The following is a 49,208-nucleotide window of genomic DNA, read 5'->3' as shown; positions in this document are numbered from 1 at the left end:
ACATTGAACCTCCTATGTTGAAATGTTGTGGTTGCCAGACCAACTTCATTCTATCACTAGGAGGTTCTTTCCTTTTCTCTAAGAATTTTTACCGACCCCCAGTTTAACTGGGGGTTTAGTCATGCCTATTCGGCGTACAATCAAAAGACACCTAGAAATTTCGCCCTTTCTAGGTGTCTTTTCAGGTGTACCAATTGAGGCACCCCATACTCTTCAAGTTAATTATAACACAATTAACTCTATGAATTTGTCTAGTTTATCTATTACACAATTACGAATAGTAGTATTGTAATAACAATCAAAGCCCCAATCACGCCGTAATCGATAGTTTTCAATCCTACAGATGCTGCAAAGCTATGTGTCGGTCCACCGAAGCCACGTAGTTCTAGGGACAACGCCATTGTTTCGGAGCGGCCCAAGGATTTTAAAAGCAATGGTTGGATAACAGATGCGTAAGACTTCATGCGTTTAATGAAGTTGCCTTCTAAGGATAAACCACGGCATGCTTGTGCCTCTTGTACAGCGTGACTTTCAGCAATGAAGTCAGGCACAAAGCGTAGTGCTGCGGTGAACATAAATGCATATTCATAAGGAATTTTGCATTGTGTTACGAGCGCTGCTGTAAGGTCTTGCAATTTTGTGGTTGCCAATAGGCAGATAAACACAAGTGTCATGGCAAGCATACGCAAGCCGGATACGATGGCAGATGTTACATCGCCGCTGCCAAGGAATTGGATAACACCAAGGAATACAGCAAAGCTAGTCAATGCCAATACGGCTTTGTGTTGTTTAAATAGCAAACCAGCTACAAATAACACTCCCAGTTCTACAACGACTAAAGCCAATAGAGATGCCCAGTCGCGCAATAGAATGGCCCACACGGATACAGCGAGGGTCATCAAAATTTTTGTTAACGGTACTAAACGTTCCATATGTCCCTCCTATTTTCCGCTCAACTGAGCCACTAACTTAGATTTCAATTCATCCATGGATTTGCAATAACCGAGGGATGGTACCGCTAGTGAAAGTTCCACACTTGGCGGTTTTGTAAGGCCTAGGTCTTGCAATTCGTCCGTAGATTTCTTGAATAATTCTTCTGGACTGCCATCAAAGGCAACGGTTTGGTTACCCATAATGAGTGCACGGCTACATTCGCTAGCCATGATTTCCATATCATGTGTAATGAGAAGGATCGTAATGCCTTCTTGATTAAGTTGACGCAATAGAGCTAACAACTCTTTAGTTTCCTTACCATCTTGACCACTTGTTGGTTCGTCGAGGATGAGGATTTTAGATTGCATTGCTAGGGCAGAAGCGATAGCAACGCGTTGTTTTTCGCCGCGGCGCAATGTTGGAGGATAGGCTTCACGTAAGTGAGCGATACCTGTACGTTCCAACACTTCATCAACGATGCGTTTTACTTCGGATTTACTGCGGCCTAGTGATTCAGGGCCGAAGGCAACCTCTGTCGCTACAGTAGGTCTGAACATTTGGCGATCTGGTTGTTGGAATACATAACCAATAAATTGACCCCGTTTAGATGGCGGCATAGACGTAATATCCGTACCATTATAGTACATGCGGCCTTCGCTCGCCTTTTCAAGACCAACGAGCAAACGAGTGATAGTCGTTTTACCACAGCCATTGCGACCACCGATGGCAATATATTCGCCCCCTTCGATGGTGAAAGTCACATCACGGAAGATGTCTACGGATGGCACATAGCCAAAGCGGATATTTTCAACCTTAAGCATGAGCGCCACCGTCCTTTCCTTGTACATCATCAACGCGTTGAATTGGTTGTTTATTTACTACTGTATTGGATTGATTAGTAGAATTTTCTACTGTTTTAGATTGATTTACTCTAGAGTTGCTTTCACCATGCACCTCAGTTTGGATAGCATGAGCCATTTCAATTTGGTGCAAGCCCTTGATAGCAGACTCAATGCTAAGCCAAGGCTCATCACTGTGGAAGCCCGCTTGCTCAAGTTCCATATACGTGGTGAACACGGATGGCAATGCCTCAACGTGAATATTGTGTTCGTACATGTAACGAAGCGTAGTTGGTACATCGTCATCACATGCAATAGAGCCATCCACCATGAGAGCCATGCGGTTTGCATACGGCAATACAGCGTGTAAGTCATGGTCGATAACGACAACGGTAATACCGTGTTTCTTGTTCAAATCACCTACGAGGCGATATAATTCGGCAGTCCCATCTGGGTCGAGGGAGCTCGTTGGTTCATCAAGAACAAGAACAGTTGGGTTCGTAGCCAATACGGAGGCAATCGCCAAACGTTGGCGTTGACCACCGGATAGACTAGTAATTTTGCGATCTTCTAAGCCGATAAGACCAACTTGTGCAAACACCTCTTCAGAACGTGCTTTGATGGTTTCACGGTCATAACCGCGATTTTCCATGGCAAAGGCCACTTCTTCACGAACAGTCATCGTTACGAGTTGTGTATCGTAATCGGCAAGAACTACACCGATGTGATTAGCCAATTCAGGAATTTCCATTTGCGTAGTCGCTTTACCATCTACGAACACCATGCCTTCAAGGCGACCGCCGTAGAATTTAGGCACAGCCCCTACCATAGCCATGCAAAGAGTACTTTTACCACAACCGGCAGGACCAGTCACAACGAGGAAGTCACCATCATGCACATCGAGATTGATGTTTTCAAGAGATGGTGTAGTCGCCTTTGGATGGTAATAATTTACGTGCTCAATAGAGATTTTAGCTTGGCGCTCAGGCAAGATCGTCATATGACTATGGTCAGACGTCAATTGATCTGTACTTGGCAACATGCCGCGTTTAGAGAATAGACGTTGCGCCGGAATGTACAAGATTGGCGTAATGGCACCATTCAAAGCGCCTACGATAAGAACCATCGGCCACATACCATACATATATACATTGTCTGGTAAGCCCAATATTTTCCACAAAATAGTAACGAAAATACCGCCAGATACAACAGTCGCTAAGAAGCCAGATAGGATTGGCGTTAAATCAAAACCACCGATTTTACGGAACTTCACGGACAACATAGCGCGCGTCACGAGAGCTGCCGTCAAAGCACCACCTGGTTCAGACAACAAGTTGCCATAAGGGAATGCTGACTTAGATGTCAAAACATTGATGAGGGCCGCTACAAGGCCAATCCCCAACGTTTGACTTAAACTAGGACGAGTCAATAAAATAGCTACGCAGTACGTAGCAATCGTCCAGTTCGGCGTTACCCCAGCCACACTAGGGCTCACCAAATGCAATATCGTGCCCAATGCGAGCATCAATGTGCTGACAGTGACCCATCTAAACTGGCCACCCTGCACATGCGTGTACACAAGATCTTGAATCCGTTCCATAATAGCCTCTTTTCTAAAAATGAATATATAATCTATATTTTATCACTCTTCGAGGATTTGTGAAAGACGGAAACCTATCAAAGGGCTTTAAGCAAAGCCCATAAAAAAGCACTATCTAATAACGATAGTGCTTTTAAGAACTAATGTACTTCATCTAATAGTATTCTAAGATAATCACGTCTACTGTTTAATATTCTATCAATATAGATAGTCCGATCTAAATAACGGTAAAAACTTAAATAATTATGACAAAGTAAATATCTATATTCAATTTTACTCCCTAGATTAATCAATAATCGCTGTCCCATTTCTGGAAATATACGCAACGAGTCATTCGTAGTCACTATATCCGAAATGGTTTTCTTAGCTAACTCAATATCACCTGATTCTTCTTCTATAAAAGATTTTATTTCTAGCAAATCTTCTCGTGCTTTTGGTGCATAGCTAATTTGATTATTCATAATTAAATCCCCAATTCACTCTTTAGTTGCTCTGACGAAATCCATCCTTGTTCTTCACCAGACTTACGACCGATCTCTAAAGCGCCCATAAGTTTTATAGTAGCCATTACACGTTCATAATCTTGTATATCCATAATTGCATATCGGCCTCTACCATTTTTTGTTAAGAATACGGGACTATCTATAGTAACATCACGTAAAACTTCAGAATAATTACGTAAATCTGAAATAGGTTTTATATTCGGCATACTATCACCTCCAAAATACTTTAGTGATATAACACTCATCTTTCTAATATCTTATCATTATTGTAGTTAAATTATCATGTAAATTCAACATCAGATTTTACAACATTTCTTAAAATTACTATCAACATATATGATACTGCTTTCTTCTTTTTCTTGTTATATACTTGTTATATAATGTGCATAGATACTTATATACGAAGAAATCGACAATAATTTAATAACTAATATAATAAATTCTAATCATATTCATGTAATACATATAATTTATCTTTAATGAAGGAAATACATCATGGCACAAGCATTAATCGTAATCGACATACAAGAAGGCTTAGTTAAAGAAAATCCTTTCGATACAAAAAATTTTATCATAAATACAAAAGCAATCATTCAACATTTCAGAGATCAAAATATAGAAGTAATTTTTATGAGACATTCTGAAGATGATGGTTTATTAGCAACGGGTAGTGATAATTGGCAAGTTTATCACGAATTAAAGCCTCAAGAAAACGAAAAGATTTTCAATAAATATTACAATAGCATCTTCAAAGATAGTGAGTTAAAAGAGTATTTAGATAGTAAAAGTATTACCGATTTAACATTCGTAGGGATGCAGGTGGAATTTTGCATTGATACATCCGTGAAAGTAGGCTTTGAACATGGTTATAAAATCACCATCATCGAAGATGCTATCTCAACCTTTAACAATGAGCATCTACCAGCCGATAAAATCCTATCCTTTTACAAAGAAAAGATTTGGCGAAATCGATTTGCACAGCTAAAAACAACAAAAGAAATCCTAGCAACTAATTAAATCAACATTCTCACTTTCTCGTCATATAGTTGTGATATAATGCATATAAATACTTATGCCTAGGACATAGGAGGTCTTTATGTACAAATATATTACTATTTTAGGGGCCGCTGGCCAGATTGCACAGAAGTTAACTGCTACATTATTAACATATACAGACATGCACCTTACATTATATGGTCGTCAATTATCTACTCGTTTACATCCAGAAATCTTGGAACATGAACGAGTTACTGTTATCGAGGGTTCTTTCCAAAATCCTGCAAAATTAGAACAAGCTGTAACAAATGCAGAGATCGTTTTTGTAGGTGCTATGGAATCTGGCAGCGATATGGCGGCTATTGTGAAAGCATTGAGCCGTAAAAATGTACGTCGTGTTATCGGCCTTTCTATGGCTGGCCTTTCTGGTGAATTCCCTGCAGCACTTGAAAAATGGACCTTCGATAGCTTGCCTATTAGCTATGTACAAGGCGAACGTCAAGCACGCAATGTATTACGCGAGTCCAACTTAAACTATACAATCTTGCGCCTTACTTGGCTCTACAATGATCCAGAAAATACAAATTACGAGCTCATCCCTGAAGGCGTTCAATTTAACGATGCTCAAGTTACTCGCGAAGCCGTTGTAAAAGCTATCTTCGATATCTTACATGTAGATGATGAAACTCCGTTCCACCGCACAAGCATCGGCGTAGGTGAGCCAGGTACACACTACGACAAACCAAGCTTTCACTAATATATAACTATATTAAGAACAAAGGCCTAACAGACTATGAATATAGGTAAAAGCTACAGTGATACAATAAATATTAATGATACTACAACTAGCATTTTACAAGCTAAGATAGATATATTATCTGCTATTGTAGAAGGCCAAAATGATATTATCCAAGGGCGTACTCTATCTCTAGAGAAATCCTTTGATAGCATAGACAAAATGTTAGAAAAAATATAAATAGTATAATCTATTAATTTTTTAATATAAGGTATATCCAAAATCCAGAGAGTACATTTTTACTCATGTAAGATAGATTTTGGATATACCTTTTCTTATTCTTATATTTTATAGTTATTTATATAGATAAAGTCGCTTATTTAGGCTATACTAATAAATGATTAAGTTATACTAATAGATATGTAAAAGTAAACGCCTATGCGGTTATCGATTACATGTATATATACATTTTAACGTATAAAATCCCCTAGTTTTTGTGTATAAAAATAATCAATAACTATTTTTCTGTCCCACTCAGGGCAAAGGCTTATTAAGGAGTTATTATGAATCGCATTGTTGTTATTGGTAGTTGCAACATGGATATTGTTGTTCTAGCGGACAAACGCCCTACGGCAGGGGAAACAATCATGGGCAACGAATTGCACATCGCTCACGGCGGCAAGGGTGCAAACCAAGCGGTAGCTGCTGCTCGCCTAGGCGCAGAGGTTACTATGGTTGGCTGTATCGGTGCAGATGCATACGGCCAAATGATTTTAGATAATCTAAAGGAAAATCATATCAATACAGACTACATCGTCACTGTACCAAATACTACAACAGGTACGGCACACATTACATTGGCTGAAGGTGACAATAGCATTATCGTTATTCCTGGCGCTAATGCTAAGGTAGATGAATCTGTAGTAGGTAATGCTTGGTCTGCTATCGAGCAAGCGGATCTCGTAATGGTGCAAAACGAAATTCCTATTCCTACAGTCGAATACATCGTTCGTCGTTGCCACGATGCCAATGTAAAAGTCCTCTTAAACCCTGCTCCAGCAGCTGACCTCAATCCCGAATGGTTAGAATTGGCAACCTATATTACGCCAAACGAGCATGAGTTATCTGCTCTCTACCCAAACCAATCTACACAAGAAACGTTACTAGCTAACGAAAATAAAATCATCGTTACCCTTGGCAGTAAAGGTGTAGGCTACGCTGACAACGGTGAAATCCACACCGTATCGGGCTTCAAGGTTGACCCAGTAGATACAACAGGTGCAGGCGATACCTTCAACGGTGCCTTTGCAACAGCTATCGTTAATGGTAAAAGCTTAGCCGACGCATTACACTACGGCAATGCAGCTGCGGCCCTCTCCATCCAACGTTTAGGCGCCCAAGGTGGCATGCCTACAAAGGACGAGGTCGCTGCATTTTTGGCAAAGAGTTAGCATATTAAATAGATCTTTAAACTATAAATACATCGGTCCGCTTTATAACAAAGAGAGTTAATGAATGAGTCTCTAAAGCCTCATTCATAGGAATATAATAAGGAGTTTACCATGCAACGACACGGCATTTTAAATAGCCATATAGCTAAGGTTCTTGCAGATCTTGGTCATACAGATACGATTTGTATTGCTGACTGTGGTTTGCCAGTACCTGAAGGGGTTCAAAAGATTGACTTAGCCTTAGATTTTGGTGTACCAAGCTTTGAACAAGTGGTATCCATCATCGCTAAGCACATGAAATCTGAAGCGGTTCATGTGGCAAAGGAAATTAAGGAAAACAATCCTAAGGCTTATGACTTCTTAGAATCTACCTTCCCTTCCAATCAATATGAATGGATTGAAACGAGCCATGAAGCTTTCAAAGAAGCAACAAAACAATGCAAATGCATTATTAGAACTGGTGAAGCATCTCCGTATGCGAACATTATCTTGCGCGCCGATTGTATCTTTAGCGATCGTCCCTAGAGTAGTAGATTAACTAACCATCTAATCTATTACATGCATTAGAGATACTTTCACCAATCATATAGGAGTAGTTATGGAAATTGTTATGTCAGGCATTGCGAAGGCATTTGGTACGAACCAAGTACTGCGCGATGTAAGTATTACCCTCAAGGAGGGCGAGGTTCACGCCTTGATGGGCGAAAACGGGGCCGGCAAGTCCACCCTCATGAATATCCTTACGGGCATTCACAAGGCAGACGCTGGTACAATCACCATCGACGGCATAGAACGTACCTTCCCGAACCCGAGAGAGGCCGAGCTAAACGGTGTGGCTTTCATCCACCAAGAGCTCAACATTTGGCCAAATCTAACATTGTTAGAAAATCTATATTTAATGAGACCAAAGCGCAATACATTTGGTATGCTCGACAAAAAAGCGATGCTCGCTGAGGCAGAAAATACATGCCGCGAGCTAGGCATCGAATTACCACTCACAACTGAGGCAGGCCTTTGCTCCGTTGGGCACCAACAAATGACAGAAATCCTTCGCATCTTGATGTTAGATGCAAAGGTTGTCATCATGGACGAGCCAACAGCGGCCCTTACAGAACGTGAAACGGCGACATTATTTAACATGATGCGCAAAATGAAAGCACGTGGCGTTGCCATCGTATATATCTCTCACCGTATGGAAGAGGTATTTAGTGAATGCGATACAATCACAGTTATGCGTGATGGTCACACCATCATTACAAAACCAACTGCTGAGATTTCTGTAGACGAAGTAGTACGCCACATGGTAGGCCGTTCCATCGACGAATTCTACCCTGCTCGCACTACAACACCAGGCGAGGTTGTGATGAGCGTAGATAACCTCAAACCAGAAGGTTTCGACAACGAAATTTCCTTCTCCTTGCGCAAAGGCGAAATCCTCGGCGTAGCAGGCCTCATGGGCGCTGGCCGTACAGAAATCATGCGCGCTATCTTTGGTGTAGATAAACATAATGGCGGTACCGTAACAGTTAACGGCTCCGTTCTGAACTGTAAAAAACCAGAAGATGCCATCAAAGCTGGCATTGCTTTCATCACAGAAAATAGAAAGAGCGAAGGCTTAATCCTCGATTTTTCCATCGGTTCCAATATTACATTGCCGAACCTTGGTGAAATTTGCCCATCTCATATATTGGATAAGGGCAAGCTCAATTCCTTTGCTGACGAATTGTCTAAAAAACTAGGCGTTAAAACACAATCTATTCACGAACCGGCATCGTCCCTATCCGGTGGTAACCAACAAAAGGTGGTTATCGCGAAATGGGTTGGTAAAAAGCCATCTATTATCATCATGGACGAACCGACACGCGGTATCGACATCGGTGCGAAACGTGATATTTATGATTTAATGAACGAATTAACGAACGATGGTGTGTCCATTATTATGGTGTCCTCTGAGTTACCCGAAGTACTGGGCATGAGCGATCGCGTTATGGTCATTCATGAAGGTCGCGTAGCAGGTATCTTGGACCGCAGCGAAGCAACACCAGAATCGATTATGACATTAGCTACAGGAGGACAATAATGGACAGCAAAGCTCTACAATATGTAAAAAAATTAGGCCCTCTCATCGGCCTCATCCTATTATTTGTAATTATCTCTGTCATGAACGACAGTTTCCTTGAATTCTCTAACTTGCGTAACTTGTTGCGCCAAGTATCCATCAATGCAATCATCGCCTTTGGTATGACGTTCGTCATCTTAACTGGCGGTATCGACTTATCCGTTGGTTCCATCCTTGCCCTTTCTAGTGCAGTGATGGCCAACCTCATCGTAACTGGTACTGACCCTGTATTGGCTATCGTATTAGCCGCAGGTGCAGGCCTTGTATTGGGCGGTATTAACGGTCTCGTTATTACCTATGGCCGAGTAGCTCCATTTATTGCTACCTTGGCGACCATGACCATCTACCGTGGTGCGACGCTAGTATTCACAGACGGTAACCCAATCTCTGGCCTTACCCAAGATCCTCTATTCCACGGCTTTGGCCAAGGGGATATTGCGGGCCTTCCAGTTCCAGCAATCACAATGTTCCTAGCTTTCATCATCCTTTGGTTCGTATTGAGCCGCACATCCTTAGGCCGTAAAACATACGCCGTAGGTGGTAGCGAAAAGGTTAGTTACATTGCTGGTATCAAGATTGACCGCGTTAAAATCTTCGTGTATGCCTTGACTGGTATGCTCTGTGGTATCGCTGGTGCAATCATCACTTCTCGTCTTAACTCTGCACAACCTACAGCAGGTGCAGGCTACGAACTTGACGCTATCGCAGCCGTAGTTCTTGGCGGCACAAGCCTTGCTGGTGGCCGTGGTCATATCGTTGGCACATTAATTGGTGCCCTAATTATCGGTACCCTCAACAACGGGTTAAATATTCTCGACGTTACCAGTTTCTATCAACAAGTCGTAAAAGGTATTGTTATTTTACTGGCTGTTCTTGCAGACCGCAAGAAAGCCTAGGAGGTTCCTATGAAAAAACTATTGTTACTGTTGGCGATGGCTATCATGGTTATCGGTCTTGTAGCAGGCTGTGGTAAAAGCGCTGATAACGGCGGCGACAAAAAATCCGGCACCATCGGCTTCTCTGTTTCCACATTGAACAACCCATTCTTCGTATCTATGAAAGAAGGCGTTGAGGCTCAAGCTAAAGCACTTGGTCTTAAAGTTAAAATCGTTGACGCTCAAAACGACCCTGCAAAACAAGCAAACGATATTTCCGACTTAATTGAAAGCGGCGTTTCCGTGTTGATCATCAACCCTGTAGACTCTGCAGCTATCTCTACTTCCGTAGAAGCAGCAAATGCTAAAAATATTCCTGTAATCACTGTTGACCGCTCTGCGGACAAAGGCAAGGTAGTGTCTCACATCGCTTCCGATAACGTAAAAGGCGGCGAAATGGCAGCTCAACTTATCGTTGATAAAGTTGGCAAAGGTTCTAAAGTAGCTGAAATCGAAGGTATCCCTGGTGCATCCGCAACTCGTGAACGCGGCCAAGGTTTCCACAACGTAGCTGACAAAGACTTAACAGTAGTAGCAAAACAAAGTGCTGACTTCGACCGTACAAAAGGTTTGAACGTAGCAACTAACATCTTGCAAGCTAACCCAGACGTACAAGCTATCTTCGCTCATAATGACGAAATGGCATTGGGCGCTATCCAAGCAGCTAAATCCGCAGGCAAAACAATCTTCATCGTAGGCTTCGACGGTACTGCTGACGCAGACAAAGCTGTTAAAGACGGCACATTGGCTGCAACAATTGCTCAACAACCAGACCAAATGGGTAAAATCGCTATCGATACAGCTCAAAAAGTTATCAAAGGCGAAGCTGTTGACGCTAAAATCCCTGTAGATCTTAAAGTTGTTACAAAATAATTGTATATAGAAACTGGGTACAAAAAAGAGTCGCATCCTTTGATGCGACTCTTTTTATTTCGGCTCTCGCTCTAAAAACTCTTTAAAAAACTCAATAAACCTTGGCAAATACGTTTGATCTAAACTTTCAATAGTCATATTACATTTGTAATTCCAAGTGGTACAGATAGTAACATCCATTGTCAAAGCACCCTTTTGGTCTAACGAGAATGTTAGCGTATCCCCTTCTCCTGTCAGAATATTTGTAAAGGTTGCTTCCCCTTTGCAGTTTTCATACAAGTTAACTAAGGCTTTATAACCAGCGCGAATGCCTGACCAATCACTAGGGTCAATATATCCAGAACAAATATTATAGCCCCGTTTAATATATATGCCAAACACACCAAATGGAGATAACTCTGTATCCATATCAAAGGCAATGGTTAAATTTGGTTCATTTACGATTTCATACATTCTATATCACACTCCACAAATAGTAATATTTTCATTTATTATAACATTACATGTATTAACAAAGTAGTAACTAAAGGTAAAAAAAGCCCGAGCCACATCTTTTTAGATATAACTCGAGCTTTATGTAGATTATGTGTTATGTAGATATTATATGCTATGTAAACTATGTAGATATTAGGCATTATATAACTACTATGTAGTATATAACGATTATGTATTATGCAAACAACATATATTAGAACATGAAGTTTACATCTGTACGCCAGTAATCACCTAATTTATTGCCGTCCATGTCTTTATTGCCAAAGCCATAGTAAGCACCAATTGATACATTTTGGAATGGTACGTAGTTTACATTAGCTACGAAACCTTTAAACCCATTACGTACATGGCCGACGCCTTTAGTATCTACATAATGTTGATTGTAGAAGCTATAAGCAGGAGCAAAGGCACTACTAAAGATTGGAGAGTTCCCTTCTTGGTAGTAATATTGACCACGTACGCTATAAGTATGAGCTTTCTTAATGTCATAATTACCATAACCAAGGCTAGTCATCCATGCATGAGAATCAGAAACGCCTGGTGCTGTAAGCCATTCACCGAATACATTCCAACGGTTAAAGTTCATATTTGCATTAAGTCCCCAAATGTTTTTGTATGGAGAATCAATGAAAGATTTAACTTGTTTGCCTGTCAACGCATCAACGTCTTGACCTTGGTACAATTTACCGTCATGGAAGCGACCATACATACCGCCAAGTGTTACATGTTTATTAAGTTTGCCCTTCACTTCAACCATAGCTGCCGTAACTGTATTTTCTCTAGTTTGATAAGTAGGAGCACCGCCCAACCAATAACCATAACTAGCAGATACATCGAGTTTGCCATGTTTGTACATAAGGCGAGCACCATCAACGAGATCGTCATACATAAGACCTAGGCCTGGTGTATAGAGCTGACGACCTACGCGCAATGTAGTATCCTTACCAAAATGATGATCTACATAGGCAAGATTAATTTTACCTTGTGTGGCATTGCTATTGCCAAGTTCGCTAGAGCCTTGAATACGTACGACTGCATCGGTTTTATCATTAACCTTAGCATTAAAGATAACGCGAGCACGATAATCAAAGGAGGAATGTTTACCATACGCATAGTTATCATCCTTCAACTCGCTGCCACGGTAACGCAAACGATAGTTACCAGTCACCTTTACATTACCGACTTGGTTTTCTAATTTTGCTACCCGTACGCCCAACGTGTTAAGCTCAGAACTAAATTCATCTGCCAAGCGATTAATCATCGCTTGTTGTTCAGCATTGGCTTTATCTTGGTTAGCCATCGCTTTAGCCACCATTTGAGCCATTTCGTAACGCGTAATAGGATTATTTCCTTTGAAAGTTCCATCTGGGTATCCATTGATAATACCTGCACTTGCTAATTGTTCAACAGATTGATACGCCCAACTAGAAGCATCTACATCGGAAAATGGGTTGGCTGCATACACACTTACAGAACCTAATACCATACAGGAAACTAAACTTGCTACTAACTTTTTATGCATCAAAAAGACCTTCTCTCATATAGATATCACACAATATCTTATAGATTAATGTTATTTTATGTACTGAAATACATTACAAAACAATATAGCAATGTAGGACTAAATCTTATATTACATAGTAATTGAAAGCTAAATCTAGCCCTACATAGACCTCTAGAATTATAGACTATTACATCTAAAACTCTTATTCATGAGGTGTAGTATAGTTAATATCTTGTGCCTTGTAGCTTTCACCATGAGCTAATACGTGAACGATGGTTTCCAATGTGGCACGTACAGTTTCAACAGCCATACTTGGTTGATTTGGTTTATCTACCACTTGAGATGGCAAGTACGGAATATGCATGAAGCCTGCCTTGATATTTCCTTTTTGTGCTGCGTAGTGGCACACGCCATACATCAAGTGATTGCATACGAAGGTCCCTGCAGTATTAGAAACCTTAGCAGGAATACCATTTTGGTGCAATGCGTTAACAATGTTTTTTATAGGCAACGTTGCAAAATAGGCACTAGGTCCATCAACTACGATAGGTTCATCTTCAGGTTGATTGCCTGCATTATCTGGAATGCGGAAATCATCACAGTTAATAGCGACACGTTCTACTGTAATATCAGGACGACCACCTGCTTGACCAACGCATAGAATAAAATCTGGTTCGCATTTTTGGGCTGCTTCTTTCACTGTATCAACAGATGTATAGCGAACAGTAGGAACCATTTGAGTTACTACCTTGTAATCACCATCAGTATAACCATCCATCGTTTTAACGGCTTCCCAAGCAGGATTAATTGGTTCACCGCCAAATGGATCAAATCCTGTAATCAAAATTGTTTTCATCACACTACCTCTATTATTCTTTTACAGTGAATATGTTAAATAAAGTAATACATTAATAAGATATTTAATACGAGCATAATTAATGCAATTGGAATTTGTGCTTTAATAACGCCGTATTGATCGCGCATTTCAAGGAGTGCTACCGGTACGATATTAAAGTTTGCTGCCATAGGTGTCATCAAGGTACCACAATAACCAGCAAGCATTGCAATAGCACCCACAGCTGCAGGATTTGCACCATGAGCCACAACAAGCATTGGAATACCGATGGCACTTGTAATCATTGCAAAGGCTGCAAACGCGTTACCCATAATCATTGTAAAGATAACCATACCGATGCAGTATGCAACAACTACGAGGAATACATTATCTGCTGGTACTACACTTGCTACAGCACTGGAAATAAGTTTACCAACGCCAGCCAAATTAAATAGATAGCCTAAAGCAGCTAATAGTTGGGACAAAATAGCAGTCCAACCAATCGCATCGATAAGACGACGACCTTCATGGAAGCCTTGATTAAGTGTACCTTTTGTAATATAAAGAGCGGCACACATCGCAATAATCGCTGCAATACCAAGCCCTACAAGAGCACCTAGCTTAGTAAAGAAGCCAATTACGAAGGTAATGATACCAACAAGTAAAGCTGGTACAAAAATAATATTACCGATACGAACAGCTTCGTCTCTTTTAAATTCGATAGGAGATTCGGAGTAATGACCTTTGCCGAGTTGTTTTACCAAGACGATAGCTGCCATGCCAATTACGAGCCAACCATTGATTTCTTTAGAAAGATAAGAGCCAAAGATAAAGGACACGCTGTACAAGAGCCAGAATAAACCTGTACCGATACGATATTTATGTTCTTTATCTAAAAATGATTGAATAGCAAAGATAAATAAGATGATCCCTACGAGAAGGTATACATAATCTAAGGGCTGCATTTTATAGAGTATTTCTAACATATTATTCAGCCTCCTTCTTTAATTCTTCTGGTGTAACAAGGATATTAAATTCATTAGGTACTAATTTACCAGCTTTCATATCAGCTTCGTCACGAGCTACAGAGGCTTGAATTGTTTTATCAAAAATAATAAAACGAATAAAGTTAACGATATAGGCACAAACAGCTGTTGGCAATCCGTACAATACCATATCTGTTAATTCCACAGAATACCCTAATTGTTCCATAACACCTTTGATGAGTAACAATCCACCAGCAGCAAGGAATAAGTTTTGGCCAAAGAAGTTACCAACGTTATCTGCAGAAGCAGCTATACCACGCACCTTATCAAGTGTACGTTGAGATACAGGACGACCTTGGGCTACCGCAGCCTCACTCATAGGGGCAATCAATGGGCGAACCATAGCCACCATACCGGACATGTTAATACCAAAAGCTACAGTTACTTGGCGTACAAATAAGTAAATCATAAAGATACGACCAGCCGTAGCAGCGTTGATCTTGCCGATCAAAATTTCTGCCCGTTCACGTAAGCCATGACGTTCCATAAGACCAATAACAGGTAAAATCAAAATAAATAATGACATATAACGATTTTTAACGAAAGCCTCCCCAATGGCACCAACGATATCGTTGATACTGAGACCACCTGCAAGGCCCGTTACAAACCCAGCGGCTACGACAACTAACAAGGCATTAAAGCGTAGCATCAGGCCGATGACCATCACTAAAATACCAGATAAGACTAACATAGTCTCACATCCTTTCAACAAACCATCTATAAACTCATAGTCTACAGATAAACTATATATAGTTTATATTATATACCTAAATATTCATTTTTTATATAAATAAACCTTACACATTAACTCCATTTAACGTAGCTTTTAAAATCTTATTATTAAGACACGTCCTATTAAATGAAATCATGTATAAGGTTTAGTTAGTATATATAGAAAGATTTACTATAGTAAATCTTTTTTAAAAAGTATTGTAGTATGTTGTTTGCCTCTAAAATGAACTTTATCATAGGCTTTAAACCCAAAAGATTCATACATCTTAGGCAACCATGGATGCTCTTGTGCTGTACCTAATGTAACGGCAGGAGTTTTAAATTGCTTAATCAACAACTCTTCCGCATAGCCTAATGTTTCCCGAGCATAGCCTTTACCTTTAAACTCAGGCGCAGTTACAAAGTGAGCAATATGCGGAAATTTATCTGGTGTTGAATATTTGACCCAAGGCATACAGAACGTAATAGAACTAACAAGTTGCCCATCAATATACAATCCATATACAGGATAGGTTTCGATCCACTCCTTGGATTCTTCTTCTGTAAAGTCAATGGCATCGAATGTGATTGGATAGTCTTTAATCGCCGCATAGCCGTCGATTAATACCTTATGATATTCTGCTGTATCCGCTACTGTTAATTGTCTAAATTCTTTCATGGTCTTTCCCTCGTCTTTATATTTTTATTCACAAACTATGTATATTTATTTATCTGATAAAAGTTATTATACACCTATATGAATTTACTTGCAATATTTTCACATAAATATTACATGAAGTTTTAATACCCAATAAGAAAATAGAGGATGATATATTGTAATATTAATATATCATCCGGCATCAACACTTCTCTATTATAAAAGTTATCCAATATACATAGACTGTATAAATATTACTATTTTAGAGGCAATATATTAATATCTATATAAGTACAAAAAAACAGGATGTATCACAAGGATACATCCTGTTTTTGAGCTTTCACGAGCTCGAGGGGAAGTTGTTATCAACGTATTATTGGTTAATGCGGGAACCGTATACGTCACGTTGATTTTTTGGTTCGTTGTTAACACGAACACGTTCTGTTTTATGACGATCGTTGTCAGTACCAGAAATACGGTCAATACGGAAGTGGTTAAGACGAATATTTTGTAATTCAGGACCAAATTCGTTCATAGCACGTTTCATGTTGTCATCGATAGGAGCACCATTTTGAAGTGCACGGTACAACATAGTAGCGAATTCGTAACGAGTCATTTTAACGTCGCCTTTGAATGTGCCATCAGGGTAGCCAACAAGGATACCATTACCAGCCAATTGGCTAATGTATTGGTAAGCCCAGTGATTACGAGGAACGTCTGGGAATTCCGCAGTTTTGCTAGGATCGATTGCATGTGGAGTCAAGATTTGTAACAAGTTGTTATATTTGTTTTCCATATCTTGAAGACGTGCATTCAATTCAGCAATTTCACGACCCATAGCTACGCGGGAACGGGACTCAGGGGAACGTTTACCAAGACGAATAGATACACCAGCGTTCAATTGAGTTTCGCCAGTACCTACTGTACCACCAACGGAGAACATTGTATCTTCGTTAGGACGGTAGAAAGCGCCCAATGCAGCGGAGTTAGCATTGTGGTAGTGACCATAACCAGCAGCGATTGTCCATTTGTCATCTGGGTTGAAGTCCAATGGATGTAAAGCAGCCAATGCAGCAGAACCTGCACCTACTTTATTAACGCGTTTTTCAACATTACCAACACGGTTGTTCAAGTTAGTAATATTGTTGTTGATTGCACCTGGTGTAGAATTGTTAATTTGAGTTTGTAAATCGTTTGCTACGGAGTACAATTGGCTACCATTTACAGCATCTGTAGAATCAGCGGAAATTTTACCAGCTGCTACGTTGTGAATTTGGCGTTCTTCGCCAGCTTTACCAACAGATACAGAGCCTACAGGGCTAGTACCAGCGAAGCCACCATATGTATGACCAGCTACAGTTGCGCTAGTTACATTTGTTGCAGAACGAGTAGTAGAATTAGCACCTAATGCGATGGAGTTTGCAGTGGATGCATTAGCTTTGTTACCGATTGCAATGCTGTAATCAGCAGTTGCAGCTGCATCAGAACCGAATACGTTAGTACGTAGGCCTGTTGCTTGAGCACCAGCACCGAATGCTTGTGCATGATCACCAGTAGCTGTTGCAGAGGAACCAATAGCATTAGCATGGTTGCCATTAGCTGTAGCATCAGCACCGATAGCATTAGCTTTGTAACCAGCGGATTTTGCTTGGTGACCAAGAGCTAAAGAACGTACATCGGAAGCTGTTGCACGAGTACCGATTGCAATGCCCCAAGTTTTGTCAGCTTGAGCTTCGTGACCGATAGCAATAGATTCGCTCATTTGAGCTTTTGCTTCATTACCTACTGCCAATGCGGAGCTACCTTTTGCAGTATTTTTAGAACCAATAGCTACAGAGTTGCTATTCCAAGAACCGTTTAATAATGTAGCAGAATCAGGCTCATTATCGAAAGTACGATCACGGAAGTTTGTAGTTGTACCTTCTACAGTATTGTTATAACCATAACCGATAGCATTTGTACCACTGATCACGTTGCTATCACCGAAAGCTTGTGCAAACGCACCTGTTACAGTGTTACCATCACCGAAAGCATTAGCTTGGTTACCATTAATAGTATTTTGGTTACCGTATGCACTGCTAGAACCATTAGCGCTTGTAATTGTATTACCTTGACCAACTGCAATACTAGTAGCTGTACCATTTGCAACAGTACCATAAGAAACACTATTATGTGTAATATCTGGAGTTTGACCAGCTTGATCACCTACGGCTGCAAAAATAAAACCATCTGCTGTAGATACAGGTGTTGCTGCACTAACAGGAGCAACAGCAGTACCTACTGCTGCAGCTGCAGCTAATACAGCAAATGCTAATTTTTTGGAATGTTTGTTTTCTCTCATCTTACACCCTCACTAAATTAAAATTCTTAACCAAACACAATACAATTTTTCATTTTCTCTAAGTTCCGCCTCTCTCCTCGGGCTGATAAAATATACTTCTTATTCTAAGCTAAGAAATATATTCAATTCATTTTAAGAAAAATTTATATTGTTGATTACTCGCATAGCATATCAAAGTTTTACGATATAAACAAGACTTTTTTCCATATAAAGTTCATTAATAGCTCTTCATAATAGCGAAAAATAGCATGATTACTGGTATTCTTTATTATATTAATATACTCATCAACTTTATTGATGAGTAAGAAAAATCACAGCTTTTTAAGGATTCTACAGAATATATTTTGTACGACTTATAAATAATCATAACTTTAATAAGCATTGTAAATATTTCAAATTATGCATCAGCCCTTATTCACATTAATTTCATGAACGCTTTCTGAAATTCCGATAAGAGAATAATTAATCATTTTTCTGGATTTTATAATAATTTTATTTTTATCATTAATAATATTCTATATCTACTTAAATAAGTTGATAAGTATGCACATATCACCCAAAATATCCGCATAAGTTTACAAAACAAGGCTTAATCTATATATACAGCATCCATATTCTTTCCATAGCTATCATAAAAACCAAAAAGCTCCTACGTTATATGAACGTTAGGAGCTTTTTGTATATTATGCCAACAAGGCTTTTACAAGTTCTTCTGCTTTACCAAAATCATCTGTATCTGGATTCCAGTTACATTTAATTTCAGGTTCTACCACGGAGAAACCATATTTAGTTAATTCTTCACGAAGTACCTTCGTAGATTCACCAGACCAACCGTAGGTACCAAATACGGCAGCCTTTTTATTTTTGAACTTCAATTCACGCAAAAAGTCGAGCCAACCAGCTACAGAAGAAATAACACTATTCCCTACTGTCGGAGAACCAACGGCAATCGCTTTTGATTTGAATACTTCTGTCATGATGTCGTTTTTATTTGTTTTACTGATGTTAAAGATCTTAACCCGTGTATCAGGAGATTGTTTAGCAATCTCATCAGCAATTTTATGGGCTAATTTCTTTGTACCATCCCACATAGTGTCATATACGACTGTAATTTGATCTTCTTGGTATGCTTGAGACCACTCATAGTATTTCTCTACGATTTGCAATGGATTTTCACGCCAAATTGCACCATGGCTAGTAGCGATAATATCAATTGGCAAGTTGAGCTTTTGAATTTCTTCAACCTTAGCTTTTACCAATGGAGAGAATGGATTCAAAATATTAGCGTAATATTTCATCGCCTCTGCCCATAGACGACATTGATCAGCCTTATCGGCCCACAATTCTTCTACCGCGAAATGTTGTCCGAACGCATCGTTAGAGAACAAAATATTGTCACCAGTCATATAGGTTGCCATAGAGTCAGGCCAATGGAGCATGCGCATTTCTACGAATACCAAAGATTTACCGTTACCGATATCTACGGAATCACCTGTCTTCACAGTTTTAAAATTCCATTCTGGATGATGATATTGACCAACCAAGGACTTAACGGCATTTTCTGTGCAGTAAATCGGCGTATTAGGGATTTTTTCCATCAAAGCTGGCAAGGAACCGCTGTGATCGACTTCGCCGTGATTACATACGATAAAATCAATCTTGTTTAGATCAATTTCAGATTCCAAATTATCAATAAACTCTGAGGAATGAGGTTTCCATACGGTATCGATGAGGACGGTTTTTTCCTCTTCAATCAAGTACGCGTTTTGACTAGATCCATTATTAATGCTGTAATCAGAACCGTGGAATTCTTGCAATTCCCAATCAATTTTACCAACCCAAGATACGTTATTTTTTATATGCTTTCTCATAATAACCTCCATAATTCTTGTGAAAGTCTTTCACAATTAACAATATGTATGGCCTATGTGGTATTTGTGTATATGTACCTATCTATATACCTATGCATATATCACAACTCGGTCATTAACTATGGTTTTATTATACCCATATCGCATAGTTAAGTCTGTATCTGTAGGTACAGATTTGATAATTATTCTAAAAAACCACTCATGGGTAAGCAAATACTTTATATTAGTATACCATTGATACACCATGAGTGGTTAGAAACATATGCAGTTTTAATAGCGGGTTGTTTATTATCTAACTTAGATAAGCTAGGATAACGTCCGATTATTTATTCTCAGGCTTAGATAATCCTGGGATAGCTTTATAGATATATAATGCAATATATCCATCAACCATACTATGAACGATAGTACCGCCGCCTACCAGAACGAATACGACATAAATTAGATCGATATTAGGTATCGTAGTTGTCGTATAGAATAATAGACACGCAAGCACTTCACCAATAGCGTGAATAATGGCACAGACAAGGTTAAATGCAGCGAAAGATAACGCCCCTGTTAATACGCCTGGATGGTGTTTAATATAATAAGCACCCATCAAGGCAAAGATGATATGAGATGCAGCGCGCATAACGATAACAATAGGGAAGCCAGCTACAAAGAAACCTAGCGTAGAACCGATTACGACACAAGCAGCCATCTTACGGGACAAGAACATGGCTAGGAATATAGGTACATGACTCGCTAGTGTATACGAAGCCGGTGGAATGACAACTTTCAGAGGCATCATAATAGGAATCATGATGGCTAATGCCATCAATAACGCAGTAATGGTTAAATTTCGATACATGGAAGAATTCATAAAGGCCTCCTTATTAGCTCTTCTCTCATCTAACAATATGATTATGGTAATTATAATATAAGACCAATCTAATGAATGGCTACGTTAACAGTCTTATAGATTAGTGACCTACGTTCCCCCACAAGTTAAGGATGACAACACCAACTACAATAAGACCTATTCCAAAAATAGTGTACATATTATAGCCCTCACTAAAGATAAAAACAGAAATGAGTGCTGTCACCACGAGACCTACGCCAGACCAGGTAGCATAGGTAACACTGAGTGGAATATATTTCAGTACATGCGTCAATGTATAGAAAGATCCTACATAGCCACATACGCAAGCAATAGTCTGTAACGGCCGCGTAAAGCCATCAGATGCTTTCAACATAGTCGTAGCAAATAGCTCAAGCCCTATAGATAAAGCAAGTAAAAAATAAGATAACATAACGCCTCCCACAAAAAAGAGAGGGCCTTACTACCCTCTCTTCAATACATAAGTACGCACTCAATCGCACCTATTATAAACGTTCGATTACAGCTTGCGCCATTTCTGTGGTACCTACCCGTTTCAACCCTTCACGGTAGATATCGCCTGTGCGGTAACCGTCAACGAGCACTTGTTCCACAGCTTTTTCAATAGCGTCAGCCACTTGAGGTAAATCAAGGGAATGACGGCACATCATAGCTGCGGACAAGATTGTGCCCAATGGGTTCGCCAAGTTTTGGCCCATAATATCTGGTGCAGAACCGTGGATTGGTTCGTACAACGCTGTGCCAGTACCCATGGATGCAGATGGTAAAAGCCCGATGGAACCAGAAATAACAGCGCCTTCGTCAGACAAGATATCGCCGAACAAGTTTGTTGTGACGATAACGTCGAATTGTGCAGGATTTACAACGAGTTGCATTGCTGTGTTATCTACGTAGAAGTAATCTGTTGCGATGTCTGGATTAGCTGCCGCTTTCTCTTGAGCGATTTTACGCCACAAACGAGAAGAAGCCAATACATTTGCTTTATCTACGGATACAACCTTTTTGTTACGCTTGCGAGCTGTTTCCATAGCGATGTCCATGATGCGCTCTACTTCGTAACGGCTGTATGTTTCTTTATCCCATGCAAACTCGTTAGCACCTTCCCCTTGTGCCTCTTCGCGTTCGCCGAAATAAATACCGCCAGTCAACTCACGAACGATAACGAAATCTACATCTTGTACGAGTTCCTTTTTAAGAGGAGAATACTCTTGCAAGGATGGATAGATTTTTACAGGACGCAAGTTACAGAACAAACCAAGCTCTTTACGAAGACCTAAGATTGCTTTCTCAGGACGAATAGCAGGATCTACATTATCCCATTTAGGACCGCCTACAGCACCAAGCAATACAGCATCAGCAGCTTTACAAGCCTCAATCGTATCCTCAGTCAACGGCACACCGTATGCATCAATAGACGCACCGCCCGCTTTTTTATCAATCCAATTAACCTTTACATTAGCTTTCTCAAAAGCCACATCACACACAGCCTTCGCTGCAGCAATAATCTCAGTACCGATACCATCACCAGGAATCAATACGATATTCTTTTCGCTCATATTACCTCTCCATATAACCAATATTATGGATGAACCACAAACTTATCTTTCCTTCAATTCCCCCGCCACAAATTCATTAAAGATTTTAGTAGCGGCTAGGTTTTTAAAGTTTTAACTAAAGCCGAATAATAAAACACGTAGATCCGAGGTGCATGCGCTAACGCGACTTTAGCAGGTCAAGGCTATGCCGCAGACCGTTAAGCTAGCTGGAGCGGCAGCGCATCACCGAGGATCGGCCACGTAGTATTACTTACGGTTTTTCGCAAAGTTCACTAAACCGCCAGCTGCCGCAATATCTTGAATGAATTGTGGCAATTCAGTCCCTTGGTATTGTTCGTTTTTAGTCAAGTTGTACACGATACCTTTAGACAAGTCTACACCAATAGCATCGCCTGCTTCAATGCGATCAACTTGTTCACCGATTTCAATTACTGGCAAACCGATGTTGATAGCATTGCGGAAAAAGATACGTGCAAAGGAGTGTGCTATGATAACAGGCACGCCTTTCGCTTTGATAACGCCTGGTGCGTGTTCACGGGAGGAACCACAACCAAAGTTTTTGCCAGCTACCATGATTTCGCCAGCTTTCACGTTTGGAGCAAATGTAGTATCAATATCCTCCATGGCATGTTCAGCCAATTCGTTCCAGTCAGCAATTGCCAAGTAACGAGCCGGAATGATTACGTCTGTATCTACATCGTCGCCGTAGCGCCAGATTTTTTTGCTTTCAAAATCCATATTAAACCTCCTCAGGGCCTGCAATGCGGCCTAATACAGCACTTGCTGCCGCCACGTAAGGGCTTGCCAAATATACTTCAGAATCAACGTGACCCATACGACCACGGAAGTTACGGTTGGTAGTGGAAACAGTGCGTTCCCCTTCAGCCATGATACCCATGTAACCGCCAAGGCATGGACCACATGTTGGCGTGGACACAGCGCAGTCAGCTTGAATGAAGATATCCAATAGACCATCTTTCATAGCTTGGTCATATACATCTTGGGAACCAGGGATTACGATACAACGAACGAACGGAGCCACCTTGCGGCCTTTGAAAATTTCCGCAGCTGCTACCAAGTCTTCGTAACGGCCATTTGTACAAGAACCGATGATAACTTGGTCGATTTTAATGTCTTTGTCGATTTCGTTGATGTAATGTGTGTTGGATGGCAAATGAGGGAATGCTACAACTGGTTGCAATTTAGACAAGTCAATTGTAATCGTTTGGGCATATACCGCATCAGGATCAGGATTAATAGGTTCTACAGGACGATTTACGCGGCCTTTGATGTATTCTTCAGTAATTTCATCGTAAGGGAATACGCCACATTTACCGCCAGCTTCGATAGCCATGTTACAGATTGTAAGACGGTCAGCCATAGTCATGTGTTGTACGCCTTCACCAGCGAATTCAAGAGCCATGTAACGAGCGCCGTCTACACCGATTTGACCGATTAAATCAAGGATTACGTCTTTACCAGTAACCCATTTGTTAGGTTTACCGATAAGCTCAACCTTAATAGTTTCAGGCACTTTGAACCAAGTTTTACCCTCAGCCATAGCAACGCCTGCATCAGTGGAGCCTACGCCTGTGGAGAATGCATTCACCGCACCATATGTACAAGTATGGGAGTCAGCACCGATCATCATTTCCCCAGGGCCGATAAGGCCTTTTTCTGGCAAAATAACGTGCTCAATACCCATTCTACCGACTTCAAAGTAGTTTGTAATGCCATGTTCGCGTACGAAGTCGCGCATTACCTTAGCTTGAGTAGCGGATTGAATATCTTTATTTGGTGTGAAATGGTCAGGTACCAAGTAGATTTTATGACGGTCAAATACAGGTTTGCCGATTTTCAAAAACTCTTTGCGCGCTGGTGGGAATGTGATGTCGTTCATCAACACCGCGTCCAAATGACATTCGATGATTTGGCCCGGTTTTACCACATCAAGACCCGCATGGCGAGCCATATTCTTTTCAGTAATGGTCATACCCATATTATTCTTCCTCCTGTTGTTCTAGCTCCATAGCTAGGAATACTGAGTTTACTGCATTAATATATGCATTTACACTTGATTTAACGATATCGGTGCTGATACCACGACCATGATACAAGCGACCGTTGTATTCTACCTTAAGGGTTGCTTCCCCAAGGGCATCTTTACCAGCTGTAATAGCACGGATTTGGTAGTCTTTTAAGCTGATTGGCAAGCCCACAACACGTTCAACCGCTTTAAGGGATGCGTCTACTGGACCATCACCGACCGCAGCATCTGCTTTTTCACCTTCTGGTGTCATGAGGCGAACGTCTGCGTAAGCGTAGCCTTTTTCACCCAATTTGTAGTATTGAGCCACGAGCTCGAATGCTTTTTTATGGTGCATATTATCGACTACGAGGGCTACGATATCATCGTCGTATACTTGTTTTTTACGGTCTGCCAATTCTTTAAATTTAGCGAAGAGGTCGTTGATTTTCTCTTCTGTGAAAGATTGGAAACCAAGTTTTGCCAAATGATCTGCAAAGGCATGACGGCCAGAGTGTTTACCCAATACGAGGTCTGTTTTTTCAGCCCCTACGGACTCAGGAGTCATGATTTCATACGTTTCAGGATTACTCATCATACCATGTTGATGAATACCAGACTCATGTGCAAAGGCATTAGAGCCAACGATTGCTTTATTTGGAGGAACTACAACACCTGTTAAACGGCTCACAAGCTTAGATACTTTCGTAAATTGTTTTGTATCGATGTTCACTTGAAGGTCATCGAAATAATCATGGCGCGTTTTAAGAGCCATTACTACTTCTTCAATCGCGACGTTACCAGCCCGTTCACCCAGACCATTAATTGTGCCTTCTACTTGTCGTGCACCTGCTTTAATAGCGGCTAACGTATTCGCATTGGCAAGGCCTAAGTCGTCATGGCAGTGAACAGAGATTATGGCATTTTCAATGCCTGGTGTATGTTCTTTAATGTAGCGGATTTTATCACCGAACTCATTAGGGTTCATGTAACCTACTGTATCTGGTACGTTAATAATTGTAGCGCCACCAGCAATGGCAACACCAAATACTTGGCATGCGAAATCTAAATCAGAGCGTGCCGCGTCTTCACCAGAGAACTCGATTTCATCAACCTTACCTTTTGCATATGCCAATACGGATTTAACCTTATCCAATACCTCTTGGCGAGTCATTTTTAATTTATATTCCATATGAAGTTCGGAAATAGCAATGAATACATGTAAACGGCTACGTTCCGCATCTTTCAACGCATCAATCGCTTTTTGTACATCCTTTTCATTAGCACGTGCCAACGCACAAATTGTTGCACCTTTCACTTCGCGTGCAATCGTTTGTACTGCTTCAAAATCTCCAGGGGATGCTGCTGGGAAACCAGCCTCAATTACATCGATGCCGAGGCGCACTAGGCCTTTCGCAATTTCAATTTTTTCAGGAGTTTGTAAAGACACACCTGGTGTTTGTTCCCCATCACGAAGGGTTGTATCGAAGAAATATACGCGATTTTGATCCATAATCTTCACCTTTTCTATACTAATAAAACATAACGCTGTATTATATCTATCTATTGTGAAAGTTTAGTAAAATCGCCGATTTCAACGCTATTTCGGCTGAAGCCAACGTAGATACATCAAATCAGTAATTTTACTAGACTTTTACAATAAAAAAAGCCCCTCAGAACAACTGTCGTTGCTCAAAGGGGCGTTATATTCATAACACGGTACCACCCTAATTGGGACTCGTTGCGGGTATAACGGAACCACCGTCGATGACTACTGCTGCATTCGCCATCAAAGCTCACGGGAGAGTGTCAGCGTACAACCTCTATTGCCTCGCACCAACCGGCAACTCTCTGAAAGTAGGATTTGTAAACCTTTATACCCATTCATAGCTTGTTTTAAGATATAAAGGTATTATACGGTATTCTATAGACTGTGTCAACAAGGTGGACATGTGAGTTTTGTGAAAGCACAGTTTTATCCTTACAGTTTGACATTCCCTATGATTTCACGCATACTGAAAATAAGCAGTACCAATGATTGGAGGAATTATTATGAGTGGTTCAAACAAATTCTTTTATATTTTGTCGGGTATTGTAAGTATTATCCTAGGGATATTCTTACTATTAAATCCGCTTATTAACCTCTTTGCATTCACTTGGGTTATGTCTATCATCTTCTTTGCCAATGCAATCAGTGGCATTATAAATTATTTTAGATTGCCTTCTGCAATGAGAAGCGGCTGGCATCTCATTGGCGGTATTATCAACGCTCTATTCGGTATCTATTTAATATTCGGCGGATTTGCATTCCTACCATTAGTACTCCCAATCACAATCGGCATCTGGATGGTAATTGAAGCCATCTTTATTTTCATTAAATCGAGAAACCCAGACAGTATAGTGTCACTCATGGGACGTAATGCAAAATGGCTTGCACTAATTCTTTTACTATTAGGCCTATTACTTATATTCGAGCCAATCATTTCCAGTAAAGCATTTATCTATTTCATCGCTTTCGGTTTCTTATTTGACGGTATTTATTCCATCGGCGAGGCTTTTAAAAAATAGAATTTAACTAAATAATTACACTATAAAATTGACTATGTACTGCCAAAACAGCTGTCATAAATTACGATGTCTATTTCGTATTTGTGACAGCTATTTTATTTGTTTTGTCTAGCCGTCATGGTAAATGTACTCGCCTACTACATTTGCAAGTGGTTAGACGCTTTCCTAGCCCTTTTATTTAGCAACTAGCCCAACGCTCTAGCATTACCGTAATAATGTAAAAAATAGCAGGGTGGCCGCCCTGCTATTTTTCGTTCATATGAGACTATGTCACATATTGACATCCCTTGTCATATATAGAATAACAATTCACTATGGCATAGTCAATGTGCCCTCTACTCAATCACTCTTAAAAGCTTACCCACTCTAAAGCCTCAAAATTATTCAGAATTCTCTTATCCATTTTTACAACTTGATTAGTAAGCTCTATTCGATTATTAACAAATGAAATATCTGTATACCATTCCTTAAGATTAGCATATACTTCATTCTCTAAATCAATAATGACAGTTTCTATGGGATCCCAAGTTTTACATCTTACAGACTCCACCATAACCATACTACTACCTATGAAAGTAACATCCCTACCATAAATCCAAAATGGCAATGTTTTGCCTTTGATAGAAATAGAATATATAGCATCACCATGAGGTGGTTCCGTTTCATATTGTGCACGTATTTGGTATCTTTCCATAATTTCATTACTACCTTTTTCTATATATGGCAGCTTTGAAATCTTGTAATTTTCTAAGTTCATAAAAACTCCGTTATTTTTGATTTCAGGCACAACAAAAAACCCCTTGCTAGGACCGCCATCCTTTGCAAGGGCTTCTTTAGCGCATTTAATCAACACTTTGCTCTATCGATATTCTACCAAAAAAAGTAAAATATTGTCACTATGAATAACTTCATTTTCATATATAATGTAAAAAATCCCTCGGAGTTGCCGCTCCGGGGGATTTTGTAGTTAATTGCACAACTATCAATTGCTATCTATAATATACTACACTTAAAATAGTTTTTCAATATGTTACACTGTTAATCAATTTTCTAACTCGCTCAACAGAAACTGGCTCATTAAATAAGAACACATGGTTTTGCCCCTCATGTTCCCAAGATGCTAAATAAACGTCGTCATCCACCATTCGATAAGTTACCGTCATCCCATTTACAACATCCTTTTTCTGAGGTAAGTAATCCTTATAATCGCCTGCGATATTACCTGATAGAGTCGATACACGATACTTAATATATTTCGGCATATCGTCGACTCTGTCAAAATACTTACCTTTTAAAAGCTCATGATAAGCATACACAACTTGTAATACATCATGATCCACAATGGATACATGTACAGGACGTAATCCCTCTAACCCACTTGGCAACTGCGGTTTAAAGTTCAAATGTTGCTGAGCCTCATATACAGTACCAAATACCTCTAGCGATTGACCTTTACGAGTGCTTTTATAATCACTATCAGTAATAGTACAACTACCAAGTCTATCAGGACATGGAAACTCATTTCTGTCACCATAAGGCTGGTCATAAATAGAATTACCATTAAGACGAAACCACAACAAATCATCTGCGGATACTACATTGATGGAACCTATGAAAGCTAGCATAGCTAACGCACATACAACCTTTTTCATGATACAATCCCCTGTAAACAAACTACATATAGTAAGTTAATTATATCACCTAAGACCCTAATATTCTTATATTTATAAGGATTTTAACTCCAGAAAAAGAAAAGCATTTTGCTTGCAATTCGTAATCATATGATTGCTCGTTTAAAGCATTTGCATTACAATATAAGTAACAGGAGGTGATACTATGGCTAAAACAGCCTCTATCAGTTTGCGTATCGAGCCAGCTGTAAAAGCACAATTAGAAGCATTATATGCTAGCTTTGGCATATCCGTAACTGATGCGATTAATATTTTTCTCCACACATCACTAATGGAAGGCGGATTTCCATTCCAACCTAAACAACCTCGTTATAATGCAGAAACAGAAGCTGCTATTCAAGAAACGAAAGATATATTAGCAGGAAAAGTAAAAGCAAAATCATATGCTAATGTAAAAGAAATGATTGAGGATTTAGGATTGGAGTAATCAGTTATGTTGAGATTAGTGCTTAGCAGTAAGTTCAAAAAGGACCTAAAGCGCTCCAAGAAACGCGGTAAAGATCTCAATAAACTCTATTCAATCATCACTAAATTACAGAATCAAACGCTATTAGATCCTAGTTATAAAGATCATCCATTAACAGGAAACTACGAAGGCTTTAGAGAATTACACATCGAGCCAGATTGGCTTCTAATTTATGCAATTAAAGATGATATATTAGTATTATCTTTAACTCGCACGGGTAGCCACTCAGATTTGTTCTAACTAAGCTAAAGAGGAATGTGAAAGCATTCCTCTTTTCTATTTTCCAAAAAAATTTAATACAGCTATCATCACAAATCCATCACATCTGATAGTATCTATCCAAAATAATTCTACTATTCAAAATAATTGTAGATGCTATAATAATCTCAACAAAGGGAATATGTGCTCATATAATGCTAGTTAGCGCACTGTTCTATATAGTTAGTAGTTTATAAAAGGAGTCCATCATGACACATACACAATTAACACAACTCGTACAGGCTTTATTGGATGCACCACAAAGCAACCCTAAAGTAAAAGAGTTCGCTCAGTCTTGGATTGATGCAGAAGGTACGCCTAAGCAAGAAGAACTTACTAAACAACTCGTGTCCGTAGCTGAACAAAACATCGCACTCATCGATGAAACAATTGGTTTTGCAGGTTCCGAACTAGCAGTCCAAATCCTTGGCAAAGAAGGTGCTGCGAACCTATTACAACACGCTAAAGACATCAAAGCGGAAGGCGCTGAATTCTGTGACTGCCCTGGCTGCGTAGCTGCTAAAAATATAATTGATTTGAAAGCGGAAATTGAATAATATAAATGAATAGAAAGAGGCTCCTTAAAAGGAGCCTCTTTTCTATATGTTAACTTATTTATACCTTTATATAATCACCTTGAGCTTCACCATTTTCAAAAATTTTAACTTTATCGTCTAATCTACTTTGCTCAATAATTAAACTCAAGCCGTATTTATATTTAAATTCATTATCCTGGTTTGTCAAATATGCTAGCTTAGTCTCATCTTTTATCACATCATCACGGTTCCACCATGGCTTTATCTCTATAACAACAAAATTTTTCTCATTATTGCCACGTTTATGAATAATAATATCTGGTCTAATACGACTCTCCCCCATACTTTTTTTATCAGCTACATTTCGATTATATTCACAATCCACATGATATTCAGTAACAAACAACTCCAAATAATGACTAAGTTTATGTGAAATAGATAGTTCACTAACATGTTCATCATTCTTCACCGGTTCATCAGCCTCATAATTTATTAAATACTGATCATTATTATGCAACATATCTAATGACTCCCTCAACACCGCTAAGAACTCATCTATCAGCTCCATCATATATTCTCCTAACAATATAATCTCTCCAACAACAATTTAACTTATATTATTTATTATTCTACCCTTTTATATAAACTCCTCTATCAATACAACTAATTTATTGATACCAACAATTTTATCTTAATCTACTTAAATAAAAAGACCCCTCACTGTGATATGTCCCCCTTTACTGGACAACCAGTAAAGGGGGGGACATATCAAAGCATAGGGGCTCTTTTTCTACTCACTTGCTTCCACAAGTGCTTGTGTATATGGATGTACCGCTTCTTTGAGTCGTTTTGATTCGATGGTTTCTACGATTTGTCCGTCTTTCATGACGATAATTCGGTCTGTTACGGCTTGTAATAGGCCGATGTCATGGCTGACAAATACGTAGCCGAAGGGTTGTTCCGTATGTAGTTTTTGTAGGAGGTCTAGCACCAACTTTTGATTCACCGCATCAAGAGCTGATGTAGGTTCATCAAAGAGTACTAGTTTTGGATTCATCAGCATGATCCGTGCTAATACAACACGTTGCAGTTGACCACCACTGACTTCGTGAGGGTATTTATGAACCGTATTCTCCGGTAAATCTACCCGTTGTATCCATTTACGGATATCGTCCTTTGCTGCCGCCATATCCATGAGACCATAGTTAATATACGGCTCTAAAAGAAATGCTTCTAAGTTCATCCTTGGAGGAATCACCGCCAAGGGATTTTGAAACATCATCTGCATGGAACGATATATTTCTGTATGGTTTTGAATGGATGTTACGTCTTCACCAAAGAGTCGCAGACTCCCAGAGGTAGGTTTTTCTAACATAGCAATCAGTCTAAGGAGAGTACTTTTACCAGAACCACTGCCACCTGCAATGCCTACGCGTTCATTGGGAGCCACGGAAAAGGATACGTTATCAACGGCATGGACCGTATGATGGTGGTTCGTATATTGTTTACAGATTTTCTCGAGTTGAATCATACTACACCACTTTCGTTACGGAATCTAACAAGATACGAGTATACTCATCCTTTGGATGGGCCATGACCTCTTCGGATGATCCCACTTCAACGAGTTGCCCCTTATTCATAACCCCAATGCTATTGGCAATACGAGCAGCCGCCTTGATATTATGGGTTACAATAATCACCGTTGCTCCAAGAGCCTGTGTTACCTCTTTCATAAGGTCCAATACAGAGGCTTGCACGAGCATATCTAAGGCGCTAGTCGGTTCGTCGGCAAATACGATGCTCGGCTTCAAGATGAGGCTTAAGGCTATGGCTAACCGTTGTTGCATACCACCGCTCAACTGAAACGGATAGGACTGCAAGATACGTTCTCCATCGGTTAAGTGAACGAGATTAAGCATATCTATAACGCGACTTACATCATAGCTTTCACCATGGGCACGAAATAAATCTTTGAAGTGATTTTCTACGGTGCGATTTGGGTTTAGATAGGCACTGGGATTTTGAAAGATCATAGAAATCTTTGTCCCCCGCAATTGTCGCCAATCACCATCACTCAATGTAGAAATATCGGTTCCGTTTAGCAAAATTTGGCCGCTAATGTTAGCTTGTTTCAACATGCCAAAGGCGGCACGAACTAACGTAGATTTACCAGAGCCGCTTTCACCAACGATGGCAAAGACCTCACCATTGGGCACGGAGAAGGATACATCGCGCACCGCTTGCTCCGCACCATATGAAATTGTAACCTTATCAAATACTATACAATCAGATTTATTCAATAGTAGAATCCTTTGTTAATAAGTAGTAATCGATTGGATGTACTGGTACATTTTTAACTTTTGTAGTAGATACAACTGTTGCACTTGGGTATAACAAGTAGATATCTGCTACGTCATCAACTAAGATTTGTTGTGCTTGTTTAGCAATATTAGAGCGTTCGTTTTGATCAAATGTTACGGACAATTGGTCGATTAACGCGTCTACTTGAGGGTTAGAGTAGCCACCAACGTTTGCTTTAGCACCAGTTTTGTAGAATAAGCTGAGGAACCAATAAGGATCATTTGTAGACATAGTAACTACATTGCGTTCTACTAAATCAAAACCGTCTGTACCAAGTGTATCTACTTCATCAGGACTTTGTAATTTTTTAAGAGTTACTGCGATACCAGCTTTTTTCAACTCTTGTTGAATTTCTTCGTATAAACTTGTGTCTTTACCCCAAACAGCAAGAGTAATCGCTAAGTCTTTACCGTCTTTTGCGTACATGCCGTTTGCGTTCTTAGCATAGCCAGCTTGAGTCAAGATTTGATCGGCTTTTGCTAGGTCTGTCATCGGTTTATTAGCAATCGCATCAAAGCCCAAGTTTGCAGATGGAGGGAATGGTGCCCCACCTGGTGTAGAGCCATTACCAACAATTTTTGCCATAGAGTCATAGTTAATGATATGAGCAATCGCATTACGTACAGCTTTATCATGCAATGGAGATGCTTCTGTATGATTTGCTTTCAACATAAGCACACGAACACCTGCGATATCTTGAATATTGAAACCGTCTTTGAACAAGCTGCGGTTAGCAGAGTCCACTTTTTGAATCACGTCTACGTCTTTAGATTGTAACGCCATAGCGCGTTTATTGTTGTCTTCGATGTCTTTTACAGTTACAGAATCAAGAGCTGGTTTGCCGCCCCAGTAATCTGCGAAGGCAACGAGTTCAATTGTTTCACCTTTTTTGAAATTAGTGATTTTGTAAGGGCCTGTAAGAACTGGTTTAGACGCTACGTCTTTAAGATCTGCAGTATCCATGATAACGAAAGCAGGTTCAGTCAAGCTAGATAACAAGGAACCATTAGGCTCTGTAGTTTTAATGATCAAGTTTTGACCATCTACTGTGATGGACTCGATTTTAACTGCTTTAGCGGAACGAGCACTTTGTTTCATCGTATACTCGATGGACTCTTTTACCTTTTGAGGTGTCATCGGTGTACCATTGTGGAATTTAACGTTTTCACGGATGTGGAATTTCCATGTTGTAGGGTCCACATTTTCCCAAGAATCTGCCAATTGTGGGGCAAATTTCATATCCGGTGTTACAACGGCTAAGTTTTCACCTGCACCGATACGAGTCAATGTCCATGCATCCCATTCGTGAGTTGGATCTAATGTTTCACCAAACCAATACAAACCAACATTCATATGCTTCCCTTGTTTGCCGTCTTTAGCAGTATCGCTACCGCAACCAACCAAGAGAGCCACCATGCACAGCATTGTGAGACATGCTAATAACCAACGTTTCATAACTTCTCCTTTTTGAACATCGCCTCTGTGAAAGAGGCTTTCACCATAAAAATCTATACACAGCACGGTTAACGAGATACATCGAGGGCATCGCGCAACGCATCGCCAATATAGTTAAATAAAACAACAGTAATGAAAATGGCGAGCCCTGGGTAAATCAACAGCCACGGCGCCGTTTGTAGGAAATCTCGGGAACTTAACAAGATAGCACCCCACTCCGGATCTGGCGGTTGAACGCCGATGCCGATGAGTGAGAAGCTAGCTACCAAGATGATAGCATCCCCTAGATGTTGTATAATGACGATTACCAATGGTGGCAGTACATTCGGCAGAATATAGCGCCATAGGATTCGTAGGTTTGAAGCGCCCGACATGCGAGCAAAGGTAATATACTCCGCGTGGCGTTCAATCTGTACGAGGCCTCTCGTGATACGGGCATATTCCGCCCATTTCGTAATGCACAAGGAAATGATGACATTCGTAATGCTCGGTCCCATGATACCAATGAAAGCAATGGCAATCACCATGTTCGGGAAGCCAAGTACTAAATCGATTAAACGAGATAACCAACGGTCAACGTGAGGTGTAGAGAATCCTGCTAATCCACCAATAGCGATACCGATGGCCCCACTAATGCCAATGATGGTGAAAGCAATCCCTAAAGAGGCTTTACCACCGTAGAGAATACGAGACCACACATCACGACCGAGTTGGTCAGTCCCTAATAGATGGGTACTACTAATGTCTTGTAAGCGGTCCGCAACACTCGTCGTTTCAGGATCAAAGGGTGCTATATAAGGAGCACACAGGAAAAATACAATCCACAAAGCAGATAATACCAACATTACATATAAAGTATAAGGCTTTCGTCTACTCATAGGAGCCTCCTTTTATAGCGGCTCTTCGCTTCGGATTCAGCCAAACACTCAATACATCAATGATAATATTAATCACGATGAACACCATAGTAATCCAAATAATGTAGCCTTGCATCAATACATAATCACGAGCCATAATACCTTGCACCATCATGTAACCAATACCTTTTATGGCGAATACCGTTTCAATAACGGCAGATCCACCTAGCATAGCGCCCATCGTTACCCCCATCATAGGCAACAACATAAGTCCTACATGAGGGAATATGTAACGGGTGTAGACCATCCATTCTGGCAAGCCTAATGCTCGCGCCCCCTGTACAAAGGGCTGTCGCGACACTTCTAAAATAGCATTGCGCAATCGACGAATGTAGAGACCACATATCCATAAAGCAAGGGTTACCGCGGGCAGAACATAGGCAGAAAAGCCAGTGGTATTCGTTACCGACACTAACTGCAATTTAACACCGAATAAGTACAGTAATAATAAACCGACCCAGAACCCAGGGATTGCTAACGCTAAGAATGTAACGAGACGAACCCCATGATCAATCCATGAGTCTTGATACTTTGCAGATAGCATACCGAGCGGTATGGTCACCACTATCCCTATAACAAGAGATAAGGATACGAGCCCTAAGGTATTAGGCAAGGCGCCACCAAGAATGGTCGCTACTGGTAAAGCGTACAGAATGGACTCACCAAAGTCCCCTTGTACAATTTGACCTAACCAACGTAAGTATTGCTGCCACCAAGGATCATTGAGCCCCAACTGCTCTCGTATCTGTGCAACTACAACTGGATCTGGTGTAGCTCCTAGAAGATTAAACTTCATCGACACGGGATCAATAGGAGATAATTTTATCAATACAAATGTACCGATGGTAACAACCAATAAAATACCTACAATACTTGCCAAACGCTGTAGTATTAATCGATACAATACATCACCTGCCTTCTTTATCAAAAAACAACTATATTTAATTTTAACAATGATTCTAATTTTTAGATATACCCATATAGGTATGTTAGAATGATTCTCATTATGAAATTTTAGCATATATACTAAAACGGCCCCTCATGAGAGGGGCCGCTTCTTATATAACCCTTACAGTGTCCATGCGATTGCTTCACCACAGCTCGCATGCCTATCCCACTAGGCTGGACTGTTATATTATTTTGTATATGCTGCATGTGCTGTAGGTGCAACAGTGTTAGCAATAATCGCTTTTGCCATATCACGAGTTACAGGGCGCTCAAAGTACATCGCATGTGTTTGACCATCTTTCGTCCAACCTGCGAGATATACCATTTTTTCGCCACCTTTGAAAGTAACCTTTGTACCGTTTACCTTTTCTGTAGCTGTAACGCGATAATCCTTATGATTACCACTGATATCACCTTTTGTAGTACCTACGCGATACACAATACGTTTGCCTGCCGCTTGGTTCCGCGTTGTATCTTCACCAGCTTGGTAAACATACACAACTTGCAAAACATCTTTATTGATTGTGCTTACAGACTCAATATTATAGCCTACAGGTAATACTTTAGGTAGATGAGGCATAATATTCATGTATTTAGCAGCTTCATCAATAGTAGCAAATTCATGAATTGGGCTTGGCATACCAACCATTGGAGCTGCCTGTTCTGCAACTACAGGTTTAGCTGGATCAGGTGGTACATCATAAGTACCTTGTGCACCAGCTACAGTATAAGAACCTATGCACGCACATGCAACCGCCATCAATACAAATTTTTTAACCATCCGTATAATCTCCCTTCGGTTAACACAAATATTATTAAAAACACATTATTTTATATGTGATGTTTCTTCAACAATATTACGGATAATAGCCTTCGCCACATCTCGTGTAACGGGGCGATAAAAATCTAAAGAATGATTTTGTCCATCTTTCATCCACGATGCAAGATAAACCATTTTGTCACTGCCTTTGAAAGTAACCTTTATACCGTCTACACCTTCAGTTTCTATCACCTTATGAATCTTATGGTCACCGCTGATATCACCAGGTAACTTAGATGAGCGATATATAATATATGCGCCGCCAGCTTGGTTATAATATGGATCCGCACCAGGTTCATAGACATAAACCACTTGTAATATATCTTTCTCTAAGGTTATGACAGATTGAATATTAAAGCCTACAGGCAATAACTTTGGCATCTGTGGTGTTATATTCATATACTCCGCCGCTTCTTTAACGGTGGTGAACACATGTACGGGGCTAGGCATAATAACATTTGGTTCTGTAGGTTCAACTGAGATTCCACCAGTCATAGACACAGATCTATCTCCAACAGATGGCCCGTGTGCACTAGTAATGCTATAGGAACCAATAGCTGCACAAGCTAAAGAAGCCACTAGTAATGTTTTTATCTTCGTTGTCATAACAACAATCTCCGAAAATGCATTTTGTAAAATTATATTTATCAAAATGTGCTTAACAAGTATATCCTAAATGATATAGAATTTCAAGTAATAAATACTACCTATATCATGTTATCAATCTTAGTATAATACCCTATTATTTCTTATGAACCATAAATCCTGCCGCTTGTTGGTTCGCCATGATAGTTACATCGGAAATTTGCAAGCGTTTAGGTTGGTTAGTTACATATAGTACAACATCGGCTACATCCTCTGGTTGAACAGCCTCAATACCAGCGTAGACAGATTTAGCTCGTTCCGCATCACCGTGGAATCGTACTTCGCTAAATGGAGTTTCTACGATGCCTGGTTGAATGGTAGTAACCTTAATGTCTGTAGCTATAGTATCCATGCGAATGCCATCGCTTAATGTCTTAACCGCTGCCTTTGTAGCACAGTACACTGCACCACCTGGATATGCATAAATGCCTGCAGTGGAGCCCATATTTACAATATGACCTTCATTTTTATCAATCATAAAAGGTAGTACTGCTTTTGTTACATATAAAAGGCCTTTCACATTAGTATCAATCATAGTCACCGCATCATCAACAGCACTATCTTGGAAAGGATCAAGGCCTTGTGCAAGACCAGCATTATTTACGAGCACATCGACGCCACCAAAAGCCTCAATAGCAGCAGGAACCTTGCTTTCAACATCCTCGCGACTACGCACATCAAGAACTAAAGTCTCAACACGCACGCCATGCTCCTTAGACAAACGAGCCTGTACCTCGTCGAGCAACTCAGCACGACGGCCAGAAATCAACACATTATCCCCATGCTTGGCATAAGCCTCAGCAATACAAAGACCAATACCAGACGTTGCACCAGTGACAAAAACATTACGAGCCATAAAAGCCTCCTCATCATCAATCCATTTTATTCTATCAAGTTCATTATACCATTTTCAAAATCCAAAAACGCTACCCTACCACCTATAATCGGCGAAAATATTGTATACATGGAAAACAAATAGGGATACCTATTCGAAGCCGCCTTGGGCGCTACGCGTACCATTCCGCCCTTCTCCAAATGACATATTGACGCATCTGAAAGGAAATCGTATAGAAATGAAAAAGGATTACCGTTCCGGAAGCAACTTAGCTCGCTTTAGAGCCTTCTGCTATTCCCTAGAATGATATATTGGCACAGCTACATTTAATACGCTGATATTTGAGCTCTACCACAGCTAGAAAGCAAATAGGGATACCTATTCGAAGCCGCCTTGGGCGCTACGCGTACCCATGAAGGCTGAGGATAGGTATCCCTATTGTTTTATTAGGTTTGACGAGGAGAGCTCAAATACTACGTCTTTTATTTCAGATGCGCCAACATATCATTTAACACTTCCATGCAGTCCCCTACGATGCCATAGTTAGCGTGTTGGAAGATTTCAGCATTTGGATCGTTGTTAATAGCTACGATTGTGTCAGCACCGGAGATGCCGCTCACGTGTTGGATAGCGCCGGAGATACCGAATGCCAAGTATAGTTTAGGGCTTACAGTTTTACCAGTTTGGCCTACTTGGTACGGCAATTCAATCCAGCCTTTTTCAACGAGTGGTCGTGTAGCGCCTACTACGCCACCGATAGCTTCAGCAAGTTCGTAAAGTTTATCAAAGTTTTCTTTAGAGCCCATACCGCGACCACCAGCTACGATGATATCTGCTTCTTGGATATTGTAGCCATCTTTACTGAACGGAATAAAGTCTAAACGCTTCATGCGAATGTCTTCGGGTTTGAGGTCGAATTGTTCAATTTGGATGCGACCCCAGCTATCTGCAATACGTTCAGGCTTTTTAAATACATTAGGACGTACGGAGCCCATTTGCGGACGATGGTTTGGAGAAATGATTTCCGCCAAGATGTTGCCACCCAAAGCAGGACGAGTCCATTCTACAAGACCTTCATTCGTATCTACAGTCAAGATTGTACAGTCTGCTACTACGCCGTTTTGCATGCGACCAGACATACGAGGTGCCAAGTCACGACCATTGTTAGTAGCACCAATCAAGAGGATATTAGGCTTATGGTCTTCAAAGAAATCTGTTAACACCTTAGTGTAGCCATCAGTTGTATAATATTTTAAAAGCGGACTTTCAAAAACGTGAACTATATCAGCACCATGTGCTACTAGTTCCTCTGCTTCGGTTTGCACATTCTCACCTAATAGCATAACTTGAACAAGTTGGCCTAGTTCTTTAGCAATGCGGCGAGCTTGACCGATGAGTTCATACGTAACCGGATGTACCACGTCATCGATGGTATCGGCTACAACAAAGACGTCTCTATATTCATCAAAATTTGTTACGGCCATTACCGGTCACCTCCTTTAGAACCTTCATTACCTTTAGCAGCTGCTACCGCCTTAAACTCACTAGGGGAGACGCTCTCAACAGATGCAGCTCGTTGCACCGGGTCTTTTACATCTACACCCTCATCATTGTCCTCAACCACTTCAACAGGTGCATCATTTGGCACTAATAGATGAGCAAATTTTTCTGGCTTAATATGGTACGCCAATTCAAGAACCTTTTTAGCCCCTTCCTCTATGGATGGTAACATTTCTACCTTACCACGGAGAGGTGGTTGGTATACTTTGCGTACGCGCGTAGGGGAACCGTTAAGGCCGATACGACTTTCATCAATATTAGGCATATCTCGCAATGTGACATGAGAAATTTCATAACGTTTCGCGTAAATAGAGCTCCAAAGGCCTGGTTGACGTGGCTCATTGAGCTCAGCTGTAGCCGTTACTAATAATGGCAATGGCACCTCTACGATTTCGTAACCATTTTCGTGCTCCCGTGTTACAGTTGCTTTTTGAGCCGCTGTATCTACGGAGAATTTACAAGCATACGTTGCTTGTGCCATACCGAGTTCTTCTGCAATTTGAGGACCTACTTGTGCAGTATCGCCGTCGATAGCCTGTTTACCGCAGAAAATGATTTGAAACTGACGGTTCATCGTACGTTGAATATGACGGATGGCAGACGCAATGGTATAGCTAGTAGCCAATGTATCGGCACCACCAAACGCGCGGTCTGTAACGAGTACCGCATCATCGGCACCGAGGGACAAACACTGACGAAGTGCTTCTTCAGCCTGTGGAGGGCCCATGGATAAAACGGTTACCCGACTACCTTCATATTGATCTTTTACCGCAAGAGCCGCCTCTAACGCATGCATGTCATCAGGGTTTACAATACTAGGTAAGCCTGTGCGGATGAGATTATTTGTTTCTGGATCCAGCTTAATCTCAGATGTATCTGGAACCTGTTTGATACATACTAATAACTCCATACACTCACCCCTGTCTAAATTCTACGCCCTTAGCGTTACGCGGATATTTCCATGTTTTTACGATTGTCTCGCCACAAAGAACGCGGCATGTACCACATTCTAAGCAACCAGCGAAATCAAAGGCTAAATCGCCATTTTCTTGCAATGTATATAAACCAGCAGGACAGCCATTTACGAGTTTCATTTTCTCTTCGTGGCTGAAGCCAGCGCCATCCACAAGGATATGAGGAGACGTTTCATCTACATAGTATTTATTGGCGCCCAAGCGCTCTTCTAATTTCATAGGGAACGCACCCCTTTCAAAGCATCACGAATTAAGGTAAATAGGCCAACGTCACCAACGCGACCCATCAATTTTTTCATCATTGGTACTGCACCATCACCGTTAACAGTGAATACATCTCGCATCACATTGTTTACGAGAGATGGATATTCCTTGAATATACGAGGATTGGATGCAAGGAATGCAGGCATATTTTTATACAATTTCAAATCTTTATGCAACCAAGAGTTCTTGATTTGACGTTCATATAATTTAGCTACACGATCCATATTTTCGTCGCGCAAGGCTACGTTAACCGCATCTGCTGCACACATACCAGACTCGATGGCAAGGTCCATCCCACGAATGGTATAACCAAGATTCATACACATACGCGCCGCATCGCCAACGATAATATAACCATTACCTCCCAATTGTGGCATCGCTTTATAGCCACCTTCTGGAACGAGATGAGCACTATGCTCTTTTAATTGACCATTTTTCAACAATGGTGCAATTCTTGGATGGCTTGTGAAAGCTGAAAGCATTTCGTCTACCGATTTATTGGCTTTACCAATATCCTCAAGGCCTACAACCATGCCCACAGAAAGGCTTTCTTTATTAGTATAAATAAAGCCGCCTCCTAATAGACCATCAGTCATATCGCCCAATGTAAGCCATGCCATACCTTCGTCACCAGATAGCATGAGGCGATTTTCAAGATCATCTTTCTTAAGTTTATATACTTCTTTAACACCTACAGCCATTGTACTTGGATCTGTAGGACCTGTTAAACCAGATTTTTCCAATAGCAATGTATTGGATCCTTCTGCGATGATAACGAGTTTAGCGTAAACTTCGTCATCGTGACAGCGAACGCCCACTACGCGGCGGTTCTTGCCTTCCCCTTCAGTAATGAGGTCTGTTACTTGTACATTAGATACAAGAAGGGCACCTTTTTTCTCAGCTTCTTCTGCGAGCCATTTATCAAATTTAGCACGTAATACTACGTAGGATTCTTCATTTGGTTTACCATCTTGGTAACTATACTCGATAGTCGTCATTTCATTGCCAGTACCAATAGAAATGCGCTCTTTTGTCACTTTGCGTTCCAATGGTGCACGGTCTCTAAAGTCCGGTACTAAACGCTCTAAAGAATGTGTGTAGATACGTCCACCCATCATATTTTTAGCGCCTGGTGCGGTACCGCGTTCAACGAGTAATACTTTTACCCGCTGTTCTGCGAGGCGTAGTGCCGCCGCAGAGCCCGCTGGTCCTGCACCAACGACGATAACGTCAAATGTTTCATTGCGATCAATTGCCATATACTCAGCTCCTTTAAATGAAAGCTTAACTTACATAAGTTTATACAGTATATATATATTCTCTATGAAGAACGAAAACACCTTTAAAAAATCGGCAAAAAAAATAAATATATTCTATATTTTACGAAAATGTGTTATATATCACTCTATATGATGTATATATACTCATTATAAACTCATACTATTGCATACTAGGATTTTTAATTAAGTGCAATAAAATTCATCAATTCGTGAAATTTATAAGTTTTTCTAGCTTTCACCGTGAAAGTAGCGTATGATAAAAGTAGGAAAAACCCTATACGGAGCAACACGCGTATAATACGACCGCATAATGCAAGACCACGGTCAAGGTTAGGCACTCATTATTTTGGAATTACCAGAGGAGGCCATATGGACCCGTTAAGAATCTTGAAAGCATTATCAAATCCACATCGGTTAGATATTATATTGTGGCTAAAGCACCCAGAGAAAGAATTCGGTGTACAAGTACACACTAAAACTCTTATCGATTTCCCTAACAGTGTAAGTGTTAAGAGTATTCAAAAGCGCTGTGGTGTATCTCAATCTTCCATCTCTACATTTATGAGCATCTTAGAAAATGCGGAACTCGTAGAGTCTCGCAAGATTGATCAGTATACCTATTTCCGCCGTAACGAAAAAGTAATTCGTGAGTTCGGCGAATGGTATAACAAAGAGGTATCCATCCAATCGGATGATATCGATAAATTATTAAAAACGCTTAACTTAGAAGACACTTCGTATCCTATAACAGAGGAAACCTCTGCGCTTGGCGAGCAACTCGCTGCCGAAATCAATACTAAGGGATCCGATCATGATGAAAACAGAAAATAAAATTCTCCCTTATTCACTATACTTAGGGATAAAAGAAAAAGAGCTATAATACATGTAATTATAGCTCTTTTTGATTTTTAATCATCTAATATATTTTGTAAATCTCGCCGATTATAGTAAATTAATGGTAAAATCGTAAGTTTATATTTCCGCTCCATCGATTCTCTCCCTTACTCGACGAAATACATCGGCACCAGAGTATCGAATTTTACTTTCTTTTGCTGCAGAATCGGCTTCATCCAAGGCATACTCAATAGGATCTGTTAATGCTGAATATTGTTCAATACTCATTAACACCATTGTTCCATATCCATTCTTAGTTAAAAATACAGGCGAATTCGTTGTAATAACGGTTTCTTCAACTTCAGGAAATTTATTACGCAAGTCTGATACAGGTCTAATATTAATCAATATATACACCTCCTTATATCATAATTCTATCATTATTTTATTAATTTTACTAACAATATTATGGTAATAATAATTCAACTAAAAATGCCCTCCAAAAGGAGGGCATCTGTTATATTAGAATTATACTTCTTCTATCGTTGTGCTTCGTAGGCTCTGAATAGTTTAGATAATAATTCAGGTGCCAAGCGCAATAGGTCTGGATTTTCACAGAATGATACGCGCAATTGTGTTTTGCCGGGATTCTCTTCACCTTTTTTGCCACTATAGAAACCATTGAGTGGAGCCATGAGAAGTGTATACTCTTTGCCGTCATCAAGGCTTACTGCACCGTGTTCAGCACACCAGGAGGCAAATTCTACGCCATCAAAGCCCGGTTTTGCTACCTTCCGTACGTCGATAACAAAGTAAATAGACGCTTCTGGACGAGATACGATGAAATCAGGTTCTACCGCTTTAAAACCTTCATGGAGTTCAAAGATCATCTTACGATAGTAGTCCCGTTGTTGCTCATACCAGTTATGAAGCTCTGCGTGGCTTTCATGAGCCAAAGCACCAAAGATATATTGGCCTAGTGTATTAGCACTAAGGTTTGCTGTATATTCAGCTACAGATTTTTCATAGCATAATTTATTATCTGTAATGATGGCGCCAATGCGTAGACCACAAGCATTCCATACCTTACTAGCCGTTTCAAGACTGATACGACGGCCTTCAATGCCAGGCACATCCTTATCGGTTAAAGCCCAGATACTAGATGTTTCTTTCCCTTTTTCGTAAGCCAATTCGCGGTACGCTTCGTCAGAAATAATCCACAAATTATGTTTAACACATAATTTTGCATATTCAATCAACGTTTCTTTACTGAATAATTGACCTGTTGGATTATCGTAAGGAATGATGAGCAACGCACCTGGTTTTGTATCGATAATACGTTGTTCTACTGTTTCAACGGATGGTAACTCAAACTCACCATCTTCATTAAGTCGACGTTCAACAGTTACAGTTTTACGACCGATACGAAGACCAACTGCATCATAGTTTGTATAAGATGGGTTGAACATTAAAAGAGGGCGTTCCTCTTCGCCTGCACCACCACACACGCCAAGCATGATGATTTCCATCGCCATGGATGCACCGTCTGTTACGAGTACATCAAGACCAGTTGTATCAAAACCTTGGCTGCGTAAAATGTGAAGGAATGCTTCGCGACATTCATCAGTACCTGTAGTTGGTACGTATGGCACGATGCCATTATGGAACGGGCTATTCACACCGCCCAAATCGAACAACCGACGCTGCATGGCGGGATGCATAGGACGCATTACATTACCAATAGAACCATTCACCAAAATTGGTGGGTTCTTACGTTCCAAGAATTTAATTTGTCCTAAGCGAATGCCAGATGGCTTTCGAGCCATCATATACGGCGACAATTCTGGTTGTTTCATTCAGATCCAACTCCTCTAAAAAAGAAACGGCCTCGATGAGAGGCTATGCTAACTGTGAAAGTAACAAGCGCAATGTTAGACGCACAACTACGGGTAACAAGCTTGCACATCACAAAGATAATATTCTTATATATTAAAAAATTCCCAATATATTGATATATATAGATACTTAATATTATAGTGCTTTTGTTATAGAAAATCTATAGTTTTATAACATATACGGACTCACATATATACTATTCGTACCATAAATCAATACAGTAGCCTTCAAGGCATACAAAAAAGACCGAGCTATTTATAGCCCGGTCTTATATAGCAGTAACAATTAAATTATCTATCGATTGTTTTACGGCCACTGTTCGTAGAGTTTGAATGATTTGTAGCTTTAGCTGTATGTTTAGTTGTAGAAGCCTTAGTAACAGGTTTTACTTCTTTACCTTTAGCCGGTTTAGCTTTTTCCATTTTTACAGGTTTAGCCTTTTCTTGCTTTACCTTTTTAGGTTTCTCTTGTTTTACTTTTACAGGATTTTTAGCATTAACCGCTGCACCTGCTGGTTTAACAAAGGCATTATTAAGGTTTGTCGCCACTTGTAGTGCTACGTCAGAACTTGGGGTAGATACGATGGATTGGCCTGCAACCGTTACAGTGTCACCGCTGTAAGATGCAGCGCCTGGCGTAATTTGGTTGTTATGGTACAGACGTGCTAATTTACCAGCCATGTAATACGCACGTTCTTCCCCTGTATAGCGGCCGCTACCTGCTGGGCTATAGATATTATCGCCGTTCACGTAAACTGCGCCATTAGACACGTTTACGTGGTTTCCAGAGTATGTGTACATGCGGGAAATATTGTTATTTACACGATCAGACAACTTAGGATGGTTATTAGGTGCCACTACTTGTGAAAGCCCTTCACGATAGTGTTCCCCCACTTTGTTGCGTAATACCGCCATAGAACCAGCTGCACCGCCTACATTATAAGGAGATTCGCTTAAAATCTTGAAGCCTAGTTCATCGGCTGCTTTTTCTTGGCTCATTGTAAATACTTGGTTAGACAAGTAGTTGCCGGCTACATTAGATAATAACGCTGCTCCTTCACTACCACCAGCTGCAATGCCTACAGCTGTAGAAAGGCCAATTTGCTTTTTAGCGCCATTAATAATATCTTTATGCTCACCATGAGCAATTTCATGGGCCATTACATAAGCCAATTGATCATCATCAAGGGTATCTAACGCACCTTTATTAACGGACATAACACGACCAAGCGTTGCAAAGGCATTAAACTCTTTATCAGGATTTGCATAGACAACGTAAGAACGCTTTACACTAGGGGAAGCCTCTAATGTTTTCAGAATGCGTTGTACGCGCTCTTGAGCTGCACTATCGTTTAAGTAGCCTGTTTTTTCTTTTGTACGAGCCAAGCTCTCTTGTTGGCCTTGCTCAGAATTATCCATTTTATTTAATGCAGTAGATACATAAGCCATGGCAACAGCACCACCTGCCAATGTTTGTACTGCACTAGATGCAGCATTCACAGGAGCTGTTTGCATGATTGCCGGTGCCATAGTTACCGCCATAGCTACAGATAACGTAGCTGCTGTAAGTTTCTTGTTCATTCTCTCAACCTTTCAAATGATATAACCATATCATAATCAATCAAAATAGTACTCTAACATTTACACACTATACATATAGTATCTCTTCATCGTAAATATAGAATGAATAAGAGAACATCTATTCATCTATTATCTATATGTCAATTATGGAGCGCTATATAACAATTATGAATCATTCCTCTATGGAAAATTAATCAAAGATTTTAGATTTATTCATTATCCACTACTGGTTTAGCTGAAAGTATAACAGCTTCTTTTCCATCCTTAGAAACGGCAGCCCCATGAGTATAGCCCACTACATCAAAGCCCGCCTCTGCACACTGCTCTGCGATGCTTTCATAATTTTCATTCTTACCACGGGTGCAGGTAGATAAATGAACCGTAGTAACACCCTTTTTCTTGAAAGACTCGATTTTCTTGGCTAGATCACCACCACTATGGGTGAAACCTACCAACTCAATATCCTCATCTGCATAACGCTCAAAGGAATCCGCTTTATTCATAAATGCTTTTAAACAACCGCCACAAGAACAGCGCTGCATTGTATCCTCATTCACGAGGACCGCAATTTTCTTAGTCATAAGACCTCCTATGAAAATATAGTATTAGAATTAGTATAACATAGCTATAAGGAAAAAACGTATCCTAAAGCACGTTCATTAATGATAATTATAGATAGTTTGACCTATACAATTAAAATCTTGAAAGCTCATTAATATCTTCATCACACATATATACATCTAGCCAAAATACCAAGTATTAACATCAGTTACATTTAACTAATAACAATAAATGATACAACTTGATTTCTTTTAATTATAGACCTTTAAGGATAGTTAAATACCTTAAGACTTGAATAGTGATTACCAGTCTATAGATTTATGCTTATTATTTCTTTAAGCTACAAAAAGCTACTAATTTAACTATATAGTAAAAATAAGAATTCAGATAAGCAATCACTTTAAAATTGAGGTTTGAACGCATATATGCTATCATAAAAGAAAGAAGGATTTGGATGAAGAAACCGAAGTTTATATCTTATACTAGACCAAATGGTCATAACGAGTTTGAAGAGTTTTATAACTCACTCCCTGTTAAAGACAGAAATAAATTACGTGCCACAATAGAAATGATTGAAGAAGCTGGTATACAAGCAGCAATTCAACTTGAATGGGTAAAAAAATTAGATAGCGAAATAAACGAGATACGATCAAAAGTTTCGTCAAATATTCAAAGAGCCTTATACTTCCATGTAAAAAACAACCAATATATTATCACTCATGGATTTACTAAGAAAACGCAAAAAACACCAATAAAAGAAATAGAAAGAGCAAAACAAATAAAATACGAATTTGAGGAGGAGTATTATGCCACTAAAAACATTAGATAAGATATTTGAGAAAGATAGAAATAATCCTACTTTAACAGAACACTATTTAGAAGAAAAAGCTAGATTAGAAAATGCCTTGGCCGTATTAAAAGCAAGGGAAGCTGCGGGTTTAACACAACGTGATTTAGCGAAAAAATCTGGTGTGCCACAGTCTACAATCGCACGTATAGAGAAAGGTGCAAATACTAGTTTAACTACTATGTGTAAAATTGCATTTGCTTTAGATAAACAATTAAAGATAAGCTTAGTATAAGAAATAACCCCTATAAGCTAGTTAAGATGGCTTATAGGGGTTTTATGCGTTCTCTTATAGTTGTTTCCATAATTGTTTTATTTACGTAACTTTATCCAAGTAACATACAGTGAATTTACAAAACCTTATAGATACTCAACTAATATACGGTGCGATACCATAGGTGCTACGCACCGCGGTATCGTTTAGAGGTAATTTGCCTCCTATCACTAGCCGCGGCTTCCTATCACACTCGCCCATGACGGCATTTAATATAATCTTTTAATGTACGGTGCTTATATTAGGGCTTCGTCGAACCTGATGCAATGGACGTATGCGTCGCATAGATCTAATTGCTTTTCGGTGGCCCTACTTGCTTCCTCACTGTGGATTTCCCTTCTCTGCTTCGCAGCTCGGTAAATCTTACGTTCGGAAGAAAGTGATGCAGTGAATCTGTCGTCGTTTCACTCCTCCATCTTCTACTGCCCTACTTTTCCCAACGCCGACTCTATTGATGAACACACATAGATAAAACTTGTACAATCTTGGCTGGAGACGGCTCTAGCAGGGTTAGCTTAATCAGCGAGTTCTCATGTACGGTTCTGCCCTCCAGGATACTGGGTGTTCGTCGCTGTGGATGGCCTTATGTAGCTTCGCTACATGTCCATCTTACGCTCCGAACTAAGCGATGCAGTGAATCTGTCGTCATTTCATTCCTCCATCTTCTACTGCCCTGCTTACCAGGTACCCTGGGAGGATAGGAAGCCATACAACAAAAAAAGACACACCC

At 40.1% G+C, this 49,208-nt stretch carries 53 protein-coding genes and 1 other annotated feature; of the genes, 15 read left to right on the top strand and 38 right to left on the bottom strand.

Annotated features, from left to right (window positions below):
* Positions 1-263 precede the first annotated feature (263 nt).
* The 5 genes from VCHSUH03_RS03130 to VCHSUH03_RS03110 form a co-directional block, all read right to left on the bottom strand.
* Positions 264-932: an energy-coupling factor transporter transmembrane component T family protein gene (locus VCHSUH03_RS03130; protein ID WP_105094040.1), complete on the bottom strand. Its 669-nt coding sequence runs from the start codon at positions 930-932 to the stop codon at positions 264-266.
* A 9-nt stretch (positions 933-941) separates the two neighbouring features.
* Positions 942-1,754 carry an energy-coupling factor ABC transporter ATP-binding protein gene (locus tag VCHSUH03_RS03125; protein WP_105089590.1) on the bottom strand — a complete coding sequence of 271 codons (813 nt, stop codon included), beginning with the start codon at positions 1,752-1,754 and terminating at the stop codon, positions 942-944.
* Positions 1,747-3,372: a tryptophan transporter gene (locus VCHSUH03_RS03120; protein ID WP_105094039.1), complete on the bottom strand. Its 1,626-nt coding sequence runs from the start codon at positions 3,370-3,372 to the stop codon at positions 1,747-1,749. The genes VCHSUH03_RS03125 and VCHSUH03_RS03120 overlap by 8 nt, the downstream gene beginning before the upstream one ends.
* A gap of 140 nt (positions 3,373-3,512) precedes the next feature.
* Positions 3,513-3,833 carry a type II toxin-antitoxin system RelE/ParE family toxin gene (locus VCHSUH03_RS03115; RefSeq protein WP_105094038.1) on the bottom strand — a complete coding sequence of 107 codons (321 nt, stop codon included), beginning with the start codon at positions 3,831-3,833 and terminating at the stop codon, positions 3,513-3,515.
* Positions 3,834-3,835: 2 nt separating this feature from the next.
* The gene (locus tag VCHSUH03_RS03110) at positions 3,836-4,081 is read right to left on the bottom strand and encodes a type II toxin-antitoxin system prevent-host-death family antitoxin (RefSeq protein WP_105094037.1); all 246 of its coding nucleotides are present in this window, start codon (positions 4,079-4,081) and stop codon (positions 3,836-3,838) included.
* A gap of 289 nt (positions 4,082-4,370) precedes the next feature.
* On the opposite strand from VCHSUH03_RS03110, the gene VCHSUH03_RS03105 reads away from it, so the two are divergent.
* The 8 genes from VCHSUH03_RS03105 to rbsB all read left to right on the top strand — a co-directional run bounded on the left by VCHSUH03_RS03105 (position 4,371) and on the right by rbsB (position 10,985).
* On the top strand, positions 4,371-4,892 hold the full coding sequence (locus tag VCHSUH03_RS03105) for a cysteine hydrolase family protein (protein ID WP_105094036.1): 522 nt from the start codon (positions 4,371-4,373) through the stop codon (positions 4,890-4,892).
* A gap of 79 nt (positions 4,893-4,971) precedes the next feature.
* Entirely contained in the window at positions 4,972-5,628 is a 657-nt protein-coding gene (locus VCHSUH03_RS03100; protein ID WP_105094035.1) for an NAD(P)H-binding protein, read from the top strand.
* A gap of 36 nt (positions 5,629-5,664) precedes the next feature.
* Positions 5,665-5,847, top strand: coding sequence for an antitoxin PHD (locus tag VCHSUH03_RS03095; protein WP_105094034.1), 183 nt, complete (start codon positions 5,665-5,667; stop codon positions 5,845-5,847).
* 323 nt (positions 5,848-6,170) lie between these two features.
* The gene (rbsK, locus tag VCHSUH03_RS03090; protein WP_105094033.1) at positions 6,171-7,058 is read left to right on the top strand and encodes a ribokinase; all 888 of its coding nucleotides are present in this window, start codon (positions 6,171-6,173) and stop codon (positions 7,056-7,058) included.
* A gap of 111 nt (positions 7,059-7,169) precedes the next feature.
* Positions 7,170-7,583, top strand: coding sequence for a D-ribose pyranase (gene rbsD, locus VCHSUH03_RS03085; RefSeq protein WP_105094032.1), 414 nt, complete (start codon positions 7,170-7,172; stop codon positions 7,581-7,583).
* 73 nt (positions 7,584-7,656) lie between these two features.
* Positions 7,657-9,138: a sugar ABC transporter ATP-binding protein gene (locus tag VCHSUH03_RS03080; RefSeq protein ID WP_105094031.1), complete on the top strand. Its 1,482-nt coding sequence runs from the start codon at positions 7,657-7,659 to the stop codon at positions 9,136-9,138.
* Positions 9,138-10,073, top strand: a complete 936-nt coding sequence (locus tag VCHSUH03_RS03075) for an ABC transporter permease (RefSeq protein WP_105094030.1) — start codon at positions 9,138-9,140, stop codon at positions 10,071-10,073. Before VCHSUH03_RS03080 ends, VCHSUH03_RS03075 begins: the two co-directional genes overlap by 1 nt.
* 9 nt (positions 10,074-10,082) lie before the next feature.
* Positions 10,083-10,985 (top strand): ribose ABC transporter substrate-binding protein RbsB, encoded by a 903-nt coding sequence (gene rbsB / locus VCHSUH03_RS03070; RefSeq protein ID WP_105094029.1) that lies wholly within the window; start codon positions 10,083-10,085, stop codon positions 10,983-10,985.
* Positions 10,986-11,039: 54 nt separating this feature from the next.
* On the opposite strand, the gene VCHSUH03_RS03065 is transcribed toward rbsB, so the two are convergent.
* From VCHSUH03_RS03065 to VCHSUH03_RS03000, 14 genes are all read right to left on the bottom strand, one after another.
* Positions 11,040-11,438 (bottom strand): hypothetical protein, encoded by a 399-nt coding sequence (locus tag VCHSUH03_RS03065; protein ID WP_105094028.1) that lies wholly within the window; start codon positions 11,436-11,438, stop codon positions 11,040-11,042.
* A gap of 235 nt (positions 11,439-11,673) precedes the next feature.
* Entirely contained in the window at positions 11,674-13,002 is a 1,329-nt protein-coding gene (locus VCHSUH03_RS03060; protein ID WP_105094027.1) for an S-layer homology domain-containing protein, read from the bottom strand.
* A gap of 184 nt (positions 13,003-13,186) precedes the next feature.
* Positions 13,187-13,840 carry a pyroglutamyl-peptidase I gene (pcp, locus tag VCHSUH03_RS03055; RefSeq protein ID WP_105094026.1) on the bottom strand — a complete coding sequence of 218 codons (654 nt, stop codon included), beginning with the start codon at positions 13,838-13,840 and terminating at the stop codon, positions 13,187-13,189.
* A gap of 35 nt (positions 13,841-13,875) precedes the next feature.
* Positions 13,876-14,805 (bottom strand): DUF979 domain-containing protein, encoded by a 930-nt coding sequence (locus tag VCHSUH03_RS03050; protein ID WP_105094025.1) that lies wholly within the window; start codon positions 14,803-14,805, stop codon positions 13,876-13,878.
* Between the two features lies 1 nt (position 14,806).
* Positions 14,807-15,556 (bottom strand): DUF969 domain-containing protein, encoded by a 750-nt coding sequence (locus tag VCHSUH03_RS03045; RefSeq protein WP_105094024.1) that lies wholly within the window; start codon positions 15,554-15,556, stop codon positions 14,807-14,809.
* Between the two features lie 213 nt (positions 15,557-15,769).
* The gene (locus tag VCHSUH03_RS03040; protein ID WP_105094023.1) at positions 15,770-16,255 is read right to left on the bottom strand and encodes a GNAT family N-acetyltransferase; all 486 of its coding nucleotides are present in this window, start codon (positions 16,253-16,255) and stop codon (positions 15,770-15,772) included.
* A 352-nt stretch (positions 16,256-16,607) separates the two neighbouring features.
* The gene (locus tag VCHSUH03_RS03035; protein WP_105086338.1) at positions 16,608-18,575 is read right to left on the bottom strand and encodes an S-layer homology domain-containing protein; all 1,968 of its coding nucleotides are present in this window, start codon (positions 18,573-18,575) and stop codon (positions 16,608-16,610) included.
* Between the two features lie 683 nt (positions 18,576-19,258).
* Positions 19,259-20,446: an oxygen-binding di-iron domain-containing protein gene (locus VCHSUH03_RS03030; RefSeq protein ID WP_060925001.1), complete on the bottom strand. Its 1,188-nt coding sequence runs from the start codon at positions 20,444-20,446 to the stop codon at positions 19,259-19,261.
* Between the two features lie 322 nt (positions 20,447-20,768).
* Positions 20,769-21,308, bottom strand: coding sequence for a hypothetical protein (locus tag VCHSUH03_RS03025; RefSeq protein ID WP_105086337.1), 540 nt, complete (start codon positions 21,306-21,308; stop codon positions 20,769-20,771).
* A 100-nt stretch (positions 21,309-21,408) separates the two neighbouring features.
* Positions 21,409-21,738, bottom strand: coding sequence for a DMT family transporter (locus tag VCHSUH03_RS03020; RefSeq protein ID WP_105086336.1), 330 nt, complete (start codon positions 21,736-21,738; stop codon positions 21,409-21,411).
* A 73-nt stretch (positions 21,739-21,811) separates the two neighbouring features.
* Entirely contained in the window at positions 21,812-22,882 is a 1,071-nt protein-coding gene (gene leuB, locus VCHSUH03_RS03015) for a 3-isopropylmalate dehydrogenase (RefSeq protein ID WP_005381431.1), read from the bottom strand.
* 246 nt (positions 22,883-23,128) lie between these two features.
* Positions 23,129-23,620 carry a 3-isopropylmalate dehydratase small subunit gene (locus VCHSUH03_RS03010; RefSeq protein WP_105094022.1) on the bottom strand — a complete coding sequence of 164 codons (492 nt, stop codon included), beginning with the start codon at positions 23,618-23,620 and terminating at the stop codon, positions 23,129-23,131.
* Between the two features lies 1 nt (position 23,621).
* A complete protein-coding gene (leuC, locus tag VCHSUH03_RS03005) occupies positions 23,622-24,881 on the bottom strand; it encodes a 3-isopropylmalate dehydratase large subunit (protein WP_105086334.1) in 1,260 nt (419 codons plus the stop codon).
* A gap of 1 nt (position 24,882) precedes the next feature.
* A complete protein-coding gene (locus VCHSUH03_RS03000; RefSeq protein ID WP_105094021.1) occupies positions 24,883-26,421 on the bottom strand; it encodes a 2-isopropylmalate synthase in 1,539 nt (512 codons plus the stop codon).
* Between the two features lie 180 nt (positions 26,422-26,601).
* Positions 26,602-26,805: a binding site (T-box leader), on the bottom strand.
* Between the two features lie 155 nt (positions 26,806-26,960).
* Here VCHSUH03_RS03000 and VCHSUH03_RS02995 point away from each other — a divergent pair.
* Positions 26,961-27,476 (top strand): DUF308 domain-containing protein, encoded by a 516-nt coding sequence (locus VCHSUH03_RS02995; protein ID WP_105094020.1) that lies wholly within the window; start codon positions 26,961-26,963, stop codon positions 27,474-27,476.
* Positions 27,477-27,825: 349 nt separating this feature from the next.
* Here the strand turns inward: VCHSUH03_RS02995 and VCHSUH03_RS02990 are convergent, their stop codons facing one another.
* A complete protein-coding gene (locus VCHSUH03_RS02990; RefSeq protein WP_105094042.1) occupies positions 27,826-28,233 on the bottom strand; it encodes a hypothetical protein in 408 nt (135 codons plus the stop codon).
* Between the two features lie 265 nt (positions 28,234-28,498).
* Entirely contained in the window at positions 28,499-29,128 is a 630-nt protein-coding gene (locus VCHSUH03_RS02985) for a hypothetical protein (RefSeq protein ID WP_105094019.1), read from the bottom strand.
* Positions 29,129-29,312: 184 nt separating this feature from the next.
* On the opposite strand from VCHSUH03_RS02985, the gene VCHSUH03_RS02980 reads away from it, so the two are divergent.
* From VCHSUH03_RS02980 to VCHSUH03_RS02970, 3 genes are all read left to right on the top strand, one after another.
* Positions 29,313-29,594 (top strand): type II toxin-antitoxin system RelB/DinJ family antitoxin, encoded by a 282-nt coding sequence (locus VCHSUH03_RS02980; protein ID WP_004697933.1) that lies wholly within the window; start codon positions 29,313-29,315, stop codon positions 29,592-29,594.
* Between the two features lie 6 nt (positions 29,595-29,600).
* The gene (locus VCHSUH03_RS02975) at positions 29,601-29,873 is read left to right on the top strand and encodes a type II toxin-antitoxin system RelE/ParE family toxin (protein WP_105086330.1); all 273 of its coding nucleotides are present in this window, start codon (positions 29,601-29,603) and stop codon (positions 29,871-29,873) included.
* A gap of 227 nt (positions 29,874-30,100) precedes the next feature.
* On the top strand, positions 30,101-30,448 hold the full coding sequence (locus VCHSUH03_RS02970; protein WP_105094018.1) for a hypothetical protein: 348 nt from the start codon (positions 30,101-30,103) through the stop codon (positions 30,446-30,448).
* A gap of 58 nt (positions 30,449-30,506) precedes the next feature.
* Here VCHSUH03_RS02970 and VCHSUH03_RS02965 read toward each other — a convergent pair whose 3' ends face one another.
* The 13 genes from VCHSUH03_RS02965 to VCHSUH03_RS02905 all read right to left on the bottom strand — a co-directional run bounded on the left by VCHSUH03_RS02965 (position 30,507) and on the right by VCHSUH03_RS02905 (position 42,465).
* A complete protein-coding gene (locus tag VCHSUH03_RS02965) occupies positions 30,507-30,998 on the bottom strand; it encodes a hypothetical protein (RefSeq protein WP_241567128.1) in 492 nt (163 codons plus the stop codon).
* Between the two features lie 219 nt (positions 30,999-31,217).
* Positions 31,218-31,958, bottom strand: a complete 741-nt coding sequence (locus VCHSUH03_RS02960) for an ABC transporter ATP-binding protein (protein WP_105094016.1) — start codon at positions 31,956-31,958, stop codon at positions 31,218-31,220.
* A 1-nt stretch (position 31,959) separates the two neighbouring features.
* Positions 31,960-32,727: an ABC transporter ATP-binding protein gene (locus VCHSUH03_RS02955; RefSeq protein WP_105094015.1), complete on the bottom strand. Its 768-nt coding sequence runs from the start codon at positions 32,725-32,727 to the stop codon at positions 31,960-31,962.
* Positions 32,720-34,243: an ABC transporter substrate-binding protein gene (locus VCHSUH03_RS02950; RefSeq protein WP_105094014.1), complete on the bottom strand. Its 1,524-nt coding sequence runs from the start codon at positions 34,241-34,243 to the stop codon at positions 32,720-32,722. The genes VCHSUH03_RS02955 and VCHSUH03_RS02950 overlap by 8 nt, the downstream gene beginning before the upstream one ends.
* A gap of 68 nt (positions 34,244-34,311) precedes the next feature.
* Complete coding sequence (locus VCHSUH03_RS02945; protein WP_105094013.1) at positions 34,312-35,121, bottom strand: ABC transporter permease; 810 nt, start codon at positions 35,119-35,121, stop codon at positions 34,312-34,314.
* Positions 35,114-36,064: an ABC transporter permease gene (locus VCHSUH03_RS02940; RefSeq protein ID WP_105094041.1), complete on the bottom strand. Its 951-nt coding sequence runs from the start codon at positions 36,062-36,064 to the stop codon at positions 35,114-35,116. Before VCHSUH03_RS02940 ends, VCHSUH03_RS02945 begins: the two co-directional genes overlap by 8 nt.
* Positions 36,065-36,295: 231 nt before the next feature.
* Positions 36,296-36,889: a hypothetical protein gene (locus VCHSUH03_RS02935; protein ID WP_105094012.1), complete on the bottom strand. Its 594-nt coding sequence runs from the start codon at positions 36,887-36,889 to the stop codon at positions 36,296-36,298.
* A 45-nt stretch (positions 36,890-36,934) separates the two neighbouring features.
* Positions 36,935-37,534, bottom strand: coding sequence for a hypothetical protein (locus VCHSUH03_RS02930; protein ID WP_105094011.1), 600 nt, complete (start codon positions 37,532-37,534; stop codon positions 36,935-36,937).
* A 136-nt stretch (positions 37,535-37,670) separates the two neighbouring features.
* The gene (locus tag VCHSUH03_RS02925) at positions 37,671-38,429 is read right to left on the bottom strand and encodes an SDR family NAD(P)-dependent oxidoreductase (RefSeq protein WP_105094010.1); all 759 of its coding nucleotides are present in this window, start codon (positions 38,427-38,429) and stop codon (positions 37,671-37,673) included.
* Positions 38,430-38,890: 461 nt separating this feature from the next.
* Positions 38,891-39,892 (bottom strand): electron transfer flavoprotein subunit alpha/FixB family protein, encoded by a 1,002-nt coding sequence (locus VCHSUH03_RS02920; protein WP_105094009.1) that lies wholly within the window; start codon positions 39,890-39,892, stop codon positions 38,891-38,893.
* Positions 39,892-40,878, bottom strand: a complete 987-nt coding sequence (locus tag VCHSUH03_RS02915; RefSeq protein ID WP_105094008.1) for an electron transfer flavoprotein subunit beta/FixA family protein — start codon at positions 40,876-40,878, stop codon at positions 39,892-39,894. Before VCHSUH03_RS02915 ends, VCHSUH03_RS02920 begins: the two co-directional genes overlap by 1 nt.
* Before the next feature lie 4 nt (positions 40,879-40,882).
* On the bottom strand, positions 40,883-41,161 hold the full coding sequence (locus tag VCHSUH03_RS02910; RefSeq protein WP_005387378.1) for a ferredoxin family protein: 279 nt from the start codon (positions 41,159-41,161) through the stop codon (positions 40,883-40,885).
* Positions 41,158-42,465, bottom strand: a complete 1,308-nt coding sequence (locus tag VCHSUH03_RS02905; protein ID WP_105094007.1) for an FAD-dependent oxidoreductase — start codon at positions 42,463-42,465, stop codon at positions 41,158-41,160. The genes VCHSUH03_RS02910 and VCHSUH03_RS02905 overlap by 4 nt, the downstream gene beginning before the upstream one ends.
* Positions 42,466-42,855: 390 nt before the next feature.
* On the opposite strand from VCHSUH03_RS02905, the gene VCHSUH03_RS02900 reads away from it, so the two are divergent.
* Positions 42,856-43,317 carry an ArsR/SmtB family transcription factor gene (locus tag VCHSUH03_RS02900; RefSeq protein WP_105094006.1) on the top strand — a complete coding sequence of 154 codons (462 nt, stop codon included), beginning with the start codon at positions 42,856-42,858 and terminating at the stop codon, positions 43,315-43,317.
* Positions 43,318-43,458: 141 nt separating this feature from the next.
* Here the strand turns inward: VCHSUH03_RS02900 and VCHSUH03_RS02895 are convergent, their stop codons facing one another.
* The 4 genes from VCHSUH03_RS02895 to VCHSUH03_RS02880 form a co-directional block, all read right to left on the bottom strand.
* Entirely contained in the window at positions 43,459-43,737 is a 279-nt protein-coding gene (locus VCHSUH03_RS02895) for a type II toxin-antitoxin system Phd/YefM family antitoxin (RefSeq protein ID WP_005387370.1), read from the bottom strand.
* A gap of 122 nt (positions 43,738-43,859) precedes the next feature.
* A complete protein-coding gene (locus VCHSUH03_RS02890) occupies positions 43,860-45,176 on the bottom strand; it encodes a pyridoxal phosphate-dependent aminotransferase (RefSeq protein WP_105094005.1) in 1,317 nt (438 codons plus the stop codon).
* A 330-nt stretch (positions 45,177-45,506) separates the two neighbouring features.
* Positions 45,507-46,796: a M48 family metallopeptidase gene (locus VCHSUH03_RS02885; RefSeq protein WP_105094004.1), complete on the bottom strand. Its 1,290-nt coding sequence runs from the start codon at positions 46,794-46,796 to the stop codon at positions 45,507-45,509.
* Positions 46,797-47,005: 209 nt separating this feature from the next.
* Positions 47,006-47,377 carry a CGGC domain-containing protein gene (locus tag VCHSUH03_RS02880; protein ID WP_105086315.1) on the bottom strand — a complete coding sequence of 124 codons (372 nt, stop codon included), beginning with the start codon at positions 47,375-47,377 and terminating at the stop codon, positions 47,006-47,008.
* Between the two features lie 434 nt (positions 47,378-47,811).
* Here VCHSUH03_RS02880 and VCHSUH03_RS02875 point away from each other — a divergent pair, with 434 nt between their 5' ends.
* Positions 47,812-48,186: a type II toxin-antitoxin system RelE/ParE family toxin gene (locus VCHSUH03_RS02875; RefSeq protein ID WP_105094003.1), complete on the top strand. Its 375-nt coding sequence runs from the start codon at positions 47,812-47,814 to the stop codon at positions 48,184-48,186.
* A complete protein-coding gene (locus VCHSUH03_RS02870) occupies positions 48,164-48,439 on the top strand; it encodes a helix-turn-helix domain-containing protein (RefSeq protein WP_105094002.1) in 276 nt (91 codons plus the stop codon). Before VCHSUH03_RS02875 ends, VCHSUH03_RS02870 begins: the two co-directional genes overlap by 23 nt.
* Positions 48,440-49,208: the final 769 nt, after the last annotated feature.

Source organism: Veillonella infantium (assembly GCF_002959895.1).
GTDB lineage: Bacteria > Bacillota > Negativicutes > Veillonellales > Veillonellaceae > Veillonella > Veillonella infantium.
This window is presented reverse-complemented; position numbering and strand designations above follow the sequence as displayed.

What these genes read in the sequence shown, in the direction of transcription:
- VCHSUH03_RS03130 (WP_105094040.1), bottom strand. Translation starts at nt 932, where the DNA reads ATGGAACGTTTAGTACCGTTAACAAAAATTTTGATGACCCTCGCTGTA.
- VCHSUH03_RS03125 (WP_105089590.1), bottom strand. Translation starts at nt 1,754, where the DNA reads ATGCTTAAGGTTGAAAATATCCGCTTTGGCTATGTGCCATCCGTAGAC.
- VCHSUH03_RS03120 (WP_105094039.1), bottom strand. Translation starts at nt 3,372, where the DNA reads ATGGAACGGATTCAAGATCTTGTGTACACGCATGTGCAGGGTGGCCAG.
- VCHSUH03_RS03115 (WP_105094038.1), bottom strand. Translation starts at nt 3,833, where the DNA reads ATGAATAATCAAATTAGCTATGCACCAAAAGCACGAGAAGATTTGCTA.
- VCHSUH03_RS03110 (WP_105094037.1), bottom strand. Translation starts at nt 4,081, where the DNA reads ATGCCGAATATAAAACCTATTTCAGATTTACGTAATTATTCTGAAGTT.
- VCHSUH03_RS03105 (WP_105094036.1), top strand. Translation starts at nt 4,371, where the DNA reads ATGGCACAAGCATTAATCGTAATCGACATACAAGAAGGCTTAGTTAAA.
- VCHSUH03_RS03100 (WP_105094035.1), top strand. Translation starts at nt 4,972, where the DNA reads ATGTACAAATATATTACTATTTTAGGGGCCGCTGGCCAGATTGCACAG.
- VCHSUH03_RS03095 (WP_105094034.1), top strand. Translation starts at nt 5,665, where the DNA reads ATGAATATAGGTAAAAGCTACAGTGATACAATAAATATTAATGATACT.
- rbsK (WP_105094033.1), top strand. Translation starts at nt 6,171, where the DNA reads ATGAATCGCATTGTTGTTATTGGTAGTTGCAACATGGATATTGTTGTT.
- rbsD (WP_105094032.1), top strand. Translation starts at nt 7,170, where the DNA reads ATGCAACGACACGGCATTTTAAATAGCCATATAGCTAAGGTTCTTGCA.
- VCHSUH03_RS03080 (WP_105094031.1), top strand. Translation starts at nt 7,657, where the DNA reads ATGGAAATTGTTATGTCAGGCATTGCGAAGGCATTTGGTACGAACCAA.
- VCHSUH03_RS03075 (WP_105094030.1), top strand. Translation starts at nt 9,138, where the DNA reads ATGGACAGCAAAGCTCTACAATATGTAAAAAAATTAGGCCCTCTCATC.
- rbsB (WP_105094029.1), top strand. Translation starts at nt 10,083, where the DNA reads ATGAAAAAACTATTGTTACTGTTGGCGATGGCTATCATGGTTATCGGT.
- VCHSUH03_RS03065 (WP_105094028.1), bottom strand. Translation starts at nt 11,438, where the DNA reads ATGTATGAAATCGTAAATGAACCAAATTTAACCATTGCCTTTGATATG.
- VCHSUH03_RS03060 (WP_105094027.1), bottom strand. Translation starts at nt 13,002, where the DNA reads ATGCATAAAAAGTTAGTAGCAAGTTTAGTTTCCTGTATGGTATTAGGT.
- pcp (WP_105094026.1), bottom strand. Translation starts at nt 13,840, where the DNA reads ATGAAAACAATTTTGATTACAGGATTTGATCCATTTGGCGGTGAACCA.
- VCHSUH03_RS03050 (WP_105094025.1), bottom strand. Translation starts at nt 14,805, where the DNA reads ATGTTAGAAATACTCTATAAAATGCAGCCCTTAGATTATGTATACCTT.
- VCHSUH03_RS03045 (WP_105094024.1), bottom strand. Translation starts at nt 15,556, where the DNA reads ATGTTAGTCTTATCTGGTATTTTAGTGATGGTCATCGGCCTGATGCTA.
- VCHSUH03_RS03040 (WP_105094023.1), bottom strand. Translation starts at nt 16,255, where the DNA reads ATGAAAGAATTTAGACAATTAACAGTAGCGGATACAGCAGAATATCAT.
- VCHSUH03_RS03035 (WP_105086338.1), bottom strand. Translation starts at nt 18,575, where the DNA reads ATGAGAGAAAACAAACATTCCAAAAAATTAGCATTTGCTGTATTAGCT.
- VCHSUH03_RS03030 (WP_060925001.1), bottom strand. Translation starts at nt 20,446, where the DNA reads ATGAGAAAGCATATAAAAAATAACGTATCTTGGGTTGGTAAAATTGAT.
- VCHSUH03_RS03025 (WP_105086337.1), bottom strand. Translation starts at nt 21,308, where the DNA reads ATGAATTCTTCCATGTATCGAAATTTAACCATTACTGCGTTATTGATG.
- VCHSUH03_RS03020 (WP_105086336.1), bottom strand. Translation starts at nt 21,738, where the DNA reads ATGTTATCTTATTTTTTACTTGCTTTATCTATAGGGCTTGAGCTATTT.
- leuB (WP_005381431.1), bottom strand. Translation starts at nt 22,882, where the DNA reads ATGAGCGAAAAGAATATCGTATTGATTCCTGGTGATGGTATCGGTACT.
- VCHSUH03_RS03010 (WP_105094022.1), bottom strand. Translation starts at nt 23,620, where the DNA reads ATGGATTTTGAAAGCAAAAAAATCTGGCGCTACGGCGACGATGTAGAT.
- leuC (WP_105086334.1), bottom strand. Translation starts at nt 24,881, where the DNA reads ATGGGTATGACCATTACTGAAAAGAATATGGCTCGCCATGCGGGTCTT.
- VCHSUH03_RS03000 (WP_105094021.1), bottom strand. Translation starts at nt 26,421, where the DNA reads ATGGATCAAAATCGCGTATATTTCTTCGATACAACCCTTCGTGATGGG.
- VCHSUH03_RS02995 (WP_105094020.1), top strand. Translation starts at nt 26,961, where the DNA reads ATGAGTGGTTCAAACAAATTCTTTTATATTTTGTCGGGTATTGTAAGT.
- VCHSUH03_RS02990 (WP_105094042.1), bottom strand. Translation starts at nt 28,233, where the DNA reads ATGAACTTAGAAAATTACAAGATTTCAAAGCTGCCATATATAGAAAAA.
- VCHSUH03_RS02985 (WP_105094019.1), bottom strand. Translation starts at nt 29,128, where the DNA reads ATGAAAAAGGTTGTATGTGCGTTAGCTATGCTAGCTTTCATAGGTTCC.
- VCHSUH03_RS02980 (WP_004697933.1), top strand. Translation starts at nt 29,313, where the DNA reads ATGGCTAAAACAGCCTCTATCAGTTTGCGTATCGAGCCAGCTGTAAAA.
- VCHSUH03_RS02975 (WP_105086330.1), top strand. Translation starts at nt 29,601, where the DNA reads ATGTTGAGATTAGTGCTTAGCAGTAAGTTCAAAAAGGACCTAAAGCGC.
- VCHSUH03_RS02970 (WP_105094018.1), top strand. Translation starts at nt 30,101, where the DNA reads ATGACACATACACAATTAACACAACTCGTACAGGCTTTATTGGATGCA.
- VCHSUH03_RS02965 (WP_241567128.1), bottom strand. Translation starts at nt 30,998, where the DNA reads ATGATGGAGCTGATAGATGAGTTCTTAGCGGTGTTGAGGGAGTCATTA.
- VCHSUH03_RS02960 (WP_105094016.1), bottom strand. Translation starts at nt 31,958, where the DNA reads ATGATTCAACTCGAGAAAATCTGTAAACAATATACGAACCACCATCAT.
- VCHSUH03_RS02950 (WP_105094014.1), bottom strand. Translation starts at nt 34,243, where the DNA reads ATGAAACGTTGGTTATTAGCATGTCTCACAATGCTGTGCATGGTGGCT.
- VCHSUH03_RS02945 (WP_105094013.1), bottom strand. Translation starts at nt 35,121, where the DNA reads ATGAGTAGACGAAAGCCTTATACTTTATATGTAATGTTGGTATTATCT.
- VCHSUH03_RS02935 (WP_105094012.1), bottom strand. Translation starts at nt 36,889, where the DNA reads ATGGTTAAAAAATTTGTATTGATGGCGGTTGCATGTGCGTGCATAGGT.
- VCHSUH03_RS02930 (WP_105094011.1), bottom strand. Translation starts at nt 37,534, where the DNA reads ATGACAACGAAGATAAAAACATTACTAGTGGCTTCTTTAGCTTGTGCA.
- VCHSUH03_RS02925 (WP_105094010.1), bottom strand. Translation starts at nt 38,429, where the DNA reads ATGGCTCGTAATGTTTTTGTCACTGGTGCAACGTCTGGTATTGGTCTT.
- VCHSUH03_RS02920 (WP_105094009.1), bottom strand. Translation starts at nt 39,892, where the DNA reads ATGGCCGTAACAAATTTTGATGAATATAGAGACGTCTTTGTTGTAGCC.
- VCHSUH03_RS02915 (WP_105094008.1), bottom strand. Translation starts at nt 40,878, where the DNA reads ATGGAGTTATTAGTATGTATCAAACAGGTTCCAGATACATCTGAGATT.
- VCHSUH03_RS02910 (WP_005387378.1), bottom strand. Translation starts at nt 41,161, where the DNA reads ATGAAATTAGAAGAGCGCTTGGGCGCCAATAAATACTATGTAGATGAA.
- VCHSUH03_RS02905 (WP_105094007.1), bottom strand. Translation starts at nt 42,465, where the DNA reads ATGGCAATTGATCGCAATGAAACATTTGACGTTATCGTCGTTGGTGCA.
- VCHSUH03_RS02900 (WP_105094006.1), top strand. Translation starts at nt 42,856, where the DNA reads ATGGACCCGTTAAGAATCTTGAAAGCATTATCAAATCCACATCGGTTA.
- VCHSUH03_RS02890 (WP_105094005.1), bottom strand. Translation starts at nt 45,176, where the DNA reads ATGAAACAACCAGAATTGTCGCCGTATATGATGGCTCGAAAGCCATCT.
- VCHSUH03_RS02885 (WP_105094004.1), bottom strand. Translation starts at nt 46,796, where the DNA reads ATGAACAAGAAACTTACAGCAGCTACGTTATCTGTAGCTATGGCGGTA.
- VCHSUH03_RS02880 (WP_105086315.1), bottom strand. Translation starts at nt 47,377, where the DNA reads ATGACTAAGAAAATTGCGGTCCTCGTGAATGAGGATACAATGCAGCGC.
- VCHSUH03_RS02875 (WP_105094003.1), top strand. Translation starts at nt 47,812, where the DNA reads ATGAAGAAACCGAAGTTTATATCTTATACTAGACCAAATGGTCATAAC.
- VCHSUH03_RS02870 (WP_105094002.1), top strand. Translation starts at nt 48,164, where the DNA reads ATGCCACTAAAAACATTAGATAAGATATTTGAGAAAGATAGAAATAAT.